Source organism: Collinsella sp. OF02-10, assembly GCF_003463445.1.
Lineage (GTDB): Bacteria > Actinomycetota > Coriobacteriia > Coriobacteriales > Coriobacteriaceae > Collinsella.
Genome location: NZ_QSCW01000001.1, coordinates 1 through 57671 on the forward strand (window position 1 = coordinate 1; position 57671 = coordinate 57671).

At 60.0% G+C, this 57671-nt stretch carries 50 protein-coding genes and 1 riboswitch (1 of these 51 running past the window's edge); of the genes, 26 read left to right on the top strand and 24 right to left on the bottom strand.

Annotated elements, in window-relative coordinates:
* Window positions 1-710: hypothetical protein (locus DXA43_RS00005; protein ID WP_117805894.1), on the bottom strand; the 710-nt coding region annotated here is incomplete at its 3' end.
* Window positions 711-924: 214 nt separating this feature from the next.
* On the opposite strand from DXA43_RS00005, the gene DXA43_RS00010 reads away from it, so the two are divergent.
* A complete protein-coding gene (locus DXA43_RS00010; RefSeq protein ID WP_117805895.1) occupies window positions 925-1335 on the top strand; it encodes a peptide deformylase in 411 nt (136 codons plus the stop codon).
* Between the two features lie 199 nt (window positions 1336-1534).
* Here the strand turns inward: DXA43_RS00010 and DXA43_RS00015 are convergent, their stop codons facing one another.
* Entirely contained in the window at window positions 1535-3016 is a 1482-nt protein-coding gene (locus DXA43_RS00015) for an aminotransferase class I/II-fold pyridoxal phosphate-dependent enzyme (protein ID WP_117757320.1), read from the bottom strand.
* 201 nt (window positions 3017-3217) lie between these two features.
* Window positions 3218-4075 (bottom strand): LysR family transcriptional regulator, encoded by an 858-nt coding sequence (locus DXA43_RS00020; protein ID WP_117805896.1) that lies wholly within the window; start codon window positions 4073-4075, stop codon window positions 3218-3220.
* A gap of 118 nt (window positions 4076-4193) precedes the next feature.
* Between DXA43_RS00020 and DXA43_RS00025 the strand changes: the two genes are divergently transcribed.
* Window positions 4194-5105 (top strand): DMT family transporter, encoded by a 912-nt coding sequence (locus DXA43_RS00025; RefSeq protein ID WP_117805897.1) that lies wholly within the window; start codon window positions 4194-4196, stop codon window positions 5103-5105.
* A 139-nt stretch (window positions 5106-5244) separates the two neighbouring features.
* Complete coding sequence (locus DXA43_RS00030) at window positions 5245-7491, top strand: KUP/HAK/KT family potassium transporter (RefSeq protein ID WP_117805898.1); 2247 nt, start codon at window positions 5245-5247, stop codon at window positions 7489-7491.
* Window positions 7492-7572: 81 nt separating this feature from the next.
* Here DXA43_RS00030 and bsh read toward each other — a convergent pair whose 3' ends face one another.
* Together bsh and DXA43_RS00040 are read right to left on the bottom strand one after the other, a co-directional pair.
* Window positions 7573-8538 carry a choloylglycine hydrolase gene (bsh, locus tag DXA43_RS00035; RefSeq protein ID WP_117805899.1) on the bottom strand — a complete coding sequence of 322 codons (966 nt, stop codon included), beginning with the start codon at window positions 8536-8538 and terminating at the stop codon, window positions 7573-7575.
* A gap of 131 nt (window positions 8539-8669) precedes the next feature.
* Window positions 8670-9089, bottom strand: coding sequence for a peptide deformylase (locus DXA43_RS00040; protein WP_035137017.1), 420 nt, complete (start codon window positions 9087-9089; stop codon window positions 8670-8672).
* 193 nt (window positions 9090-9282) lie between these two features.
* Here DXA43_RS00040 and DXA43_RS00045 point away from each other — a divergent pair, with 193 nt between their 5' ends.
* The 4 genes from DXA43_RS00045 (at window position 9283) to DXA43_RS00060 (ending at window position 15514) form a co-directional block, all read left to right on the top strand.
* On the top strand, window positions 9283-10596 hold the full coding sequence (locus tag DXA43_RS00045) for an NCS2 family permease (RefSeq protein WP_117805900.1): 1314 nt from the start codon (window positions 9283-9285) through the stop codon (window positions 10594-10596).
* Between the two features lie 207 nt (window positions 10597-10803).
* Window positions 10804-12579, top strand: coding sequence for a carbohydrate-binding domain-containing protein (locus DXA43_RS00050; RefSeq protein ID WP_158564908.1), 1776 nt, complete (start codon window positions 10804-10806; stop codon window positions 12577-12579).
* 271 nt (window positions 12580-12850) lie between these two features.
* Window positions 12851-14641, top strand: coding sequence for a carbohydrate-binding domain-containing protein (locus tag DXA43_RS00055; protein WP_158564909.1), 1791 nt, complete (start codon window positions 12851-12853; stop codon window positions 14639-14641).
* A 207-nt stretch (window positions 14642-14848) separates the two neighbouring features.
* A complete protein-coding gene (locus DXA43_RS00060) occupies window positions 14849-15514 on the top strand; it encodes an alpha/beta hydrolase (protein WP_117805903.1) in 666 nt (221 codons plus the stop codon).
* A gap of 59 nt (window positions 15515-15573) precedes the next feature.
* On the opposite strand, the gene DXA43_RS00065 is transcribed toward DXA43_RS00060, so the two are convergent.
* The 4 genes from DXA43_RS00065 to DXA43_RS00080 all read right to left on the bottom strand — a co-directional run bounded on the left by DXA43_RS00065 (window position 15574) and on the right by DXA43_RS00080 (window position 20136).
* Window positions 15574-16908 carry a uracil-xanthine permease family protein gene (locus DXA43_RS00065; RefSeq protein WP_117805904.1) on the bottom strand — a complete coding sequence of 445 codons (1335 nt, stop codon included), beginning with the start codon at window positions 16906-16908 and terminating at the stop codon, window positions 15574-15576.
* A 123-nt stretch (window positions 16909-17031) separates the two neighbouring features.
* Complete coding sequence (locus DXA43_RS00070; RefSeq protein WP_233539972.1) at window positions 17032-18165, bottom strand: 5-methyltetrahydropteroyltriglutamate--homocysteine S-methyltransferase; 1134 nt, start codon at window positions 18163-18165, stop codon at window positions 17032-17034.
* Between the two features lie 155 nt (window positions 18166-18320).
* Window positions 18321-19217 (bottom strand): LysR family transcriptional regulator, encoded by an 897-nt coding sequence (locus DXA43_RS00075; RefSeq protein ID WP_117805906.1) that lies wholly within the window; start codon window positions 19215-19217, stop codon window positions 18321-18323.
* 10 nt (window positions 19218-19227) lie between these two features.
* On the bottom strand, window positions 19228-20136 hold the full coding sequence (locus tag DXA43_RS00080; RefSeq protein ID WP_117805907.1) for an HAD-IIB family hydrolase: 909 nt from the start codon (window positions 20134-20136) through the stop codon (window positions 19228-19230).
* A gap of 163 nt (window positions 20137-20299) precedes the next feature.
* Window positions 20300-20410, top strand: a riboswitch (TPP riboswitch).
* Window positions 20411-20461: 51 nt separating this feature from the next.
* Between DXA43_RS00080 and thiM the strand changes: the two genes are divergently transcribed.
* Genes thiM through DXA43_RS00095 form a run of 3 tightly spaced genes read left to right on the top strand, consistent with a single transcriptional unit; the run spans window position 20462 to window position 22338 of the window.
* Window positions 20462-21301, top strand: a complete 840-nt coding sequence (thiM, locus tag DXA43_RS00085; RefSeq protein WP_117805908.1) for a hydroxyethylthiazole kinase — start codon at window positions 20462-20464, stop codon at window positions 21299-21301.
* A 3-nt stretch (window positions 21302-21304) separates the two neighbouring features.
* Window positions 21305-21646 (top strand): thiamine-binding protein, encoded by a 342-nt coding sequence (locus DXA43_RS00090; RefSeq protein ID WP_233539973.1) that lies wholly within the window; start codon window positions 21305-21307, stop codon window positions 21644-21646.
* The gene (locus tag DXA43_RS00095) at window positions 21643-22338 is read left to right on the top strand and encodes a thiamine phosphate synthase (protein WP_117805909.1); all 696 of its coding nucleotides are present in this window, start codon (window positions 21643-21645) and stop codon (window positions 22336-22338) included. Before DXA43_RS00090 ends, DXA43_RS00095 begins: the two co-directional genes overlap by 4 nt.
* 101 nt (window positions 22339-22439) lie before the next feature.
* Here the strand turns inward: DXA43_RS00095 and DXA43_RS00100 are convergent, their stop codons facing one another.
* Complete coding sequence (locus DXA43_RS00100) at window positions 22440-23309, bottom strand: patatin family protein (RefSeq protein WP_117805910.1); 870 nt, start codon at window positions 23307-23309, stop codon at window positions 22440-22442.
* A gap of 319 nt (window positions 23310-23628) precedes the next feature.
* On the opposite strand from DXA43_RS00100, the gene DXA43_RS00105 reads away from it, so the two are divergent.
* The 6 genes from DXA43_RS00105 (at window position 23629) to DXA43_RS00130 (ending at window position 31003) form a co-directional block, all read left to right on the top strand.
* Entirely contained in the window at window positions 23629-26346 is a 2718-nt protein-coding gene (locus DXA43_RS00105) for an EAL domain-containing protein (RefSeq protein WP_117805911.1), read from the top strand.
* A 127-nt stretch (window positions 26347-26473) separates the two neighbouring features.
* Window positions 26474-28003 (top strand): diguanylate cyclase domain-containing protein, encoded by a 1530-nt coding sequence (locus DXA43_RS00110; protein ID WP_117805912.1) that lies wholly within the window; start codon window positions 26474-26476, stop codon window positions 28001-28003.
* A 111-nt stretch (window positions 28004-28114) separates the two neighbouring features.
* Window positions 28115-28738: a flavodoxin family protein gene (locus DXA43_RS00115; RefSeq protein WP_089572906.1), complete on the top strand. Its 624-nt coding sequence runs from the start codon at window positions 28115-28117 to the stop codon at window positions 28736-28738.
* An 11-nt stretch (window positions 28739-28749) separates the two neighbouring features.
* Window positions 28750-29091 carry an arsenate reductase family protein gene (locus tag DXA43_RS00120; protein ID WP_022093957.1) on the top strand — a complete coding sequence of 114 codons (342 nt, stop codon included), beginning with the start codon at window positions 28750-28752 and terminating at the stop codon, window positions 29089-29091.
* 86 nt (window positions 29092-29177) lie between these two features.
* The gene (locus DXA43_RS00125) at window positions 29178-30308 is read left to right on the top strand and encodes a GTP-binding protein (protein ID WP_055252195.1); all 1131 of its coding nucleotides are present in this window, start codon (window positions 29178-29180) and stop codon (window positions 30306-30308) included.
* Window positions 30309-30403: 95 nt separating this feature from the next.
* Entirely contained in the window at window positions 30404-31003 is a 600-nt protein-coding gene (locus tag DXA43_RS00130) for a tRNA (cytidine(34)-2'-O)-methyltransferase (protein ID WP_117805913.1), read from the top strand.
* Window positions 31004-31032: 29 nt separating this feature from the next.
* Here DXA43_RS00130 and DXA43_RS00135 read toward each other — a convergent pair whose 3' ends face one another.
* The 4 genes from DXA43_RS00135 to DXA43_RS00150 all read right to left on the bottom strand — a co-directional run bounded on the left by DXA43_RS00135 (window position 31033) and on the right by DXA43_RS00150 (window position 37549).
* Complete coding sequence (locus tag DXA43_RS00135; RefSeq protein ID WP_233539974.1) at window positions 31033-33528, bottom strand: excinuclease ABC subunit UvrA; 2496 nt, start codon at window positions 33526-33528, stop codon at window positions 31033-31035.
* Between the two features lie 10 nt (window positions 33529-33538).
* Window positions 33539-34657: an AAA family ATPase gene (locus tag DXA43_RS00140; RefSeq protein ID WP_089572898.1), complete on the bottom strand. Its 1119-nt coding sequence runs from the start codon at window positions 34655-34657 to the stop codon at window positions 33539-33541.
* 93 nt (window positions 34658-34750) lie between these two features.
* Entirely contained in the window at window positions 34751-36754 is a 2004-nt protein-coding gene (locus DXA43_RS00145) for a translation factor GTPase family protein (protein WP_117805915.1), read from the bottom strand.
* 306 nt (window positions 36755-37060) lie between these two features.
* Complete coding sequence (locus DXA43_RS00150) at window positions 37061-37549, bottom strand: GNAT family N-acetyltransferase (protein ID WP_117582849.1); 489 nt, start codon at window positions 37547-37549, stop codon at window positions 37061-37063.
* A 77-nt stretch (window positions 37550-37626) separates the two neighbouring features.
* Between DXA43_RS00150 and DXA43_RS00155 the strand changes: the two genes are divergently transcribed.
* Window positions 37627-37923 (top strand): hypothetical protein, encoded by a 297-nt coding sequence (locus DXA43_RS00155; protein ID WP_055310006.1) that lies wholly within the window; start codon window positions 37627-37629, stop codon window positions 37921-37923.
* 48 nt (window positions 37924-37971) lie between these two features.
* On the opposite strand, the gene DXA43_RS00160 is transcribed toward DXA43_RS00155, so the two are convergent.
* A complete protein-coding gene (locus DXA43_RS00160) occupies window positions 37972-38676 on the bottom strand; it encodes a class I SAM-dependent methyltransferase (RefSeq protein WP_117805916.1) in 705 nt (234 codons plus the stop codon).
* A 435-nt stretch (window positions 38677-39111) separates the two neighbouring features.
* Between DXA43_RS00160 and DXA43_RS00165 the strand changes: the two genes are divergently transcribed.
* The gene (locus tag DXA43_RS00165; RefSeq protein WP_117805917.1) at window positions 39112-39513 is read left to right on the top strand and encodes a hypothetical protein; all 402 of its coding nucleotides are present in this window, start codon (window positions 39112-39114) and stop codon (window positions 39511-39513) included.
* Window positions 39514-39640: 127 nt separating this feature from the next.
* Here DXA43_RS00165 and DXA43_RS00170 read toward each other — a convergent pair whose 3' ends face one another.
* Window positions 39641-40456: a putative RNA methyltransferase gene (locus DXA43_RS00170; protein ID WP_117790777.1), complete on the bottom strand. Its 816-nt coding sequence runs from the start codon at window positions 40454-40456 to the stop codon at window positions 39641-39643.
* Between the two features lie 191 nt (window positions 40457-40647).
* Between DXA43_RS00170 and DXA43_RS00175 the strand changes: the two genes are divergently transcribed.
* Entirely contained in the window at window positions 40648-42030 is a 1383-nt protein-coding gene (locus tag DXA43_RS00175; RefSeq protein ID WP_117805918.1) for an MATE family efflux transporter, read from the top strand.
* 27 nt (window positions 42031-42057) lie between these two features.
* Here the strand turns inward: DXA43_RS00175 and DXA43_RS00180 are convergent, their stop codons facing one another.
* Window positions 42058-42924, bottom strand: a complete 867-nt coding sequence (locus DXA43_RS00180) for a LysR family transcriptional regulator (protein ID WP_117805919.1) — start codon at window positions 42922-42924, stop codon at window positions 42058-42060.
* A 158-nt stretch (window positions 42925-43082) separates the two neighbouring features.
* Here DXA43_RS00180 and DXA43_RS00185 point away from each other — a divergent pair, with 158 nt between their 5' ends.
* Both DXA43_RS00185 and DXA43_RS00190 read left to right on the top strand, forming a co-directional pair.
* Complete coding sequence (locus DXA43_RS00185) at window positions 43083-43985, top strand: DMT family transporter (protein ID WP_117758266.1); 903 nt, start codon at window positions 43083-43085, stop codon at window positions 43983-43985.
* An 88-nt stretch (window positions 43986-44073) separates the two neighbouring features.
* A complete protein-coding gene (locus DXA43_RS00190) occupies window positions 44074-44799 on the top strand; it encodes a uracil-DNA glycosylase (protein WP_117758267.1) in 726 nt (241 codons plus the stop codon).
* A 50-nt stretch (window positions 44800-44849) separates the two neighbouring features.
* On the opposite strand, the gene DXA43_RS00195 is transcribed toward DXA43_RS00190, so the two are convergent.
* The 3 genes from DXA43_RS00195 to DXA43_RS00205 form a co-directional block, all read right to left on the bottom strand.
* Window positions 44850-45530 carry an SDR family NAD(P)-dependent oxidoreductase gene (locus DXA43_RS00195; RefSeq protein ID WP_117805920.1) on the bottom strand — a complete coding sequence of 227 codons (681 nt, stop codon included), beginning with the start codon at window positions 45528-45530 and terminating at the stop codon, window positions 44850-44852.
* Between the two features lie 9 nt (window positions 45531-45539).
* Window positions 45540-46262: a VUT family protein gene (locus DXA43_RS00200; RefSeq protein WP_233539975.1), complete on the bottom strand. Its 723-nt coding sequence runs from the start codon at window positions 46260-46262 to the stop codon at window positions 45540-45542.
* Between the two features lie 156 nt (window positions 46263-46418).
* Window positions 46419-48032 (bottom strand): peptide chain release factor 3, encoded by a 1614-nt coding sequence (locus tag DXA43_RS00205; protein ID WP_117805921.1) that lies wholly within the window; start codon window positions 48030-48032, stop codon window positions 46419-46421.
* 215 nt (window positions 48033-48247) lie between these two features.
* On the opposite strand from DXA43_RS00205, the gene DXA43_RS00210 reads away from it, so the two are divergent.
* Genes DXA43_RS00210 through DXA43_RS00220 form a run of 3 tightly spaced genes read left to right on the top strand, consistent with a single transcriptional unit; the run spans window position 48248 to window position 50228 of the window.
* Window positions 48248-48628, top strand: coding sequence for a GntR family transcriptional regulator (locus tag DXA43_RS00210; RefSeq protein WP_117640582.1), 381 nt, complete (start codon window positions 48248-48250; stop codon window positions 48626-48628).
* A gap of 23 nt (window positions 48629-48651) precedes the next feature.
* A complete protein-coding gene (locus DXA43_RS00215; RefSeq protein ID WP_117805922.1) occupies window positions 48652-49533 on the top strand; it encodes an ABC transporter ATP-binding protein in 882 nt (293 codons plus the stop codon).
* Window positions 49530-50228: an ABC-2 transporter permease gene (locus tag DXA43_RS00220; RefSeq protein ID WP_117805923.1), complete on the top strand. Its 699-nt coding sequence runs from the start codon at window positions 49530-49532 to the stop codon at window positions 50226-50228. The genes DXA43_RS00215 and DXA43_RS00220 overlap by 4 nt, the downstream gene beginning before the upstream one ends.
* Window positions 50229-50323: 95 nt before the next feature.
* Here DXA43_RS00220 and DXA43_RS00225 read toward each other — a convergent pair whose 3' ends face one another.
* From DXA43_RS00225 to DXA43_RS00235, 3 genes are all read right to left on the bottom strand, one after another.
* A complete protein-coding gene (locus DXA43_RS00225; protein WP_117805924.1) occupies window positions 50324-51628 on the bottom strand; it encodes a chloride channel protein in 1305 nt (434 codons plus the stop codon).
* A gap of 125 nt (window positions 51629-51753) precedes the next feature.
* Window positions 51754-52287, bottom strand: coding sequence for a TIGR00730 family Rossman fold protein (locus tag DXA43_RS00230; RefSeq protein WP_117758274.1), 534 nt, complete (start codon window positions 52285-52287; stop codon window positions 51754-51756).
* 36 nt (window positions 52288-52323) lie between these two features.
* A complete protein-coding gene (locus tag DXA43_RS00235) occupies window positions 52324-52749 on the bottom strand; it encodes a potassium channel family protein (RefSeq protein WP_055252221.1) in 426 nt (141 codons plus the stop codon).
* A 213-nt stretch (window positions 52750-52962) separates the two neighbouring features.
* On the opposite strand from DXA43_RS00235, the gene DXA43_RS00240 reads away from it, so the two are divergent.
* Complete coding sequence (locus DXA43_RS00240; protein WP_117805925.1) at window positions 52963-55767, top strand: transporter substrate-binding domain-containing protein; 2805 nt, start codon at window positions 52963-52965, stop codon at window positions 55765-55767.
* Between the two features lie 42 nt (window positions 55768-55809).
* The gene (locus DXA43_RS00245) at window positions 55810-56289 is read left to right on the top strand and encodes a pyridoxamine 5'-phosphate oxidase family protein (protein ID WP_117736499.1); all 480 of its coding nucleotides are present in this window, start codon (window positions 55810-55812) and stop codon (window positions 56287-56289) included.
* Between the two features lie 69 nt (window positions 56290-56358).
* On the opposite strand, the gene DXA43_RS00250 is transcribed toward DXA43_RS00245, so the two are convergent.
* Window positions 56359-57671 carry the 3' portion of an ATP-binding protein gene (locus DXA43_RS00250; RefSeq protein WP_117805926.1) on the bottom strand. 880 nt of this gene lie beyond the right edge of the window, so 1313 of the gene's 2193 nt are visible here — the last part of the coding sequence; its start codon lies beyond the right edge, outside the window — the gene reads right to left on this strand; it ends in the stop codon at window positions 56359-56361.

Sequence of the window (57671 nt, forward strand, 5' to 3'; positions counted from 1 at the left end):
CCGCCGCGACCGCCGCGGTCACCGCCACGGCCACCGCGATCGCCAAAGCCGCCGCGACCGCCACGGTCACCGCCACGGCCACCGCGCTCGTCACGGCCGCCACGAGGACCGCGGTCCTCGTCCAAGCCCATGGCGACAAGCGGAGCGATAACCTTATCGAGGGCGGCCATCAGCTCGGTGGCCTCCTCATAAGAAAGCTCGGGCAGGAGCTTCTCCTTCTTGTTGGCAAGCTCGACCAGGCCCTCGGCAGCATCCTCGGCAGCGAAGACGACGATCTTGCGCATATCGCCCTCGGCGTCGTCGATGCGGCCGACCAGATCGGCAGCCTCGGCCTCGGCCATCAGGCCATCGAGCTCACGGAGGCGCATGCCCAGCAGGTCGGACATCTCCTTCTGCTCCATCTTGGGCTTGAGGTCAAGGAGCTTGATGGCGCGCTCGATGTTTGCCATGCGCTCGGCCTTGGCCTCCTCCTCCTTGGAAATAGCAAAGCGACGGCTACGCAGCAGGCGGGCGGCCTTCTGCATCTTGTCCATCAGCTCTTCGTCATCGTAATCAACGGCGGCCTCGACAACCTCGGCCTCCTCCTCGGCGGAAACCTCGTCAGCAGCCTCAACCTCGGCAGCTTCGGTCTCCACGGTCTCGACTGCCTCAACCTCGGCAGCCATGGTCTCGTTCTCGGTCTCGTTCATGATCTCTTCGTTCTCGGACATGAGACTCCTTCTTGGCCCTCTCGGGCATCATCGCCCCATTCGCGGGGCCCGTCGCGCACTCTTTGCGCTTTAAACATTCATGCCTCTCGGCAAAACGTCCATTAGTTTATGGTGTCGCCCGCCAATCTAGCTGCAGAATCTATGTGCACACATTAATGCGACATGTCGCGGTATCATGACCTGAACCAAACGTGTCCACCTTAAGGAGCCCGCCATGATTAAGCCCATCATGAAATCCGAGTTCTTTTTACGCCCGCCTTCCGAAGACGCGGGTCCCGATGACGCCGTGACCGGGCAGGACCTCCTGGATACGCTCCATGAGCATGAGCACGAGTGCGTGGGTCTCGCCGCCAACATGATCGGCGTGCGCAAACGCATCATCTGCGTAAAGGATGGCAACAGGGCGCTGTTGATGTACAACCCTCAAATTCTTGAGCAGGTCAATGCCTATCAGACGAGCGAAGGATGCCTTTCGCTGGCTGGAGAGCGTCCCTGTACCCGCTATCGTCGCATTAAGGTGGAGTATTTGGACGAGAACTTCGTCCACCGCATCAAAAACTTCTCGGGTTACACCGCCGAGATCATCCAACACGAAATCGACCACTGCAACGGAATTGTGATCTAGTTCCGCCGTTCTACCGAACGGCGGACCACTTGACGCTGCGCGAGCCGCATTCATGCCAATCTGACGTTCAATTTCGAGGGCGCGACCAAAAGGTCAGCGCCCTCTCATTTCACGTCACCTTGGCGCAAATGCGGCTCGCTCGCTGTCGTATGTCTATCCTGCTACGCCTCGATTCTTGTGGCGGCAGACACCTAATCCCCTACGATTGACGGTAATGATCGAAGAAGTCGGCGAGGTCTTCGAGGGACTCTTTGAGCACTTCCATGCGCGGCAGGTACACGATACGGAAGTGGTCGGGCTCAGCCCAGTTGAAGCCGCCGCCGCGCGTGATCAGGATCTTCTTCTCGTGCAGCAGGTCAAGGGCGAACTGCTCGTCATCGGTAATGTTGAACTTCTTCACATCCATCTTGGGGAAGATGTAGAACGCCGCACGCGGCTTAACCACCGAGATGCCGTCAATCTTGTTGAGCGCCTCATACACAAAGTTGCGCTGCTCGTAGACACGGCCGCCGGGGCGGATGTAGTCGTTGACGGACTGATGGCCACCGAGCGCCGTCTGAACGATCGACTGAGCCGGCACGTTGGAGCACAGGCGCATGTTGGAGAGCATGTTGATGCCCATGATGAAGTCGCTCATGCAGCGCTGGTTGCCCGAAAGCACCATCCAGCCAATACGATAGCCCGCGATCATGTGCGACTTGGACAGACCGCTAAAGGTGACGCAGGGCAGATCGGGAGCGAGCGAGGCAATCGAGACGTGCTCGTAGCCGTCCATGCACAGGCGGTCGTAGATCTCATCAGCAAAGATCATCAGCTGATGCCTGCGTGCAACCTCGACGATGCCCTCGAGCACCTCGCGCGGATAGACGGAACCCGTGGGGTTGTTGGGGTTGATGATGACGAGGGCTTTGGTCGCGCTCGTGATCTTGGACTCCATATCCTCCAGGTCGGGATACCAATCCGCCTGCTCATCGCACAGATAGTGCACGGGATGACCGCCGGCAAGGGTTGCGCACGCCGTCCAGAGCGGATAGTCGGGGCTGGGGATCAGAATCTCGTCGCCATTGTCGAGCAGCGCGTTCATCGAAAGCTGAATGAGCTCGGACACGCCGTTGCCCGTGTAGATATGCTCCATCTGAACGTTGGGCAGGCCCTTGATCTGCGAATACTGCATGATCGCCTTGCGCGCGGAGAACAGGCCACGCGAGTTGGAATAGCCTTCGCAGTCGGGCAGCTGCTGGCGCATGTCCTTGATGACCTCATCGGGCGTGCGGAAACCGAAGGGCGCCGGGTTGCCGATGTTGAGCTTGAGAATGCGCTCTCCCTCGTCCTCCATACGGGCGGCCTCGTCGACGACGGGACCGCGCACGTCATACAGGACGTTGTCGAGTTTAGTGGATTTAGAAAAAGTACGCATGGTGGTGCTCCTTGCAATTTGAGCTGAGGGATGGGGTTCGGGCTTGGAATCGTTGCGGGGTGATGATGCCTCGCCTTGATCGGCGTCGCCGGCAAGCAGCCAGGTAACATCGACCTCCAAAATACGGGCGAGCAGCTCAGCCACATCGCGCCGCGGAATCGTCTTGCCGCTCACATATTGGCTCATCTGACTCTTGCCGAGTTTTTTGCCGAGCATCTCCGATGCGCGGATCACGTCCGACTGGCGAACGTCGCGATCGGACATAGCCTGTCGCAGACGATCGCTAAACGTCTCTTGGGCCACTAGAACCTCCTTGCTGGCAAAGTTCAATTTATACAACACGAATTGAACCTGAGTTCAATTTAGGAAGCAGTATAACGCGGCACCTCATTCGAAAGTTCAATTTCATAAGAAAATGTACCGGACTCAGAGATTTGCCCAAAGCAGACAATGACGTGCACGCGTTTAGAGGTATTCGAGGAATCGAGCGGCGGCAAGCGAAACGTCAGCCGTTCGATATATGGCGTTGATCTGCCGATGGGGATGCCCTTCGAGCGAACGCACGGCAACATCGAACTGGCAGCGGCGCAAGATGAGCGCGGGAAGAATGCTCACGCCCAGGCCGTCCTCGACCATAGCCATAATCGCATAATCATCCCAGGTCGACAGCTTAGAGCGCACCGCCAGGCCCGCGCGGCGGAACAGCGGCGTAATCTCGTCGTCGCTACCGCGTTCCAGCAGAATAAACTGCTCGTTGGCCAAATCGGCAAGGGAAACGACCTCCGCGGTGGCAAGCGAGGAGTCCGCTGGCACCACGGCCATCAGCTCGTCTTGCACCAACGGCCGCGACGCCATGCCGGCGCCGCGTGGCTCACGCGGGATAAAGCCCAGATCGCAGCGGCCCTCTGCCACCCATTGTTCAATCTCTGAGTAATCGCCCATCAGCAACTCATAATCGACGTCCGGGTGATCGGCGCGAAAACGCGCAATCACCGGCGGCAACACGTGGGTCGCCACACTCGAAAACGTACCGATGCAGATTTTGCCGCGCATGAGCCCGCGCATCTCATCCACCCGTCGCTGCAGGCGGCCAAACTCTTCGCATAACGCCTCGACTGCCGGCATAACCTGCCGCCCATCGGCAGAAAGCACTACGCCCTCGCGGCTTCTATCGAGCACTTTAAAGCCCCAGTCGGCCTCGAGATCGGCCACCATGCGGCTCACGCCCGACTGCGAATAGCTCAGCCGCTCGGCGGCGCGCGTAAAACTGCCGGCCCGCACCGTCTCGAGCAGCACCTGCATCTTTTGAATATTCGTTTCCACGGCACCCCTCCACCTTTACATGAGTTTTTGTCATGTTATCCATGCATTATATTCGCTTTTCTTCTAAAGCCAGTTCACCCATAGTGAACATGCTCGAATATAGAGGGGATGTCAGCACATGAACAACGGATTGTTTACGTACTTAGCAGCATTGCTATTGTTTGGCTCCAACGGCATCATCGCCGCTGCCATCGCGCTGCCGAGCTCCGATATCGTACTGTTGCGCACGTTTTTGGGCGCTCTCACCCTTGCCGCCGTCCTCTTCATAACCAAGCGCCATAACCTGCAGGCTCCGTCTCGCCCCCGCGAGGCCGCAGCGCTCATCGTCTCGGGCGCCGCGCTGGGCGCCAGCTGGATTTTCCTGTTCCGCGCCTATCAGACGATCGGCGTTGGTATCTCCTCGCTGTTGTATTACTGTGGCCCCATCATCGTTATGGCCCTCTCCCCGCTCATTTTTGGCGAAAAGCTGACCGGCAGCAAAATCGCCGGCTTTATCGCCGTCGCCTGCGGTGCTTTTCTCATTGCAGCACAAGGTCTAGGCGGCAATATGCCCATTGCGGGCATCGCCTGTGGAATCGCCTCGGCCTTCTGCTATGCATTGATGGTCATCGCCAGCAAGGGTGCGCCTCACATCGAGGGCCTCGAGAACTCCGCACTCCAAGTGAGCGCCGCCTTTGTGACCGCACTGGCCCTCACGCTCATCACGCAGGGCGCTCCCTCGTTCCTGTCCGCCGGCGTCGCCGCCAGTATTGATTGGCGCGCCGTCGCTATGCTCGGCGTCGTCAACACCGGCATTGGTTGCCTGCTCTACTTTAGCGCCGTCGCCAAGCTGCCCGTCCAGACCGTCGCCGTCGTCGGCTACCTCGAGCCGCTTTCGGCGGTCGTGTTCTCGGCCGCCCTTTTGGGTGAAGCCATAACACCGGTCCGCCTGATGGGCGCCGCGCTTATCATCGGCGGCGCGATTTTTTGCGAACTCGCCGGCAAACGCGCAAACGCCAAGGCTGGCATCGCCCAGATAGCACGTGCTTAAAAGCCCCTGCTTTGAAATGCTACCTGCGTAGATAAATAATCCCCAGCCGAGGATTATTGTCTAAAATAACCCGATGTGCCAAACTGCTCTTGTATGTATAAAGACGGCATAAAGTTTTTTGTCCTAGACAGATAACCGGATGTCTAAGGGAGTCCTCGTGGCACACAACAAACTGGAGGCAAACCTCCAAGACCAGCGCGGGCAAGGCGGGCACGGAGCCATTCCCCTCTCCGCTGGCATGCTGCTCGTAACGCTCGGCGTCGTCTATGGCGACATCGGCACGAGCCCCATGTACACCATGAAATCAATCGTCGCCAACAACGGCGGCATCGGTACCGTCAGCGAGGACATGATCCTGGGCGCGCTTTCGCTCGTCATCTGGACCATGACGCTCGTGACCACGGTCAAGTACGTGGTAATCGCCATGAAGGCCGACAACCACAACGAAGGCGGCATCTTCGCCCTGTTCAGCCTCGTACGCAAGGTGGCACCATGGCTGATTCTGCCCGCCATGATCGGCGGCGCGGCGCTGCTCGCCGACGGCATCCTCACCCCCGCCGTCACGGTCACCACAGCCATCGAGGGTCTGCGCACCATCGAATGGGGCCATGCGCTGCTGGGCGACGGCCAGACCAACGTCATCATCATCACCATCATCATTATCTGCGGCCTATTTGCCATGCAGCGCGCCGGCACCTCGTCAATCGGCAAGCTCTTCGGCCCGCTCATGACGCTGTGGTTCCTGTTCCTGGCAGGCGCCGGTCTGTTCAACATGCTCGGCAACCTGTCCATCTTGCGCGCGCTCAACCCCATCCGCGGCATTATGTTCCTGTTCTCGCCCATCAACCATTCGGGCATTATGGTGCTCGGCTTTGTCTTCCTGTCGACAACCGGTGCCGAGGCACTCTACTCGGACATGGGCCACGTGGGCAAGGCAAACATCTATGCATCCTGGCCATTTGTTAAGGCGGCCCTTATCCTCAACTATCTGGGTCAGGGAGCTTGGCTACTCGCCAATAACTCCAACCCCCAGATGCTCGCGATGGATATCGTCAACCCGTTCTATATGATGCTCCCCGAGCCCCTACGCCCCTTTACCATCGTGCTTTCGGCCGTGGCGGCCATCATCGCCTCACAGGCGCTCATCACCGGCTCGTTCTCGCTGGTATCCGAGGCAACGCGCCTCAACCTTATGCCGCACCTGCGCATCCACTACCCCAGCGACACCAAGGGCCAGCTCTATATTCCGCTCGTCAATAACATCATGTGGGTCGGCTGCATCTTCATCGTGCTGCTGTTCCAAAACTCCGAGCGCATGGAGAGTGCCTACGGCCTCGCCATTACCGTGACCATGCTCATGACCACAACGCTTTTGACGAGCTACATCGCCGGCATCCTCAAGCACAAGCTGGGTGCCTGCGTCTTCGCCCTGCTTTTTGGTGCCATTGAGCTGTGCTTCTTCGCCTCGTGCCTCACCATGTTCTTTGACGGCGGCTATGTGATGATCTTCCTGGCCGCACTGCTGTTTGGCCTTATGTACGTGTGGCGCCGCGGCACCGCCATCGAGCGCACGCAGACGATCCTGCTGCCCGTCTCCAAGTACATCGATCAGCTCAACCGCCTGCGCAACGACGAGACCTACCCCGTGCTCGCCGACAATCTGGTGTTCCTTACCAACAGCCCCGACCCGCTCACGCTCGACCGAGACGTGCTCTATTCCATCCTGGACAAGCATCCCAAGCGCGCCAAGGCATACTGGTTCATCAACGTGCACGTTACCGACGAACCCTATACGCACGAGTATTCCGTCGAGACCTTTGGCACGGACTTTTTGTTCCGCGTGCGCCTGGACCTGGGCTTTAAGGTCAACCAGCGCGTCAACGCCTATCTGCGTCAGATCGTCGGCGACTTGATGGCATCGGGCGAGCTGCCGCCGCAACATCACACCTACTCCATCTACGAGACGCGCGGCAACGTAGGTGACTTCCGCTTTTGCATGCTGCGCAAGATGCTTGCCCCCGAAACGGACATCAACCGCAATGACCACCGCGTGATGGCCATCAAGTACGCCGTCCGCCGCGCCTGCGGAAGCCCGGCACGCTGGTACGGTCTCGAGAACTCGGCCATCATCATTGAGTACGTACCGCTCTTTGCCCGCATGCGCCCGGCCGTCAAACTTGTGCGCACCCAGGTGCCGCTCGAGGTTCAGATCGAAGAGGCCGAGGAAATGGAGGTCGACATCTTCTCGGACGACCTGGTCAATGGCAACGAGGCCGGCAAGAGCATGAACGTCGATCCCACCGAGCTGCTCGAGAGCGTCGCCGATACGCCCGAACAGCAACTCGACGGACTCGAGAGCACCCAGTTCAACGACGCCAACTTCTAACACGCCACCAGCCATTGACGGCAACGGCCTCGCATCTCATAAGAGGTGCGAGGCCGTTTTATGTCGCAACGGACCAGTGAGCTACGAACGACGCGGCTCGGGAACCACAAGCCTATCGGGGCTCGCGCCCTCGGCATCCATCAGGCTCACGTAGCGAATCGACGGATCCTCATACATCGCGTAGTAATAATTGCCCGTGCGCGCGCTAAAGCATCCGGTATAGATAGTCTTCTCGAACTTGCCGTCGCCCATCTTGGACGCTCCCTCGATCATCGCCACGCCCTCGAGCGAACGGAACATGCGGACGACGTTTTCGGCCTCGCTGCCCTTTTGCGGGTAATTGGCATTGAGGTAGGCAGCCTTTACAAAACGGCTCGGCGAATAGCAATCGCCCGGAATACCGCGCATGCCGGCACCGGCTCCATAGGGCTTAAGCTCGGCGCCACGCCATGTCGCCGTCTGCGGAAAATCGCTTGTGGCGGTGATATAGGTGCGCAGGTTTTCCATGTGCCACGGGAAGGTCGGCTGGTTGGCAAGGGTGTCGACCGGATTGTCGTATACATGCAGGCCGTCGGCCATCATCTCGACCACGATACTGCGCTGGCTGTCGCCGATAATCCAATGGAGCAGCGACACGCCCAGGCCCTCGCCGGCAGATTTGGCGACAATCACCGTATCGCGCAGTGCAGCCTCGGCCTCGTCGACCGTCGAGAACGTCGCCGCCACCCACAGGGGAAACTCGTAGGCCGCGATATTGGTCTTGCCATCAACCGGCCCCTCGGCATACTCGGCATAGCCGGGAAAGTTGAGCCCCGCCACAGCCAGGCCCGCATCGTTGCCGCAATCGAAAAACATGGGATAGTTCTTGTAATCGATACACATACCGATTACCGCATGCGCCGCCGTCGCATCGTCGATAAACGAGTACGGGATGTGGAACCCGCGGGGCACCACGCGAACCTGCTCGCCGTATCCAAAGCTCCAGTCGAGGTTGCGGCCCAGATACATGTGGCCGGAATTATCGGTAAATCGAATGCTCGTGCACATAGCGCCTCCTAGCTCAATGTTCTTACTAAGGTCATTGTCACCAAACAAAGGAGCGCTAAACAAAAAAGTCCGGACATGACAACAATGTCATACCCGGACTAAAAACGACGAGGTGCGGTGCTTTGGTCCCCTTAGACCAACTTTCCAAGGCAGTGATCAATCATGTGCTGGATCATTTGCGCCTCAAAGCCTGCGTAATCGCGGCGGCACTCCTTCATCTTGCCGTCGACGATCTGGTCAAAGGCAACCTTGCACTTGATATAGCGCGTGGACTTGGTGACCTCCTCGTGCGTCAGGCAGCTCTCCTCCATCTTGCTGGCACCCAGGCCAAACACCAGACGGGGGTTGTAGAGCACGTGGGGCTCGCCGGCGTCGTCCAGGTAGACGCAAACCTTCTTGGTAACGCCAATCTGGTTAGCGGCAAGGCAGCCGGCATCGTCGAGCGACTTGATGGTATCGATCAGGTCCTGAGCAACCGACTCGTCCTCGACGGTCGCAACCTCGCAACGCTGGGACAGGATAGCCTCGTCGTGGCAAAGCTCTTTAATCATACGTTCCTCCATAGGGGTCGTTGTAACCGCTTAAGTATACGGTACCTACACAATTTCATGCGAAAGATACCGCCCGTCCGTTACAAACCGCCGAACATCAACATGTGAGGAACACCAACTTCACAAAGGCGATATAGTGGGTGGGTTCGTGTCAATCGGCCTAAACTCGGGGCCGAACAAGGAAAGGGTATGCATGGACGAACTTTTTCACGTCAGTGAGCGCAAGTCCACAATCGGGACCGAACTTCGCGCTGGACTGACAACATTCCTGGCGATGGCCTACATCATCGCCGTCAACCCCGCAGTGCTCTCGGGCGCCGGCATCGATGCGGGAGCGCTCGCCTGCGCCACTTGCCTGGGCGCCGGCATCATGACCATCTGCATGGGCATCTTCGCCAACCGTCCGCTCGCATGCGCGTCGGGCCTGGGCATCAACGCCATGATTGCGGGCATCACCACCACCATGTGCGGCGGCGACTGGCACGTGGCCATGAGCGTTATCTTCCTCGAGGGCATCGTCATCTTGCTGCTCGTCCTGTGCGGCCTGCGCGAGGCCATCATGGACGCCATCCCCGTGGTCCTGCGCCACGCCATCTCGGTGGGTCTGGGCCTGTTTATCGCCATGATCGGCCTGTGCGACGCCGGCATCATCACCGCTGGCGCCGGTACGCTTGTCGGCCTGGGCGACATCACCTCCCCCACCTTTATCGTCGGCATCATCTCCATCGTCGTGACGGTTGCCCTGGCTTCCCGCAACGTGCCGGGCTCGCTGCTCATCGGCATCATCGTCGCCGTTATCGCCGGTATCCCGCTGGGCGTCACCCATGCGCCCGAGGGCCTCATCGCCCCGCTCGACTTCTCGACCTTCGGTGCTCCGTTTGCCAGCACGGCCGATGGCAACCTTGCCATCGTGAAGGTTCTGACCGACCCGATGCTGCTCGTCGTTGCCTTCTCGCTGCTCATGAGCGACTTCTTTGACACCATGGGCACCGCCATGGCCGTCGCCAAGCAGGGCGAGTTCCTAACCGAGGACGGCAATGTCGAGGACATCCGTCCCATCCTGGTCGTCGACTCCGTGGCCGCTGCTGCCGGTGGCTTTATGGGCGTCTCCTCCATCACCACCTTCGTCGAGTCCACCTCTGGCGCTGCCGACGGTGGCCGCACGGGCCTCACCTCCGTCACCACCGGCGTGCTGTTCATTCTCGCCGCGTTCTTCTCCCCCATCGTCACCATCGTTTCCAGCGCCGCCACCTGCGGTGCTCTGGTCTACGTCGGTTACCTCATGATGAGCGAGGCCTCCGAGATCGACTGGTCCGACGTGTCGCAGGGTTTCCCGGCGTTCATGATTGTCGCCGGCGTGCCCTTCACCTACTCCATCTCTGCCGGCATTGGCCTGGGCTTTATCGCCTACGTGATCGTCGCGCTCTTTAAGGGCGAGGCCTCCAAGATCAAGCCGCTCATGTGGATCGCAGCCTTCGCCTTCCTCGTCTACTTCTTTGTAGCGTAGGCGCAAGATTCGCAATACCAAACAGCAAAGCGCGGAGTCGCATCGAGCGGCTCCGCGCTTTGCTTTTAAAGCCAGGCACCACACGGACACGCGATGTATTGCTTCGCAAGTTTTGGACGTTTTGCTCTCCAAACGGCACTACCGACGGCTACATCCTGCAGATATGCTGGATATAACCGCATAGGCCCTATGAGGATGGGAGTAACCATGGCCGCCTTGTTCACGACCCCCAAGCGCAATGACAAAACCTCTGGAGCCCATTTTGTCGAGCCCGACCTGCGCCGTCGCACGCTGCTCGCACACGGCAGCTGGCGCCGCGCGACGCGCCGCATCGTTGTAGGCGCCGTATGCGCGCTTACGGTAAGCTCGCTGCTCATGCCGAGCATCTCGCTCGCAGCCGAGTGGGTGGACGTTGGCGGCGTCCGCCACGAAGCGGCCGCGGGCCCCACGGGAGACGCCGCCGGTACCTGGTCATGGGATGGCGCCGATGACATGAAGCTCAACGGCTATAACGGCGGCGCGATCGAGGCAGCGGGCAAGCTCAACGTGAGCTACGAGGGCAACAACACCGTCACTAACGACGACGGCCGCGGCATCAAGGTTAAGGATGGCGCGAACGAGAACGCCGAGCTTAATATTCAGGGCGACGCGTCCAGCACGCTCAACGTGACATCTTCTCGTGACGCCATCACTTCCGTCGGCAACATCAACATCGACGGCGCTGGCACTGTCAACGCCACGAGCACCGAGCACGATGCCATCGATGCCGGGGGCGATGTCACCATCAAGGGCTCGGGAAACGTTAACGCCACGGGCGATTCGGATGGCATCAGGGCCGACGGCAACATCACGATCGACAACAGCGGAACCGTCACCGCCAAGGCCACCGAGGATCAGGGTATCGATGCTAACGAGAACCTCATCATAAAGGGCGGCGGCAAGGTAGAGGCAAGCTCTATCGAGGACAATGCGATTTGGGCCGACGGCAGTATCGAGATCTCGGGTGGCAGCCAGGTCAAGGCAAGCTCCGAGGAAGACGCCGCCATCGACGGTAAAAACAGCCTCACGGTCACGAACGCTTCCCTCAACGCAAGTGGCGTTGGGTATGGCATCTATGTCTACAAGGGCATCACGCTCGATGGCGCGACCGTGACGATCCGCGCAAGCTCAGATGGCGGGGAAGTCAGCGCACTCTTCACCGATGAGGACGACATCGTCATCAAGAACGGCTCGACTGTGGATGCGCTCGCAGAAGGCAGGTTCTCGGTTGCAATCTCCACCAGTAATTTCTACTCCGGCGAAGCGGGTGGCCATATCTACATCAGCGACTCCGTTGTCAAGGCCATAGTCCGCTATGCCGAGACCAGCGGCGACGGCCCCGACCACTACAGTGGAGACCAAAACGACGAAATCATCCCTGAGTCCGAGGGCCTGAACATCGGCATCTTCGCGCAGACCAGCGAGGGCATCACGCCCGCGACCATCTCGATCGTCCGCAGCAGGGTCACGGCCGAGGGAGACACGGCGGCAATCTTCGCCCTTGCCATGAGCGCGGACGGCAAGGCGATCGGCACCATCGAAATCGAAGGAGCCACCATCCAGACGCCTGAAGGCGGCAAGGTCATTGACTATCGCAACAAGGAAGAACTCAGCGACGGCATCGTCTACGAGGCGGGTCAAACCATCGGCACGGGCGACGCCGTGATCGACTCCCCCTACAACGAAGCAGTCGCCAAGAGCACGGTCATCGTGCCTCCCGAGGAGACCAAGCCCGAGGAAAAGCACGGCAAGACCAAGCCAGAGGGTTCCAAGTCCGAGGGCACGAAGACAACCAAGACCGTTGCAGTTGCAGCCAAGGGAGCCAAGACCGTCGGCAAGCTCGCGGCAACCGGCGACACCTCGAACGCAGCCATCGTGGCAGCCGCCCTTGCGGGAACAGCCGCCATCGCCGCAGGCGCCCTGGCGAGTCGCAAACGCTCGTAAACACTTTTTCGCACAGGACGGGTGGATCGCAGCCCTTGCCTTCCCCGTCTACTTCTTCGTAGCGTAAGGGCAAGGCTGCAAAAGCTGAACAATAAAGCGCGGAGTCGCCATGCGGCCCCGCGCTTTTCTTTTAGCGTCGGTCCCTGCGCCGGCGTGCGGCCTATTTCTCCCCCATTTTGGCCATTTTGCCCTCCAAACGGCACTACCGCCGGCAACATCCAGCAGATACGCTGAACCTAGCCGTATAGGCCCTATGAGAACGGGAGCAACCATGGCAGCCTTGTTCACGACCCCCAAACGCAATGACACTACCGCCGGAACCCATGTTGCCGAACCCGACGTTCGCCGTCGCATAGGACTCGCGCACGGCAGCTGGCGCCGCGTGACGCGCCGCATCGTCGTAGGCGCCGTGTGCGCGCTCACGGTGAGCTCGCTGCTCATGCCGAGCGTCTCGCTCGCGGCGGAATGGGTCAAGGTCGGCGAAACCAAATACAACGCCGGCACTGCGGCGGGCGACGAGACCGGCACCTGGTCGTGGGACGGCGCCGACGACTTGAAGCTCAACAACTATAACGGCGGCGAGATCCAGGCCGCAGGCAAGCTCAACGTGAATTACTCGGGAAACAACATCGTCACTGCCGACTGGATCGAAGGCATCAAGGCTTCTCATGGCAAGAATGAGAACGCCGAGCTCAATATCCAAGGCGACGCGGGCAGCACGCTCAGCGTGACATCTACTGAGGACGCTATCCTCTCCACGGGTAATATCAACATCGACGGAGTCGGATCCGTCAACGCCACGAGCGCTGGGTTTGATGCCATCGACGCCGAGGGCGATCTCGCTATCAAAGGTTCGGGCAACGTCAACGCCACGGGCGTATCGGATGGCATCAGGGCAAACGGCAATATCACGATTGACGACAGCGGGGCCGTCACCGCCAGGGCTACCAAGGACAAGGGTATCGGAACCGACAAGAACCTCACCATCAAGGGTGGCGGCACAGTCGAGGCAAGCTCAGCCGATGGTGAGGCCATTTGGAGCGGCGGCAACATCAATATCTCGGACGGCAGCCAGGTCAAGGCGAGCTCCGAGAAAGACGCCGCCGTCGAGGCCAAGGGCAGCCTCGCAGCCACAAACGCCTCCCTCAACGCAAACGGTGTTGAATATGGCGTCTATGCCCACAAGGGCATCACACTCGATCATGCAAACGTGACAGTCCGCGCAAGTAAAGGCAGATACGGTGACGCCATTGCCCTCTTCACCTACCAAGACGATATCGTCGTCAAGAACGGCTCCACCGTGGACGCGTTTGCGGAAGGCGAGGTTTCGGCTGCATTCTCCACCAGAAACGATCGACCCAACGAGGAGGGTGGCCACATCTACATCAGCGACTCCGTTGTCAAGGCCATAGCCCGCTATGTCGGGAACGGCGACGGCCCCATCCCCTACAGCGAAAACAAAGATGGTGAGACGAGCCCCGAGCCCCAAGGCGAGAACATCGGCATCATCGCCCAGACCAGCGAGGGCGTCACACCCGCAGTCATCTCGATCATCCGCAGCAAGGTAACGACCGAAGGAGATACAGCGGCAATCTTTGCCCGTGCCATGAGCGCTGACGGCAAGACAATCGGCACCATCAAGATTGAGAACGCCGCCATCCAGACGCCCGAAGGCGGCAAGGTCATTGACTATCGCAAGCTCCGTGACGGCATCTACGAGGCAGGCCAAGCCATCGGCACAGGCGACGCTGTGATCGACTCCCCCTATAACGAAGCTGTCGCCAAGAGCATGGTCATCGCGCCTCCCGAGGTAGCCAAGCCGGAAGACCCCAAGCCCGACGAGACCAAGCCCGCAGAAAGCAAGCCCGCGGAGTCCAAGCAGAACCCCAAGCCTGAGGGCTCAAAGCCGACCAAGGCCGTTGCGGCTTCAATCACGAAAGCCAAGACTACCGGCGTGCTCGCGGCAACCGGCGACACCTCGGGTGCGGCCATCGTGGCAACCGTCCTTGCGGGAACAGCCGCTATCGCCGCAGGCACCATGGCGAGCCGCAAGCGCTCTTAGACGCCTCTGCGCACATGGCAGCTCCCGCGAAGGCCCCGAGCCCCAGCACCGTTTAACAACGCCACCGCCGAGCTCCCCTCCGGCGGTGGCGTTTTCCATATGCGTCCGCAGGGTATGCACGAGATTGTCTTTGGTCTAGCCCAACCTGCATGAGCCGGCGTGCGACAATGGGGGCCGTCGATATCACAACGCCGAGAGAAGCCCGTCATGGAAGCGCATCAAAAGCAGATAACCGTTCATGCACAGCATGCCGAAAGCGCACCAGTCATCTATCTTCCCGTGGTCATGGGCGACGGCACGGAGGTTTATGAACGCTGCCGAGAGCTCAACTGCCCGCCCTTCACGCTTGTCGGCATTGGCAGCCTCAACTGGAATCGCGAGCTGAGCCCCTGGGGATGCGACGGTACCGTGCGCGATGCCGAGCCCTTTGGTGGACAGGCCGCTGGTTTTCTTGACGAGTTGTTGAAGCAGATAATCCCAGAGGCCGAATCATCGCTCCCGCAACCGCCCACCTGGCGCGGCGTTGCCGGCTACTCGTTGGCGGGTCTTTTTGCACTGTGGGCACTTTGGCAAACAGATGTCTTTGAGCGCGCGGCGAGTGCATCGGGGTCGCTGTGGTTCCCCGGCTTTATCGACTACGCGCGCGAGCGCACGATGACAGCTACGCCCGACGCCGTCTATCTGTCACTCGGCAAAAAGGAAACCAAGACGCCCAACCGCATGATGCGGCACGTACTCGACGACACGCGCGCCATGGAAAAACTGCTCGTCGAACGTGGTATTCCCACGACGCTGGAGCTCAACCCCGGCAACCACTTTGCCCAAACCGATCTGCGCATGGCACGTGGCATCCACTGGATATTGACGCATTAAAAAAGGCGCCCGCGCGTACGCATGGGCGCCATTTTTTTTGATTTAGCTGAACACAACTACTACTCGACAGTCTCCTCAAGCTCAGAAACGTCGGACTCAAAGTCGTTACCCGGCAGGATGGCGTTGAGCACGATACCCACCAGCGAGCCCACGGCAAGGCCGGAAAGCGAAATCGTCACGCCGCCCAACTCCAGCACGATGGCGCCGGCGGTGCTGTACGCAATGCCGAGTGAAAGCACGAGCACCAGAGCGGCCACCAGCACGTTGCGGTTGTTCTGGAAATCGACCTGGTTTTCGATAAGGTTGCGTACGCCCACGGCGCTGATCATGCCGTAGAGCACAAGCGACACACCGCCGATAACGCATGCCGGCATGGCCGCAATGACCGCGGCGAACTTGGGGCAGAACGAAAGCACGATGGCGCAACACGCGGCAATGCGAATCACGCGCGGGTCGAACACGCGCGTCAGAGCGAGCACGCCGGTGTTCTCGCCATAGGTGGTGTTGGCCGGAGCACCAAAGAGCGAAGCCAGGATCGTGGCAAGGCCGTCGCCGAGCAGCGTGCGGTGCAGGCCGGGGTCGGCGATGTAGTTACGCTCGCAAGTGGAGCCGATAGCCGAGATATCACCGATATGCTCGATCATGGTCGCAAAGGCCAGCGGCATGATGGTAATGATGGCCGTCGTGGCGAGGCCGCTATCAAACTGCGGCCCAAAGAGTGCAAACACCGTGTTGTCCCACACGACGGGCAAGCCAACCCAGGGAGCGGCTGCGACGCCCGAGAAATCAACCTCGCCGAGCGCAGTCGCAACGGCATAGCTCACCACAACGCCCAGCAAAATCGGCACGATCTTGACCATGCCGCGACCCCAGATGTTGCAGATGACGATAACGGCAACGGCAATGACAGCCACAAGCCAGTTGGTCTGACAGTTAGCAATAGCGGAACTTGCCAGGATCAAGCCGATGGAAATGACGATGGGGCCAGTCACCACCGGCGGGAAGAAGCGCATAACGCGCTTGGCACCAAACGCGCGAAACAGGGCCGCCAGCACCGGATAGAGCAGGCCGGCACAGGCTACACCTAGGCAGGCGTAGGGCAAAAGCTCGGCCTCGCCGTTGGGCGCGATGGCGGCATAGCCCGCGATAAAGGCAAACGAAGATCCCAAAAACGCTGGCACCTTGCCGCGCGATAGGAAGTGGAAGAGCAGCGTGCCCAGGCCGGCAAACAAAAGGGTCGCCGACACCGAGAGACCGGTGAGCACGGGTACGAGCACCGTGGCACCGAACATCGCGAATAGATGCTGCAGACCGAGTAGGAACATGCGCGGGCGACCGAGCGACGACGCATCGTAGATGGCATCGGCGACGGCGGGCGTCGAGGATTGGGACATGGATGTCCTTTCATAATGGAAGGGCGCCCGGGCATATCGGATTACCTGCCCGAACGATACGATCCGAACCATTGTACGCGATGCGCCATGTCTCGCACGCGCCGTCACCTGCGAACGTTACCGCTATTTCCAAACGCGCTCGGCAATACGCTTGACCAGCGCGATCTTTGCCCATTGCTCGTCCTCGGTCAGCTTGTTGCCAATCTCGCAGCTGGCAAAGCCGCACTGGGGCGACAGATACAGGTTCTCGAGCGGAACATACTTTGCAGCCTCGTGAATGCGCTCGACGATGGCATCCTCGTCCTCAAGCTCAGCGGCCTTGGTAGTCACCAGGCCCAACACGACCTTCTTGCCGGGGGCAACGTACTTGAGCGGCTCAAAGCCACCGGCACGCGGCGTATCGAACTCAAGGTAAAACGCATCGACGTTCTCGTGTGCGAACAGGTACGGCGCGATGGGGTCATAGCCGCCCTCGAAGGCATAGGTGGAGTGGTAATTACCACGGCACACATGCGTGTTGATGACCAGGTCGTCGGGCTTGCCCTCGATGGCGGCGTTGTTGAGCGCCACGCCCAGCTCGGACACCTTTTGCAGGTCGACCGGGCTCATACCAGTCTTTGCCACAAAGTCGGTATCGCAATAGATGCCCCAGGTGCAGTCATCAAATTGAATGTTGCGGCAGCCTGCGGCATACAGGTCGGCAATCACGGTGCGGTATGCCGCCGCGATGGCGTCGGCGAGCTCTTCGTCGGTCTTATAGACAGCGCGCAGGCTCTCCTGCTGGCCATCGCAGCGGTCGAGCGTGACTTCGGAGAACGTCTGGATCGGCGCCGGAATGGTTTGCCGCGTGACCTGGCCCTCCCCCTCGAGCGCCTTGACAAATTTGAAGTGCTCGACGAACGGATGACTCTCGCCGCTAATGGGACCAGTCACCACGGCGGTGTCGGCGGTGGTCTCCTCATCGTGGAACATATAGCCCGTACGCGAGGTGCGACGCTCGACGCCGTTCAGCCCCCACATAAAATCGAGGTGCCAGTAGCTGCGGCGAAACTCGCCATCGGTGATGACCTGCAGGCCGGCGGTCTTTTGCTTGTCCACTAGGTCGCGAATAGCCTCATCCTCGACGGCCTTAAGCCCCTCGGCATCGAGCGTACCCGCGGCGTAGGCGGCACGGGCGTCCTTCACGACCTGCGGACGAAGAAAACTGCCGACGATATCGGCGCGAAACGGCGCGTTCGGTTGAATCGAAGTGCTCATAGATATCTCCCTTTGCATTGGTTGCTTTACTGGGACAGAGTATGAGCGCTCATATGGCCATCGTAAAATATGCGTTTATAACAGTTTGATATAGATGCTTCCTATATCAGTTGAGACTGCCATAAAGAGATTTGACCCGTGCAGAACGCAGCAGTCTAGATGTGCTGACGAATCGCTTCGATATAGGCCTGCCCGTAGCGCGTAAGTGTCGTGTTCTTGCGCGTGATAATGCCGATCTCCATGTACTCGTCTACATCGAGCGGAATCGAGATGATGCCGGGGCCGTTAAGTTCATGGCTGATCACGCCCGAACACACCGTGTAGCCGTTGAGGCCCATGGCCAGGTTGAACAGCGTCGCACGGTCGCGCACGCGGATATTCTTGCGACGCTCAAACGTCGAGGTCAGCTCCTCGGAATAGTAAAACGAGTTGTAACTGCCCTGCTCGTAGGATAAAAACGGATAGTCTTCCAGATCCTCGAGCGTCACGCTGGCGTGGTCCGCCAGCGGATGGTCGGCGCAGACGAAGACATGCGGCGTGGCGCAGAAAAGCCCCTCGAATACGAGCTCGTTGGCCGCCAGCATGCGCTCGATGACCTCGCGATTGTGCTCCGACAGATACAGAATGCCCAGCTCGCTTTTCATGTGCGCGACATCCTCGATAATCTCGTGGGTCTGCTCCTCGCGCAGGGTAAAGTCGTAGCGCGCGGCATCGAACTCGCGGATCACGTCGACAAACGCGTTGACGGCAAAGGAATAGTGCTGACAGCTTACGCTAAAATGCGGCACCTGTTCGGATGCTCCTTTGTACTTGCCCTCGAGCAGGTCGGCCTGGTCGAGCACCTGGCGCGCGTAGCCCAAGAAGGTCTCGCCCTCCTCGGACACAATGACACCCTTGTTGGTGCGCTCAAAGATATGCACACCCATCTCGTTTTCGAGATCGCGGATCGACGCGGTAATCGAAGGCTGCGACACAAAGAGTCGGCGCGAGGCCTCGGTGATGCTGCCGCATTCGGCAACCTTTACAACATATCTGAGCTGCTGAAGCTTCATAGCGCCCTCCCTAGACGTTCGTGACGTCGAAACCCGTCGCATCCATCTGACGCATAAACGGCGGCATCCCCCCCGTCGCAGCGCAGGCGGCAATCTGATGCAGAGCCCCGGCAACCGCATCGTCTGCCGCAGCGCCGATATGCCAGCGCGCGGCAGCCGTGACGGCCTCGTTGGCATTGGCGACTGCAACGGAGTTGGGAACGGCATCGATCATGGGCAGGTCGTTATCGGAATCGCCAAATACGGCCACCTCGTCGGGCGTCAGGTCCAAAGCGCGTGCCAGCTCCAGCGCAGCGCAACCCTTGTCCCAACCTGCTGGAAGGATATCGAACAGGCGCACTCGGTTGTTGGGAAACACGAGCGAGAGTTCCGGCACCTCAGCGGCAACGCGCTCACGTAGCTCCGCGAGCTCCTCACGCGAGCGGGCGCTCCAGATATTCGCCTTGTATACCGGGGCATCATCGACAACGGGACGGCACGGAGCCTCTTCGCCTTTGAGCCATGCGTTGCCGCCCGACTCCATGGCGCGACGCACGCGCTCGGGGTCGCTCGTCACGCAATAGGCATCGTTATCCCAAAAGTCGTCACCCAGGCTGTAGACCTTTAGATAGGTATCGTCGGTCTCTTGCTCGAGGTAATCGGCCAGACGCATCAGGGCATCGTTGTCGGTCGCGTGCGAAGCGACCGCCTGACCGTCGACAAACATGACCTGGCCGTTGCAGAACGCGCCGGTCGAGAAGCACTCGGCGCGATTGCGGAACATCCAGCCCATCGCGGAGGGCTGGCGACCCGAAACCGGGCCAAAGTGCAGACCCGCCGCCTGCATGGCATGAATGCCCTCGATGGCGTAGTCGCTGGCGCCGTCATGCCCGGCTGGAATCAGCGTATCGTCCATATCGGTCAGCACAAGTTTAATCATAAGGCCCCCTCGGTCATTCTTAATCCCGTCTATTGTACCGACCTGCCAAAAAGAGACAGGTTTATATTGGCAGGTTTTATCTGGGAAAACGCAAAGCCCCAGTTGTTACCTGCCAAAATAAACCTGTCCCTTTTTGGCAGGTGCGCTAGTATAGGGAACAACAGATTCGATGCGGGAGTGCCGGCGGTGCAAACCACAAGGCTGAGAGGGCATGGGGCCCAATCCTTTGAACCTGTCAGTTAATGCTGGCGTAGGGAGCATGCCGCCTTTTTAGGGGCGCTGTCTATGCACAGCGCCCCTTTTCTATGCCAAGGAGGCATGTGCAGTGATCGATTCGAAACAGCTCAAGCAAAACGTGGTCAAGGCCGTGGAGGAGATTCGCGCCACCAATCCGATGGCGGGCTCCATCACCAACACGGTGACGATTGACTTTGTCGCCAACGCGCAGCTCGCCGTGGGCGGATCGGCCGCCATGGTCTATCTGCCCGACGAGGGCGAGGCGCTCGTTGCCGGCGGCGGCGCCATCTATCTGAACATGGGCACACTCTTCCCCATCTACGAGCAGACGATTCCCCGCGCGGCCAAGGCGGCACACGACGCCGGCAAGCCCTGGGTGCTCGATCCGGTGGGCCTGGGCATCGGCAGTCTGCGCACCCAGCTGGTAGGCGAACTCAAGCAGTACAAGCCCGCCATCGTGCGCGGCAACGCCTCCGAGATCATTGCGCTCGCCGGCCTGTGGGGTCTTGAGGGTGAAGCCGCCGATCTGAGCCGCGTGCGCGGCGTCGACACCACCGATACGGTTGACGCCGCCCGCGATGCCGCCGCGGCGCTCGCCCGCCACACTGGCGGCGCCGTAGTGGTCTCGGGCGAAGTCGACCTAATCACCGACGGCACAACCGTGGCCAAGTCCCACGGCGGCAGCCCGCTCATGTCAAAGATCACCGGTTGTGGCTGCTCGCAGGGCGGCGTGCTGGCTGTGTACGCCTGCACTGCCGATCCGTTTACGGCAGCCATCTGTGGCACCGCCGTCTACAACGTTGCCGGCACGCGTGCCGCCGCTGTCGCCGATGCCCCGGCAAGCTTTAAGGTCGCCTTTATCGATGAGCTCTACCGCGCGACCGCCCAAGACATCGCCGATAACCAACTCGAGCTCGAGGAGGCATAAGCCATGTCCGAGCCCGCAACCAATGCCGACATGAACACGCTCGTCGCCGTGGCCATCGCCCCGTGCGGCACCGGCGACGAGCTGTCCGCCGAGATCGCCGAGGTCGTGCGCGTCATTCGCGAGAGCGGCCTTCCCAACCGCACCACCTCGATGTTCACCGAGATCGAGGGCGACTGGGACGAGGTCATGCAGGTCGTGCGCGACGCAACCTTTGTGTTGGCGAGCAAGGGCATCCGCACCGAAGTCGTGCTCAAAGCCGATATTCGACCCGGATTTACCGACACCATGACCGGCAAACTCAAGCGCATGGAAGCACAGATCAAAAAGCAGGAGGAAGCACAATGAGCATCCGCGACAACCTCGATATCTCGGCCTATCTGGTACTCGGCCCCGAAAACACCCTCGGACGCCCCGTGGGCGATGTGGTGGCCCAGGCACTCGACGCCGGCTTTACCTGCATCCAGGTGCGCTCCAAGGTGGCAAGCGCCCGCGAGATCATTGCGCTGACCGACGACGCCGCGCAGGCAATCGCACAGGCCGGCAAGACCGGTCAGGTCGCCCTGTTAATCGATGACCGTCTGGACTGTGTGCTTGCCGCGCGCGAGCAGGGCATTGCCGTCGATGGCGTGCACGTGGGCCAAAGCGATATTCCCGTCGAGGTCTGTCGCAGGCTGCTGGGCCCCGACGCCATCGTGGGCCTTTCGGCCCGTTGCGAGGAGATGCTCGAGTACGTCAAGACCGCCGACATGAGCCTGGTCGACTACCTGGGCATCGGCCCGCTCCACGAGACCGAGACCAAGCGCGACTGCGGACGCGCGGCCGACGGCTCTATCATCACCAAGAGCTTTGAGGACCTTGCCGCACTCCACGCGGCAAGCCCCGTGCCCATCGTGGTGGGCGGCGGCGTTAAGACGGCCGACTTGCCGCAGCTTAAGGCCACCGGCGTCGACGGCTTCTTTGTGGTAAGCGCCGTCTGCAGCGCCGACGACTCCCATGCCGCAGCCAAGGAGCTTGTCGACACCTGGCAGCAGGCATAGGCATAGGCCGAACAGCTGATTCGCAGCCTCATATCTTCAGCAATGGAAAGCACATCCCAGTTTGGGCCTCCATTCCGGGATGCGCTTTCCGTATGCGACCCTTACCCCGCCAGATACGCTTCCAACGCCGGCAAAGTCGCCTCTGCATCGTGGCGGCCGACCTGGTAGATGCGCTCGAGCTCATCCGGTTCGCGGCACAGCGACGGCACCTTCACCGATTCGCTCGGCCGCACCACAAAGATTTCCCCGGCAGCCTCTCGACGTGCCAGGTCATCGAGCGTGGCATTGTAGACCTCATGCCGATGCTCAAGCGCTGCAACAAACTCCGGATAGTGACGGAACACGCGCCGCAGCATGGGCATCACGCTGTTGGGCTGCTTCACAAAGCCCGCCGGCTGCGTGAGTACCACGATATTGCGGTCATATTCCTGCGCAAACAGCCATGCGCTGGGAATAGAATCAGCCACGCCACCATCCAGATACTTATGCCCGTCAATAGCAACGGGACGCGTCGCCACAGGAATGGCAGACGACGCCCGGATCCACTCGATATCGCGCTCGTCGCCATACGGTAGATCGTGGTAGACGGCCTTGCCCGTCTCGATATCGGTACACACGCACGTAAATCGCATGGGGCAGGCGCGATACGCCTCCAAGTCGATGGGATCGCGCTCGATAGGCACCTCGTGATAGGCAAAATCGGCATTGAACATATCGCCGGTTCGCAGCCAGCTGGTCACGCTCGCATAGCGCTTGTCGGCGCAATAGGCCTTGTTGTAACGAATGGCACGGCCGATCTGGCGCGATTTAAAGTTGTAGCCAAACGCCGCGCCCGCCGAGACACCCACCATATGGTCGCAGGTCAAACCGCGCTCCATCCAAACGTCGAGCACGCCCGCCGTATACATACCGCGGTAGCCGCCTCCCTCGAGCGCAAGCCCCACCGTGCGCGTCGTATCCGGCTGTGCCATGTGACCATCTCCGTTCCTGCGTTTTAAAACGGGACAAGTATACCCGTCAACATATATCGACTCAGTCGCATTTTTCATGCGCACCCAGGCGTTGCCGTTTGGCGAATAATAGCCGCCCACAGCATGTGCGCCCATATATAATTGTGCACTGTTGTCTATACTACTCAGCTGTTATCAACAGCGAACATTAGCCGGCAAAGTAACTCAACAACGCAGCAAGGCGGGGGCCTGGATACACGCAAGGCGCCGAGCAACGACGCGTGTACACCACGAGCTCGCCCGACGCCATCCGCCCCGACCTCAGAAAGCCGCTTACAACATGGACACCGCCAGCAATTACACCGAAACGCTCGAAAAGACCGTCCGTGACCTTCTCGAGCGTCAGGATGATCTGATTAGGACGGCCTTTACCGACCAGCTCACCGGACTTGGCAACCGCGGCGGCTTTGCCCGTTCCCTAGAGGAAATCTGGGAGCAGGAACTGCCCGTGACCATGGCGTTTATCGACATCGATAACCTTAAGCACTGCAACGACGTCTTTGGGCATGACGAGGGCAACCGCTATATCTTGCAGGTAAGTCTCTATCTCAAGCTGTATATGAAAGTGGACGAGGCGGCGTTTCGCATAGGCGGCGACGAGTTTGCCATCCTGTCTACGATTGCGACCGAGGACGACCTCGCCGAGCGCCTGGAACACTGCCGAACGGTCCTACTCAAAAACAACGATTCCGAGATGCCTCACTCGTTTAGCTACGGAGTGTCGCACGCCGACCCCGCCCTGGGTGAAGTCTCCAATCGCATGACACTCGATGCCGACCATCGCATGTACGACTACAAGCTACGCCATGCCATGCATCTTGATCGACGCAATATCGCGCAAGTCCACACCGACGACTTCGAAATAAGCGATCGCGTTTTTGACGCCTTTTCGATGCTCAACGAAGGCCGTTATTGCTTTATCGAGAACTTGGACAAACATCGCACCCTATGGTCACAAGGCGCCCTGCGCGATCTCGGTCTTCCTTCTGAGCATGTAGACAACTGCCACGATTACTGGAAAGCGCGTGTCCACCCCGATGACCTTGAGGCCTACATCAACGACATCGACCAAATCTATAATGGCTCCAAACACCGCCGCGTCATGCAGTACCGCATGCGCAATGCCGCGGGCGACTACGTCCTCTGCCGCGCTCGCGGGTTTCGCATCGACGGCGACGGAAATACCCCCTCGCTCTATGTCGGCGAACTTGTTAACCACTCACTCGCCGAGACCGTCGACGCCGCCACGGGCCTCGGAACGCAGCGTATGCTGATCAACGCTATCGATGCCTGCCGTCGCGACCGTTGCGAGACGGGGCTTATAGCGGTCCGCGTTTGTGGCACGGCAAAGTTCAACGAGCTCTACGGGGCCGAGGCTGTCGACAACATGCTCGCCGAATACGCAGGCCGCATGCTATCGATCACCCGCGGCAGAAGTCGCGTCTTCCGCTCGCGAAACGCCCAGTTCGTCGTGCTCAGCAACGATCTGGACCACGAGGCATTCGAGCAACTGACCCATCATCTTAAAGAGGCCGTTTTCGCTCCTGTTCGAATCGCGAACGACACCATTACCCCCGTCTGTCTTGTCGTCCCGGCCTTTTACGAGCGCTTAATCAATCAAGCGACCGCTGTTTTAGGCGAACTCGACCGTCGTCTTCGCACCGCCGGCGGGCTTGCGCCCAACGACAGCCTCCCCATACCCGAGATTGAGCGCAAAAGCGCCGTCGCCGAACGCATCGATACGCTCACGGGCCTCTATCGACCCAGTGAGTTTATGCGGCGTGCCAACGCATTTCTTAAGACAAGGCACGGCGGCGCTTGGTGTATCGCCACCGTCGACATGGGTCATATGCGACTGTTTAACGAATGGCACGGACAGGCCGAGGGCGACCGCGTGCTCGCCGATGTGGGCACGGTCCTCAAAGACATCGAGAATGCCGAGATGGGCGTCGCAGGATACTGGGGCCAAGACGACTTTTGCATTCTCATCCCCTTTGAGCACGACACCGTCCATCAAATCTATAACCGCGTTCGCGCCGCCGTGGCCAAGCATGATGACGGCGTGGGTTTCTGGCCGTCCATGGGCGTTTGCCCCATCGACCCCAACGAGGAAATCACCATCGACGCGCAGGCCAAGGCCATGTTTACCAATCGGCGCGCCAAAAACGATTTTAAGGATCGCATCGCCGTCTTTCGCCCCGAGGAATACAAGCGCGAGGTGGCGTTTCACCGCACCCTCACCGAGTTCCAGTATGCGCTCTCAAACGACCGCATCACCTACTACCTGCAGCCCCAGGTTGATATGGAAACCGGCGAGATCATTGGCGCCGAAGCACTCACCCGCTGGATTGACAAAGATGGATCATTGATTCCACCTGCGTCCTTTATCCCGGCGCTCGAGGAAAGCGGCTTTGTGGTGACGCTCGACAAGTACATTTGGCAGGGTGTCGCCTCGTGGCTGCGCGAGCGCATCGATCGAGGACTTTGCGTGGTTCCGGTCTCGCTTAATGTGTCGCGCGTGGATATCCTTGCCTGCGACGTTGCCGAACATATGGAGGCGCTCGCCGCCCAATACAACCTACCGCCCGAGCTCATGCGTATCGAGATCACCGAGACGGCTTATACGGGGGAGTCCGAGGCCGTGGACAAACTGACAGCCGACCTGCACACCCGCGGCTTCTCGACCTATATGGACGATTTTGGCACCGGCCAGTCCACGCTCGCGATGCTCAAGAACGTCAACGTCGACGTCATCAAGCTCGACCGCACCTTTGTGCCCACCGACCGCGATCAAGGCCGCAGCGCGCAGATCGTGTCATCGATGCTCGAGATGGCGCAGTCGCTCCATCTGCCCGTCGTGGTCGAAGGCGTCGAGACAAATGAGCAGGCAAACATACTACGCCACATGGGCGCCCGCTACGCTCAGGGCTTCCTCTACTACCGCCCCATGCCGGCGAATGATTTTGAGGCATTGCTCGATGGTGGCAAAAACAACTGATACGCTCGCGCGCAAAACACCACCGCCGAAGGGGACATTTGTCTCCATTAGCTAACTTATATCCCCAATTCAAACCGAATTGGGGATATGATACAAACCGTTGTTCTGCCCAAGGAGGTTATTCATCATGAACGAGTCATATCGCTTGGGCGAGCAATCGATTATTGCCTATCTTCAGCGACTTGCGAATGGTGTCTCGACCGCCGAACTCGATGTTTCCGTGCTGCCTGCTGAGCTACGCGCCGTTGGTGAGCAACTGCAAAAGACGCATGCCATCCTGCAACAAGAGCGCCAGCTGCTTGAGTGCAACGCCTATATCGATCCGCTCACCAACTTGGACAACCGTGGCGGACTCGACCGTCACGTCGAGCAGCTCTGGCGCAAAGGCGACCCCTTCACCTGCGCCTATATTGACATCGACCATCTCAAGCATTGCAATGATAGGTTTGGCCACGCCGAAGGCAATCGCTATATTCTGAGCATCTGTCGCACGCTCTCCGAAACCATGGAGCACGATGAGATGCTGTTCCGTATCGGTGGAGACGAGTTTGTGCTTATCTCGCTCTCTGCAAACGAGACTGAACTCGAGCAGCGCTTGGAGCAGGTACGTGCCGGGCTGATCGAGGCGAGCTCAGGTGGCAAGGCGCCCATGATCGCTAGCTTTAGCTTTGGCTGCTCGCGCGTCAATCCACTTGCCGGCGACACGCGTCGCCAGATGACGATGGATGCCGATCGCAAGATGTATCGCTATAAGCTTATGCATCGTGTGCAGCAACCGAAAGACAATGACGCGCCGCCACACCCAATTGCCGAGCAGCTTCCGTGCAACGACCGCGTATTCCAAGCGATCTCTATGAGCTCCGAGACGCGCTATCCGTTTATCCTCAATCTCGATACGGGCGAATCACAATGGTCGGTTAATGCCGTACGCGATTTTGACCTGCCCTCCCAGCATCCCTACAACTCACTCGACTTGTGGCTTGCCCGCGTTCACCCCGAGGACCGCGACAACGTACGCGCCGAGCTCGACATGGTGATAAACGGTACGTGGCACTTCCACTACATGCAGTATCGCGTGATGGATGCCACCGAAGCATACGTGCTTTGCGACTGCACGGGCTACCGCTTGGACGGCACCGATACCGAGCCCAACATGTACGTGGGCATGATTATCAACCGCAGCTTGGCAGATACGACCGATTCCGTGACCGGCCTGGGCGACATCCACGCCCTGGTCAACGCCATTGGCGAAATGCGTCGCGTCGCGCGCAAGGCGGGCTTGGTCGCCATTAAAATCGACGATATCGCTCAGGTCAATGCCCGCTTTGGCTTTGATGCAGGCGACCGCGTTTTGGCGGAGAGCGCCGCCTGCCTCATGGATTGTTCGCGCGGTAAGGGTCGTCTGTTCCGCTCGACCGGACCGATGTTCGTGGCGCTTTTCGACGAATTCGATCCCGAAGAGACCGACGCGATCGCAAAGGAAATCGAGCGGTTCTTGGGCTCTCCCGTGCTCTTTGGCTCATTTGAATATCAGCCACCCCTTCGCGTGGCCACGCTTCATCTGGACACCGTCGACCGACAGCCCGTTTCCATTTTGAACGAGCTCAAAGCGCTGCTTAAAGAGGCAGTACAGGTACCGGGCACCAAGCTAGACTAGCGTCGTGGGGCGCGATGTGAAACACAAGCCGTTTCGCATCGCGCCCCACGCCATCCGCCCTCTCGTGCGATAATCCTCCGCAGAAGTCACCGACAGCAGAGGGAGTTTGTGATGAAGGTTCTTTTGGTCAATGGCAGCCCCAAGGCAAACGGCAACACCGCTCGCGCGCTCGCCGAAGTCGCCGAGCAACTTAAAGCCGAGGGCATCGACAGCGAGGTATTCCAACTGGGCGCCAAGCCCATCCGCGACTGCATCGGCTGCGGTCAGTGCGGCAAGCTTGGCGGTCGCTGCACCTTTGACGACGACGTGGTGAACGAGCTCATCGCTGCCGCCGAGCAGGCAGACGGTTTTGTCTTTGGCTCCCCCGTCTACTATGCGCATCCCAGCGGACGCATCCTCTCGGCTCTCGACCGCGCATTCTATGCTGGCAGCAAGGCCTTTGTGCACAAGCCGGGTGCCGCGGTCGCCGTCGCCCGTCGCGGCGGCACGTCGACCACCTTCGATGTACTCAACAAATACTTCACTATCAACCAGATGCCCGTGGTGGCCTCCACATACTGGAACAACGTCTTTGGTGCCATGCCGGGCGAGGCCGCCCAGGACGCCGAGGGCCTGGCCACCATGCGCAACATCGGCAAGAACATGGCTTGGCTCCTGCATTGTATCGAGGCAGGGCAGGCTGCCGGCATCGAAGCCCCCGAAGCCGATCGCGAGCGCACCAACTTCATTCGTTAGAACGGCGGAACATGAATATCCAGATTTTTGGCACCAAGAAGTCCTTCGATACCAAGAAGGCCCAGCGCTATTTTAAGGAGCGCCGCATCAAGGTGCAGTTTATCGACCTTAAGGAAAAGGAGATGAGCAAAGGCGAGCTCACGAGCGTGATGCAGGCGGTCGGCGGCATCGACAAGCTGCTCAACCCCAAGGCCAAGGACGAGGAGACGCTCGCGCTCATCCAGCACCTCACCCCTAGCCAGCGCTTCGACAAGTTACTCGAGAACCAGCAGGTTCTAGCCGAGCCCATCGTGCGCAACGGCAAAAAGGCCACCGTCGGTTATTGCCCCGATGTATGGGGAGCCTGGGAGTAGCCTGTGTTATTTGCCGGCGCGTGGGTATAAGAGCAGGCGTTTGGCATAAGATTCAACTGTAAGCCATGTCTAACAAAGGAGGGCACATGCCCAACAAACCCGTGAAGATCATCATGCTTACCGGATACCTCGGTGCCGGCAAGACCACACTGCTCAACCACATCCTCGCTAACGACGGCGGCATCCGCGCCGCCGTGATCGTCAACGATATCGGCGAGATCAACGTCGACGCCAGCCTCATCGCCGACGGCGGCCTTTCCGAGACCGACGACCTCATCCCGCTCACCAACGGCTGCATCTGCTGCACGCTTTCGGACGACCTTGCCAACCAGCTGCAGGGCATCGCCGATTCGGGCAAGTTCGACTACATCATCATCGAGGCCTCGGGTATCTGCGAGCCTATCCCCATCGCCTACACCATCTCGAGCTTCTGCGACGAGGCCAAGGTGGGCGGCCAGCCCAAGCTTGCACTCGACAACATCGTGGCTGTGGTCGATTGCGCCCGCATGTACGACGAGTTCAACGGCGGCCGCGACCTGTTGGCCGAGGATATCGACGAGGACGACATCGAGAGCCTGCTCATCCAGCAGATCGAGTTCTGCTCCACGCTGATCCTCAACAAGACCGATACCGTGAGCCCTGAGCAGATCGCCGAGCTCAAGGCTATCGTGCGCAGCCTGCAGAAGGACGCCGTGATTGTCGAGGCCCAAAACGGCGAGGTCCCCATGGAGGAGCTGCTCGACACCGACCGCTTCGACTTTATGCGCGCCTACAACTCCGCCGCCTGGATCGAGGCCATGGAGCATCCCGAGGAGCACGACGACCCCGAGGTGCTCGAGTACGACATCGAGACCTTTGTGTACTCGCGCCGCAAGCCGTTTGACCTGCAGAAGTTCACCGATTTTGTTGAGCAGGAGTGGCCCGACGAGGTCATCCGCGTCAAGGGTCCGCTGTGGCAGACCGGCGATCCGGACATGTGCTACATGTTCGAGCAGGCCGGCCACCAAATGCGCCTGATGGAGAACGGTCTGTTCGTTGACTCCGCGCCCGAGGGCGAGAAGCAGAAGATCATCGACGAGAACCCCGAGATCATGCAGATTTGGGACGACGAGACGGGCGACCGCATGACGAGCCTGTGCATCATCGGCCGTCACATGGACAAGGATGCGCTCATCGCCTCCCTCGATGCCTGCCTGACCGACTGGCACCGCGCCTAGATTTATCCAAGCGGGCATTTTTCCGCCTACGTAACCGCCAAACCACCACGAAGGTGCCCTTCGTGGTGGTTTTTCGTTCTGAGCCAAGGAGAATCATGTTCAACATTGTGCTGTATGCGCCCGAGATTCCGGCCAATACGGGCAATATCGGCCGCACCTGCGTGGTTACCGGCGCCCGCCTGCATCTGGTGGAGCCGCTGGGGTTTTCGCTCGACGACAAGACGGTGCGTCGCGCCGGCCTGGGCTACTGGCAAAATTTGGACGTGACGACCTATGCCGGCTGGGAGGATTTCCTTGCGCGCAACGGCCTCTCCCCCGCCGACGAACGCCTGCATCTGCTGACCAAAAAGGCGCGCCGCACCTATGCGCAAAGTACCTACCGCGACGGTGACTTTTTGGTCTTTGGCAGCGAGAGCTCGGGGATTCCCGAGCCACTGCTTGCCGCGGCGCCCGAGCGCTGCGAGCGCATCCCCATGTTGCGCGATTGCGACTCGCTCGAAAACGCCGACGCCTGGGAGGCCCACGAGGAGTCGCTCGGGCATACCGAGGACAGCCACGAAGCCATCCTTCGACAGGATATCTGCGGCAACTTCGTCGACCCGGACGACTACCGCATCAGCGCTCTCAACCTCTCCAACAGCACCGCCATCGTCCTCTACGAGGCCCTGCGCCAAACAGGCTTTCCGGGAATGTGACAAAGGAACTATCCCTTTGTCACATTCGGTTATAGGTAGCGGCCGGTGATGCTTGCGGGGCAGGCCACGATGTCGCCCGGCGTGCCGGCGCAGACGATTTGCCCGCCCGCGTCACCGCCGCCCGGGCCCATGTCGATCACATAGTCGGCGTTGCGGACAAGGTCGAGGTCGTGTTCGATCACGACAACTGTGGCGCCCTTGGCGACGAGGCCGTCAAACACACTCAGCAACACCTGAACATCGAGCGGATGCAGGCCGATCGTGGGCTCGTCAAACACAAACACGGCATCATCCTGCACGCGGCCCATCTCGCTCGCGAGCTTAAGACGCTGCGCCTCGCCGCCCGAAAGCGCCGGTGTGGGCTCGCCAAGTGTGAGATAACCCAAGCCCAGGTCGTGCAAGGTCTGCAAGCGCGCCTGAACCTTCTTGAGCCCCACCGTGGCGTCGAGCGCTTCGTCCACACTCATGCCCATGAGCTGCGGCAACGTAAGCAGGCTCCCGTCCTTGCCCTCGCGATGGATATGCGAAGCCGCGTCTACATAACGTGAGCCGCGACATGCCGGGCAGACGATCTCGACGTCGGGCAAAAACTGCACGTCGAGCGATATCGAACCCGTGCCATCGCACGTAGGGCAGCGCAAAGCGCCAGTGTTGTAGCTAAATGCGCCTGCCTTGTAGCCGGCTGCCTTGGCCTCGGGCGTGCGGGCGAAGGCGCGACGCAGTTCATCATGGATGTCGGCATAAGTCGCTACCGTCGAACGCACGTTGGCACCGATGGGCGTGGCGTCTATCAGGTTGGCACGTGCAATGCCCTCGGCATCGACCCAACGCACGTGTTTTGGCAGGCGCTCGCTGGCTGCCTGCGCCTTAAGTGCCGGGATGAGTGTCTCGAGCACCAACGTCGTCTTACCCGAACCCGAAACGCCCGTCACCGCGACAAGGCGACCGCGCGGTATATCGACTTCGAGCGGTTTGACGGTATGGATGGCATCGGTCGCCATGCGGATATGGCCCCGGTCAAACATTTCGTCGTCAGGCACCTGCGGACGCAAGCGCTCAGGCTCCGAGCGCAAAAATGGGGCGATGCGGCTGCCCTGCGATTCTTCGACCTCGCCTACCGCGCCCGCGGCGATCACATTGCCGCCGCCTGCTCCGGCAACGGGGCCCATCTCGACCAGATAGTCGGCTTCCGCCAGTACGCGCGTGTCGTGGTCGACAACGACCACGGTGTTGCCGTCATCCACCAAATCGCGCATCACGCCTACCAGGCCGTCGACATTGGCAGGATGCAAGCCAATCGAGGGCTCGTCCAGCACATAGAGCACGCCCGTCGATCGGTTACGCACCACGCGGGCGAGCTGCACGCGCTGACGCTCGCCCGTGGAGAGCGTGGCACCGGCGCGGTCGAGTGAAAGGTAATCGAGGCCCAGATCGACCAGTCGACGGGCCGTGCTCAAAAACGAATCGCAGATATCCGTCGCCATGGGCTGCATCTCGGCCGGCAAGGATGCGGGCACCCCGCGCACCCACTCAATCGCCTCACCCAGCGTCATAGCCGCGGCCTGCGCCAGATTGATACCGCGCACCTGGGGATGGCGTGCGGCCTCGGAGAGACGCGTGCCGCCACAGTCACGGCATGGCCCCTCGCGCAAAAAGCGCGCCACGCGCTTGAGGCCCTTGTCGTCCTTAACCTTGGCGAGCGCATTCTCGACGGTATAGACAGCGTTGTAATAGGTAAAATCGAGCGGCGTGGCGCCCTCGCCGTTTTTGGGAACGTAGAGAATGTGCTTTTTAACCGCCGGACCGTGGAACACGATGTCGCGCTCTTGAGGCGTGAGCTGGTTAAACGGCACGTCGGTGCGCACGCCCATCTCGCCGGCTACCTGCTTCATCAGATCCCACATGAGCGTACCCCAGGGAAGCACCGCGCCTTCGTTGATGGTCTTTGACTCGTCGGGCACCAGGCTCGCTTCGTCCACCTCGCGCATGACACCGGTGCCGCCGCAGGTAGGGCACGCACCGCCGCTGTTAAAGGCAAGGTCCTCGGCACTCGGCGCGTAGAACTCGCGGCCGCACGCGGGGCACGTGAGCGACAGGCCCGCAGCCACGTTAAGGCTCGGCTCCACACGCGCCCCGCAATGTGGGCACACGTGATGGGCACAGCGGCTAAAGAGCAAACGCAGACTGTTGTTGAGCTCGGTCATGGTACCAAAGGTCGAGCGCACGCCTGGCACACTGGGACGCTGATGCAACGCGAGTGCCGCCGGTACGTGCAACACCTCGTCCACCTGGGCGTGCTCGGCCTGCGTCAGGCGACGTCGAGTATAGGTGCTGAGCGCCTCCAGGTAACGGCGCGAGCCCTCGGCATAAAGAACTCCCAGCGCCAGCGAGCTCTTGCCCGAGCCCGACACGCCGGCAATGCCCACGAGCCTCCCCAGCGGAATATCGATATCGATGTCCTTGAGATTGTGGACACGTGCACCGCGCACCTCGATAGCCTGCGGGCTCATCTTCTGTTCCGTCACCTTTATCACCCTACTCATGCCATAAAACGCGGTCGCGGATATACTCGCCCAGCATGGGCACGGTAAACCGCACAAGGCCGTATCCGGCGGCCTCGATGACGCGCTCGCGAATCAGGCTTGCGCGATATTTACTCGCCCAGCTCTGGGTACGGTCGCAGCGCTCAATGATATCCGCCGTGCGTGTCGGCTTGTCCTCGTCAACCGCCATAGCCTCGATAAAGAGGCGCTGAGGGCTGCGCAGACCGTAATACAGAGGTGCGTCAACCGCTTCGTAGAACTCGGAGACGGCATCCGCATGGCCATTCTCGACATCGCGCCTTTCGATGACCTGCGAGCCACGCCGGACAGCAGACCGCCACATGTAATAGCCCACCAGCTGAACCATATAGGGATGCCCCATGCTCTTGCGCGCCGCAAGGTCCGCCGTCTCCGCGTCAACGTAAAGACCAGCGTCTTTGACCGTCTGGATATACGAATCGCGCACTTTGGGCAAAGATATTGCCCCCAACGTACGCTGCTGGGCACGCCGCAAAAACGTCACGCTCGGCTCTTCGAGCAGATCGTCAACCATACTGGGCAAGCCGGCGAACGCCAGCGCAAGACCGCGCTGGTCGCTATCGGGCAAGCCCGTGGCATCCTGGTCTCCGAGCACCTGCTGATAGAGGACGGCAAGAGCCGCCAGTTCCTCGATAGACACCGATTGTGCCTCGTCAATCGCAAACAAGACGCCCTTGCCCGGACCGAGCTTCTTGAGACGCTCGTTGACCAGCCCTCGCAATGTCTCGCCTTTTGCCCGCGCCGCCTCGACCGACATCCGGCCAAACGACGGCCCAAACTCCATTGACGTCACAACGGGTTTATTCGAGCGAAGCGCGTCGGCCAAGCGGTCGCACAAACCAAGCGAAGCGGAATCGGAGACAACCGCCCATCCGCGCTCGCTGGCTAGACGTTGCAGCTCCCGCAGGAGAACCGTTTTGCCACAGCCGCGGTTTCCCGTAATGAGCATGAGCCTGCCCGGCGCTCCGGCGCCGTTGTCGAGCCCTTCCTCAAAATCTTCGATGACCGACTCGCGACCGATGAGTATCGGAGGCCGCTTACCAGCTGTGGGCTTAAAGGGATTTGGATTCATATCGGCCTCCTCGGATTGGCAAACCCTGGTAACAGTTATATCAACTTATACTGAGTTATACCAATAGCATGTGACAAAGGGGCTGTCCCTTTGTCACATGTGGCCGAAAAACTCGGCGTCTGCTGCTCGCCAGGGACGGAAGGTGGCGGGATCGATCTTTACGTGCGCTGCGGCGGGCACGTCATACCATTTGACCGTGTAGCCGGCGCCGTGAGAGCAAAAGACCGAGTCGGGCGTGTTGGGCAGATCGGCCTCGGGCTCATAGGCGGCCGTCTCGATTACGCGCTCGGCATCATGGCAAGCCGCATAACCGGCGAACTCCAGGTACAGATGACCGCGCCCGCTCGTGTAGGCAGCCACCTCCAGCGCGTAATCCTGCACCTCGGATGCCGGCACGCGACCCACAAGCTTCGCTCGGTCTCCCGCCATCGTCGGCGGCTCGTACTCGGCACCCATGCGTGTGGCATCTGACAACGCCCGGCCCACGCACTCCCCCGGCACCTCGAGCTCAAAGTGGTACCACGGCTCCAGCAACACGTCTGCGCCGACCTCGCGCGCCTGCATCAAACCCTGGCGAATCGCGCGATACGTGGCCTGGCGAAAATCGCCGCCCTCGGTGTGTTTGGTATGCGCGCGGCCGCCCGTGAGCGTAATGCGCACATCGGTGATGGGCGAGCCCGTCAGCACGCCCAGGTGGTCGCGCTCCATAGCGTTGGTGAGTGCCAAACGCTGCCAGTTAAGATCGAGCTCGTCGGTCGAGGTCACGGTGCCAAACTGCACACCCGAACCCGCCGGCAACGGCTCCAGGCGCAGATGCACCTCGGCATAGTGACGCAGCGGCTCAAAGTGGCCCACGCCCTCGACCGGCCGCGAAATAGTCTCCTTATAGAGAATGCCGCCGGGCTCAAACGCAACCGAAAGGCCAAAGCGATCGGCCAACACCCGCTGCACGACCTCGAGTTGCACGGCGCCCATCAACTGCAAACGGATCTGCTCAAGATGCGTATTCCAGCTTACGCCGAGCATGGGATCTTCGTCCGCCAACTCACTCAGCGCTTTAAACACCGCATGAACGTCGTGTTCGCCCGGCAGCACCGTATAGGTGAGGACCGGAGCGATGACGGGCGCATCGCCCGCGGGCTCCGTGCCCAGGGCGTCCCCTGGGCGAACGTGCGCAAGACCCGTCACGGCGCAAATACCGCCAGCAGCAACTTCTTGGGCAAGCTCATACTTCTCGCCGTTATAGATGCGCACCTGATCGACCTTCTGTTCCCACGCCTCGGCACTGGAATGCCCGCTGATCATCTGTTTTGCGCGCAGCGTGCCGCCGGTCACTTTAACCCAAGCCAAGCGCTCGCCACGATCCCCGCGGCTGACACGATAGACGCGCGCGGCAAACTCCGGGAGCCACGCCTGCTCACGCATCAGCGCGCATATACCATCCAGTAGCTCGTCAACGCCTTGGTCCTTGAGCGCCGAGCCGGCAAAGCAGGGAAAGAGCTTGCGCTCGGCAACCATGCGCGACAGCGTTGCGACAGAAAGCTCACCCGCTTCAAGAAACTCCTCGAGCGCCGCTTCGTCCAACGCAGCAGCGTCCTCCTGAACGGCGCCGCCCGCCAGCAGCTCGTTGGCATCCAGGCAGCCCTCGGAAAGACGCTGCTCGAGTTGTGCCAGCAAAACATCGCGGCCGGGATTCTCCAAATCGATCTTGTTGATGAAGATGAACGTCGGGATGTCATAGCGTGCAAGCAGGCGCCACAGGGTTTCGGTGTGCCCCTGCACGCCATCGTTGGCGCCCACCACCAGAATCGCGTAGTCCAGGGCACGCAGTGTGCGCTCCGCCTCGGCAGAAAAATCGACATGGCCGGGAGCATCCACGAGCATGACGTGGGTATCGCCGTGGTCGAGCACGGCCTGCGACGAGAAAATCGTGATGCCGCGCTCGCGCTCGATCGTGTTAGTGTCCAGATGCGAATCGCCATCGTCCACGCGGCCACGCTTGCGAATGCGGCCCGCGTTGAACAGCATGGCCTCGGCCAACGTGGTCTTGCCGGCATCGACATGCGCCAAGATTCCAACGACCGCTTGCTTCGACATGGCTCTCCTCTTATTGCAAGCCCATCGCACGCGGCAACGGGCGTTCACGCTCCACACTGGATGATACAATTTACGGGCCGGTGGGCGAAGCGGGCCCTATCCCCCGACCGAGCTCATCGCCCCGCGTTGCCGCGCGGCGATTTTCGTAGGTTCGCGCCTTGCGAAAGCCGGCACCTCCCCTTTTTGTCTGCCCGGGTTCATCTGGGGCGGTAACAATGCGAGTCCCACAACGACGCGTTTTACCAAAAATGGCCCCACTCGGGGCCATTTTTTATTTGAGCTGGGTGATGATACGTGCCTTGGCTCCTACGCCTCGCGCAGCCAATCAAACGCGACACGCGCCGTGCCGTCGGACACATAGACGATACCGACACGCTCGAACCCCGCCTTGGCGATGGCGCCCTGCATGGGCAAGTTGTCCTCGTGCGTGTCAATACGCAGATGGTCGGCGCATTCCTTGGCAAAGGCAAACATCGCCGCCGCGATACCGTGCACGGTGCCGTCGGATGCCACGCGATGCAGCACGGCATACGGAGTGTCGCTGCGCCATTGACCGTCCTCAATCACGTCATAGCACTCGTCCGGACCCGGTAAAAAGGCAAACGTCGCCACCACGCGGCCGTCGACTTCGCACACGTAACTGCCACCAGCGGCAATATCGGCAGCCAGCTGCTCGGCCGAAGGCGTGCCCTCGGGCCACTGCGTGGCGTTGCCATGCGCGCGCATAAAGGCGCGGGCCGCGTCATAGATAGCCATGACGGCGGGAATGTCGGTATCGAGGGTTTTTCTGATCATCACGCGGCGACCTCACGTTTATTGGTATCACTTTGATTGAGCAATGATACCAACGTTTGGAGAGGAGCGCGAAGCAGATGGGGAGCAAAAAGCGAGCCGCCTGGTCAAAAGCCAAAAGCGAGTTTTTGGGCGCTGCCACCGGCGGCGATATGAGCGACCTGTTTGCACGCGAGGACGAGCGCCGCGACGCCCTGGACGCCGAGCGCGACGAGGCTTGGCGCTATAAGTCGTGCGAGCGCAAAAACCGTTACGACACACGCGCCGAAGCCGAGGCCGTTATGGCCGACTGCGAAAACCGCGGACGGCGTGGTTTGGCCTGCTACAAATGCGAATACTGCGGCGGCTGGCACCTGACGTCGCACCCTTGGAAATAGACCCCGCATCGGCACGGCGCTGGCGAAGCGCCAGCCATCGTGCACAAGCTACGGGCGCGGCGGCACCAAAACATCGTAACGAACGGCCTTGCCCGCAAGCTGATAGCTCGGCTTAACGCCGGCAAGCAGCGGCCCCTTCACCGGTCGCTTGATAACGACCTTGCGCGGGTGCACCGCAAGCGCAGCTTCGACCAGCGTCTCCTCGTCGGCGCACGGCTGCTCCAGATGGTGCAAGAGCTGAAACTTCTTTTTCACCGCCGCGCTCTTGGTGCGCTCGGGAAACATGGGGTCCAGATACACCACGTCGGGAGCCGCGAGCTCACCTTGCTTGATCAGCTCGGCCGTATGGCGAAGACCGGCAATGCTGTCCTCGCCCGCATGTAAGCGCATGCGCGCCACAGCAGCCGCAAGCGCCGGATCATCTGCCGCGCGATCCAAGGCGTCCTTGAGGAGTGCCGCGATTACGCAATCCTGTTCATACAGATCGACGGTAAAGCCCGCGGCCGCCAGCAGCAGCGAATCCTCACCAAAGCCCGCCGTGGCATCAATCGCCCATGGGCGCTCGATGCCTTTTGTGCGCGCAACCTTTACCAGCAGCTCTTGCTGCAGGCGGCCCTGCTTGAGTCGTGGCAGCATGCGGCCAAAATCGGCGCGCAGTTCCATCGTGCCGTCGGTGAGCGTGAGGCCCTCGGACTTCCCGGTCAGCTCAAGCCCCGCGGCCCGAGCAACAGAAAAGGGATCGACGACGCCCATGGACACTCCTTAGCAAACAAAACGAATACGTGAGCGCCACCTCAGTTGGCACCCAACCGTCCGTTATTGTCCCACATGCGACATGGTCCACAGCATCCCAATGCAAAGCACCGCCATCAATCCCGTGCACACGGCAGCGATCACAGAATCACCCATGCGCCTTCCCAACGACCGCGGTTCACGCACTTGCTCTGGTCCGTACATCATGGCTCCTCCTTAGACTCACTTCTTATCACGGCCTCATCATCGCAGCGCCGCACATGAGCTGCCATCGATTTGACTTACAGCTGGCTTTCCTTTTTGAAAGATTGCCCTGCACAGGCGAGAAGCGCTTTCTAACACACACGCCGTCACGTTGAACTACAATGTGCTTCACGATATGTGCAGCATATGGGACGCGCCAGACTGGCAGCGCCCGAATCGAAAGGACTACCTATGAGCGCCGCGCGCAAGACACTCAAAATCCTTGCCCTCATCTATTTTGTTTTGGGCATCGCCAGCCTCGTCATCGGTATCACCGGCATCGCAACCGGCAAATTTGAATCCGTCTACGGATCGAACGCCATGCTCGCCGCGGTCGTGCTTGTCGCCAAGGGCGTTATCGACCTTGCCGCAGGTGTTGCGGGCATCAAGGGCGCCAACAAGCCTTCGCAGGTGGATGGCGCGTTTAAGCTCGGCATCGTTGCCGCAATCGCCACGATTGCGCAGGCTGTGCTCACCCTTCCCGCGCTCGGCGGCAGCGCCGTCAATATTGGAGCCTTTGTCATCGTGGTCTACGACCTGTTCTTTGTTCAGCAGGCACACGCCGTCAAGGCCGAGAACAAGGACCGCCTGTAAGCGCTCACTTCTCATAGCCTCTGCAGCCAAGTAACTAAAAGGGCCGATCGCGCATATCCGCGGTCGGCCCTTTACGTTTGCCCAGATAACACCTGCCAAAATAAACCTGTCCCTTTTTGGCAGGTTGTTAGCTGTGACGGTACTCGGCGATGATGAAGTCGATGTCGGTTTGAAGGGTGTCCAGGTTTGCCAGGCGCTCTTTATCGGCAGGGCGCGTGCGGTAGTAGTACGGCGTCATTTGGAACACCGCCTCGATGTCAGCCTGGGTCTGGAGCGTAATGTTCGCAAACACCCGCTGCGTTCCGACCAACTCGAGTTCGGTGGTCTTCGGCAGCTTCTCGTCATTGAGATATGGCGTGTCGTAGAGCACCTCTTTGAGGCCAAACAGATGCCGAGCACCCGGCACCACGGTATAGAGCGAGCCCTCTGGCGCCAGCACGCGGGCAAATTCGCGCTCGTTAAAGGGGGCAAAGAGCTCGGTCACCATATCGAAGGCGCCATCGGCCACGGGGATAGCCTTCATGTTGGCCACGAAGTAGGTCGCATCGCCGCGCTTGGCGGCCAGGCGCACCATCTCTTTGCCCAGGTCGAAACCGTAAGCATCTACGCCCGGCACCGCACCCATGGCGCTGGTGTAGTAGCCCTCGCCACAGCAAATATCGAGCAGCGTCATGGGGCAGTTCGTAGACGCGGCACGTCCAGACACCCGCTCGCGCACCAGCTCGACCATCGCATCGCGCAACGGCGCGTAGTATCCACGGTTCAGAAAGTCACGACGGCTGCGCGCCTGCGACTTGGGATCACCCATGGAGTCGCCGCTCTTGGACGAGCGCAGCAGATAGAGATAGCCCTCGCGCGCACGGTCAAATCGGTGTCCGCCCGCGCATGCAGCACCGCGCTCGTCGTCCACCAACGGTTCATGGCAAACGGGACACAACAACATGGCAACTCCTTAGCGCGAACAACACAACGCCCACCATTGTCGCACGCCTTCCCCACCTAGTCATAGAAGAGACAAGGAGTGTCCCCAGCTGCCGGCAGAAAAGGAACGTCCCTAAGTGCCGGCTGGCTGCATTAGGAGTATCATCGTCTGCGCAAATAAGCACGAAAGAGCATATTAGAGATTGAGAGCGTATGGCAGACACCGCATCTAAGCACATTGACATGACTACCGGCTCGCTGTGGCGCAATATTCCCCTGTTCGCCTTTCCCGTCGCCGCCACGAGCATCCTTGAGCAGCTGTCGAACCTCATCGCCACGGTCATCATCGGTAACTTCTCGGGCGACCAGGGAACCCTCGCCATGGCGGCGGTCGGCTCCAATGTTCCGCTTACCAGTCTTATGATCAACCTGTTTATTGGGCTGTCGCTTGGCTCCAACGTGGTCATCGCCAACGCCATCGGCCGCAACGATCAGAACATGGTCAAGCGCGCCGTCCATACCTCGATTATGATGGCACTCGTGGGCTTTGTCGTCATCGCACTGGGCGAGATCTTTGCCGAGCCCATGCTCGCCGCGCTCAACGTCCCTGACGAAACCATGCCGCTCGCTTCGCTCTACCTGCGCGTCTTTTTGCTCAGCATGCCCTCGATCTTGCTCTACAACTTTGAGGCCGCAATCTTCCGCTCCGTCGGCATCACCCGCATGCCGCTGCAGGCGCTTGCCGTGTCCACCGTCCTCAACATTGGCCTGGACCTCATCTTTGTCCCCGTGCTCCACTGGGGCGTCGCGGGTGTCGCCATCGCCACCGCCATCGCCTATACCGTCAGCGCAGTCACGCTCTTTATCCGTCTGCTCAAGACCGATTCCGTCGTCCGCGTCACCCTGCGCGATCTGGCTATCGACCCCGTCGCCCTCAAGCGCATCGTTAAGATCGGCCTGCCCGCCGGCATCCAAAGCGCCGTCTTTGCCGTCGCTAACATCATCATCCAGTCCGCCATCAACAGCTTGGGCACCGAGGTCATGGCGGCATCCAGCGCTGCCATGAGCCTGGAGTATGTGTGCTACAACCTGCTCAACAGCTTTAGCCAGGCTTGCACCACCTTTGTGGGACAAAACCACGGTGCCCGCCAGATCGACCGCTGCACCAAAACGCTCAAGGTCTGCCTGGTCGAAGGCGGTATCGTCGCACTCACCACCATCGTCATCATCGTCGGTCTGGGGCGCGAGATCCTGGCGCTCTTTAACAGCGATCCCAACATCGTCTCGATCGGCTATATCCGTGTGTGCTCGATCTTCCCGGCATACGCCTTTAGCATGTTCTACGAGAATATGTCCGGCTACCTGCGCGGCTTTGGCATCTCGCTCATGCCCGCCCTCATCACCATGATCTGTGTCTGCGGCATCCGCTTCTACTGGGTATTCTGCGTGTTCCCGCACTTCCGCACCTTTGCGAACATCATGATGGTCTACCCCATCAGCCTGGGCACCACAGCGTTCTTTATGGTCGTGGCGGTATTGCTCTGCCATCCGGCACGCACCTACCGTCTGGCGCAAGCCAAAGCGACAGCCCGCTAATCACCACACTCAACGCCACGCCAGTCATTAATTGACAATATGCGAGCTCATATAGTCGATAAAGCGCCTCGTGGCGATAGGCATGGTGTCCCAGCTGCGCCAAGCCGCCACGACGTCGCGCGAGGGAGCGTGCACGATGGGGCGCACACAAATATCGGCCCGCATGCCCTCGACGGTACGGCGGTAGAGCATGCTCACACCGAGGCCCTCCTCCACCATCGCCATAATGGTGTAGTCATCGGTGACCTCACTCGTCACATGCGGCGATAGCCCGTGCGCGGCAAACGCATCGAGCACCAGACTCTGTTCGCCCTCATCCAGCAGCACAAACGGTTCGGACGCCAGGTCGGCAAGCGTCACCTTTTCCTTTGCCGCCAGTGGATGGACGGCTGGCAACAGCGCCACCAGCTCGTCGTGATAGACCACGCGTTTCTCGAGCCCCTCGGTAAATCCACGCGCCGTAAAGCAAAAGTCAACCACGCCATCGTGCACCCACTGGGCGTTGCGCGTGTAATCGCCCTGCTTGAGGGTAAAGCGCACGCCCGGATGCAGGGCCCCAAAGTCGCGGATCACGCGCGGCAACACAGTACGACTCACGTTGGTAAACGTCGCAATGCGAATGTCGGTCGACGAAAGCCCCAGCAACTCCTGGCGCTTGCCCTCAAGCTCGGCCTCGGCAGTTACGATTTGGCGCAGATACGGCAGATACTGTTTGCCGTCGCGCGTAAGCGAGACGCCCTGCTTGCCACGCTCGATAATCGTGGTGCCCAGCTCGCGCTCGAGCGCCTTGACGGCCTGGCTCACCGCGCTTTGCGTATAGCCCAGCTCATCGGCTGCACCCTTAAGACTGCCGCGATCGACCACCATACAAACAATCTGATACCGCGATGCCATCGTGCCTCCACATCAATGCAGCCGTAAAACGTTTTGCCAGCGCTTTTTCTAGCAACATTAGTATTTCTTAATCATACTGAAGATACATTTGCTTTACTACATCCACATCTGGGAGCAGAATCCTTTTTGCGAAACCGTTCTGTAACAAAAGGAGTCCCATGGATCGCAAAAAAGCAATCGCGCTCTCATTTTCCGTTCCCGTCGCATGGGGCTTTTCGTACCCCCTCATGAAGATCGGCATGGATAGCATGAACGCCACGAGCATCGTTGCGCTGCGCTGCATCATCGCCTTTGTGGCCTGTCTGCTGCTCTTCCACAAGCACGCGCTGCGTATCAACCGTGACGTGATGGTTCGCTCCGCCATCATCGGCGCCATCATGGCAACCGAGCTCACCTGTATGTGCCTGGGTTCCAGCCTCACCTCCGCCTCAACCGCCGGCTTTTTGCAGAGCCTGACGGTCGTAATCGTGCCGTTTGCCAACGCCGCCCTGCTGCGCCGCGCCCCCGAGCGCAAAGTTCTCGTCGGCACCGCCATCGTCACCTGTGGCATGCTGCTGCTCTCGGGCGCCGACTTCACCAGCCTGAACCCGGGCGCGCTCATCATGTTGCTCTCGGCCTTTGTCTATGCCGGCCACATCATTGTGGCGAAGCGCTTTGTCGAAGATGTCGACCCGCTGGCTCTGGGCGTTTGGCAGCTGGGCTTTGGCGGCCTGTTCTCGGGCATTGCCGCATTCGTCTTTGGCGGTTTCACGCTTCCCGGCACGCCGGGCGAGGTCGTAGTCGTCGTTGCCCTCGCACTCATCTGCTCTGCCTATGGCTTTATCACCCAGACGCTCGTGCAGCCCCACGTGCCCGCCGAGACCACCGGCTTCGCTTTCTCACTCGAACCGGTCTGCTCTGCCGTCTTCTCGTTCTTCCTGGTCGGCGAGGTCCTGAGCCCCATCGCCTTCTTTGGCGCCGCCCTCATCCTCACCGGCGTCATGGTGGCAACCGTCGAGCTTCCGCGCCTCCGTGAACATGGACAGGCCCGTATGGCAGGAGCGCCCGAGCGCGTCTCGTAGTCCCCACTCCTTATGCAGCCGCGGCATAAAGGTTTCCGGTGTGCCTTTACAATAGATGCCAACAGAGCATCTGCCATAAAGGAGCCCCATGGACACCGCGACCCGCAACCGCAACATAGCAACTTGGTTGGGCGATGCGCCGCAGCCGGTACGTGACACTACGAACCAGCTGCTCGAGCGCATCGCCCTTTTGCGTGCCGAGCAAACCATCTACCCGGCACAAGACGACATCCTCAATGCCCTCGTCTACACGCCGGCAGACCAAGCCAAAGTTGTCATCTTGGGTCAAGACCCCTATCACGGACCCAACCAGGCCATGGGGCTTTCGTTCTCGGTCCCCGCGACGCAAACCAAGCTGCCGCCGAGCCTGCGCAACATCTATAAGGAGCTCAATGCCGACCTGGGCTGCCCCGTTCCCGCCACGGGAGATCTAACGCCATGGGCACAGCAGGGCGTATTGCTCCTCAACACTACGCTCACCGTGCGCGAGCATGCCGCGAACTCGCACGCCAAGCTGGGCTGGAGCGCGCTCACCGACTACGTTATCGAACGCTGCTGTCAGCTGCCCCAGCCGGTAGTCTTTTTGGCATGGGGCCGCTTTGCCCAGCAGATGGTTGAGGGCAAGCTCGCCGCGACCGGCGCGGGCAAGGCAAGCGGCAAGTTCTGTCTGGCCTCCACGCACCCCTCGCCACTTTCGGCCAACCGTGCCACGGCAGAACTCCCCGCTTTTATGGGGTCGCGCCCCTTCTCGGCAGCCAATCGGCTACTCGAACAGCACGGCTCGACCCCCGTCAACTGGACTTGCCTCGGCTAAAAATCGATACATCAAAAACGCGCCCGACGGCTTTCCATCGGGCGCGTTTCCTATTCGGGCCAAATAAATTGTGTACGGCCGGCCTCGCCGCCATCGATCAGCAGGCTCTGCCCGGTCATAAACCGGTTGGTCACGCCCACAAAGTAGATCCACTCGGCGATCTCTTGGGCGGTGGCCCAGCGCTTAAGCGGCGTGAGCTCCATAATCTGGTTCCACAGGCGCTCGTCTTCCATCACGCAACGGTTGAGCGGCGTGATAACGCCGCCCGGGTCCACACTGTTGGCGATGGCCTGCGGCGCCAGGCGGTTTGCAAGGTTTTTGGTGTAGGCGATAACGCCGCCCTTGCTGGCAGCATAGACAGGAAACTCCGATCCCGTATGTCCGCTCGCCGACCCCACATTGACCACGGATTTGATAGCCGGCGCCGGCTTGGCGGCAAGCCCCTCCCCCACAAAGGCGTAGCGCTCAGTCACGTTGATGGTGCCACGCAGGTTGGCGGCAATGTCGTCGGCCGAATCCTGCGTACCGGCAACGTTCACGATTACCTGGGGTTCAAGGTCAACTGGAAACGAGTCCGGCTCGCGGACATCAACGATCAGATGGCGGTAGCGCTCGTGTTCGATCGCCGCCGGCAGCAGATCAAAGCCCACGACCTCGTGGCCCTCGTCCAAAAAGCGCTGCACGCACGCGGCTCCGATACCGCCCGAAGCGCCCGTGATCAAAACCCGCATGCTTGCTCCTTAGGCGGTTGCGTGACGCTCGAGGTACTCGGCACCCACATTCTCGCGCTCCCAGCCGCGCACGACCTTGTAGCCCACGGGGCTCAGGAAGACCTCGCACAGCAGCTCGGCAACAGCGCCGGTCAGCGAGCACATAAGAACCTGCACCCAGGTCCAACCAAAGAACGTGTGGCTCACCACAATGGCAAAGACCAGGTTGTCGACAAACTGGCCAACACCCGTGGACACATAGGAGCGGAAGGCGAAGCTCGCAAAGTTATTCTTTTTGAGCATACGGCCGAGCGACTGGTTGAGCGTGGAGTTAACCACGGCAGAAACGAGCATTGCCAGCGAAGAGCCCAGCACCACGTACCAGGTGCCGCCAATGGTGGCGTTAAGGGCGCTGTTGACCTCGATCATGCCCGTGTCGTAGTAGGCGCCCCACATGCCGGGCGTGAGCGAGCATGCCCAAAAGCACAGGCTCACGGCCAGGTTGACCAGCAGCGCGAGGATAGAGATTTTGATGGATGCCTTGGCGCCAAAGCGCTTGCAGATCATGTCCTGGCACAAAAACGAAACCCAGCTCACCACAAAGCCGCAATCGAGTGCCAGATACGGCAGGCTGATGAGCTCTTTGTTGGCCAGTAGGTTCATCATGATGACGCTCACGAAAAACAGCGAAACCGTTGCCGCGGGAATGCTCCGCAACAGGACCTTGTAGTCCTCCATGACCTTCTTGATCATTATGTACTCCTTTGGTTTTAGGTTTAACGAGCAGGATATCGGACCCGAACTGCTCGGACGCCCCGGTCTTGAGACGACGGTGGGTATGATAGCCGCTCATACGGCATCAGGCAAGTAAACGGCGCGGCAGCCCCGCAGGGCCACCGCGCCGATGCGCTAAAAGGCCACGTTGCCAAACTCCGACAGGATAAGGTCGGGGTTGTGGTCAGTTGCCCAATCCACGTTCCACGGGCTCGTGAACAGCAGCAGCTTACCGCCGCGCATGTCCTCGACGCGCAGGGTGTCGCGCGTGAGCGAAAGAGCCGGAATGTCAATGGTATCAGGGTCGTTCTGGATCCAGCGAATGTCCGTATAGGGCAGCGGCTGGCGACGAACCTCAACACGGTACTCGGCCTTAAGGCGGCGCTCGAGCACCTCAAACTGCAGTACGCCGACCACGCCCACGATGACGCTCTCCATGCCGGCACCCAGCTCGCGGAAGATCTGGATGGCGCCCTCCTGGGCAAGCTCCTCCATGCCCTTCACAAACTGCTTGCGCTTGAGCGTATCGACCTGCGTAATGCGGGCGAACATCTCGGGGGCAAACGTCGGGATCTGCGGATACTGCACATGGCGCTTGCCAGAGCACACGGTGTCACCGATGCTAAAGATACCCGGATCGAACAGGCCCACGATATCGCCCGCGTATGCCTCGTCCACGATGGCGCGGTCATCGGCCATCATCGACGTGCCCGTGGCAAGCTTGAGTTTACGGTTGCCCTGCACGTGGAAGGCGTCCATGCCACGCTCGAACTTGCCCGAGCAAATGCGCACAAAGGCGATGCGGTCTCGGTGGTTCTTGTCCATATTGGCCTGGATCTTAAACACAAAGCCGCTAAAGTCGTCGCGGCAGGGATCGACCGGCTCGCTGGTGAGTGTATCGATATAGGCGCGCGGCGTCGGGGCCAGGCGCAGGAACTCCTTGAGGAAGGGCTCCACACCAAAGTTGGTGAGCGCCGAGCCAAAGAACGCCGGGCTCAGCTTGCCGCAGGCCACAGCATCCAAGTCGAGCTCGTCGCCGGCGCCATCGAGCAGCTCGATGTCGTCCATCAGGTTCTTGTGGTTCTCCTCGCCGATGAGCTCGTCCATGGAAGGATCGCCCAGCTCGGCCTCGACCTCGGCGACCTTCTTGGTGGCGTTGGCATGACCGTCGCCCTCAAAGGCAATGACGCGACGAGTCTGACGGTCGAACACGCCACGGAAGTTGCGACCACTGCCGATCGGCCAGTTCATGGGATACGTATTGATACCCAGGACGTTCTCGATCTCTTCCATGAGCTCAAACGGATCGCGAGCCTCGTGGTCGAGCTTATTCACAAAGGTGAAGATGGGAATGTGGCGCAGCGTACAGACCTTAAAGAGCTTTTTGGTCTGGGCCTCGACGCCCTTAGCGCCGTCGATGACCATGACTGCGGCGTCGGCGGCCATAAGGGTACGGTAGGTATCCTCCGAGAAGTCCTGGTGGCCGGGGGTATCGAGGATGTTGACGCAGGCGCCATTATAGGTGAACTGCAGCACCGAGGAGGTAACGGAAATGCCGCGCTCCTTCTCGATGTCCATCCAGTCCGAGACGGCGTGCTTGGCCGAGCTCTTGCCCTTGACCGAACCGGCAGTCTGGATGCTGCCGGTATAGAGCAGCAGCTTCTCGGTAAGCGTGGTCTTACCGGCGTCCGGGTGGCTGATGATCGCGAATGTGCGGCGCGACGAGATTTCATCCGACAGGCTTGCCATGCGGATCCTTTCTTGCATTGAGTGCATTACGTCGATGTAACCGCACTATTGTAGCCGCGAAATCCCGCTCTAGGGCGCCTATCAGGACAAATTCATCAGTTGGGGCCTGGGTAGCCGGCCCAATCCGAATTTGTCTCTTGCGTAACTGTACATAGTGTATATATACTGTGCTTACCGGTTATATACACGTGTAGCCCAACAGCTAAGGAGCCGCTGTGGACATCATCCTATCCAATTCGAGCGACAAGCCCATCTACGAGCAAATAGCCTCGCAAGTCAAAGCTCAGATCCTTTCGGGCGCGCTCGCTGCGGGAGCCAAACTCCCCAGCATCCGTGCACTCGCGAGCGATCTTGGCGTGAGTGTCATCACCACCAAGCGCGCCTACGCCGACCTGGAGCAACTCGGCTTTATCTGCACCGTGCAGGGCAAGGGCTGTTTTGTCGCCGAGGGCAACCAAGAACTCTTGCGCGAAAACCAGCTCTGCCATATCGAAGAGCTGCTTGCGAAAGCGGCGAGCCAAGCCGAAGCCTTGGGCGTCACGCGCGACAAGCTGCACGAGATGCTCGACCTCGTAGCCCCCGAAACCATGCAGTAGCCATCTGCAAGAAAGGCTATACCATGCAAAAGTTGCTAGAACTTAAAGGTGTATCGCGCCGCGTGAGCGACCGCTTTTCACTGCGCGACGTCACGCTTGCCGTGGAGCCCGGCCAGATCGTTGGCTTTGTGGGCGCAAATGGCGCCGGCAAGACGACGACCATTCGCGCCGCGCTTGGGCTTATAAAGCCCGATGCCGGCGAGGTGCATCTGCTTGGACAGCGCTGCGACGCCAACGCGCCCGACGAGACGCAGCGCCACCTGCGCTCCCGCATCGGGCTTGTCCTGGACACGTGTCCCTTCTCCTCCACGCTCAAGGTGGGCCAGGTCGAGAAGCTCGTAGGCCCGGCATACCCCACGTGGAGCTGCGAAACGTTCGCCGGATTCATCGACCGATTTGGCCTCGATCCCAAGACGAAGGTCAAGGACCTCTCCCGCGGCATGGGCATGAAGCTGCAGCTCGCCTGTGCGCTCAGCCACAATGCCAAGCTGCTCGTTTTGGACGAAGCCACCGCGGGCCTCGATCCCATGGCGCGCGAGGAACTGCTCGACGAGTTGCTTGCCTTTGTCGCCGACGGCCAGCACAGCGTGCTGCTCTCGAGCCACATTACATCCGACCTCGATCGCACTGCCGACCGCGTCATCTGCATCGATAACGGCTCGATTGTGTTTGACCTGCCGCGCGAGGACATTACCGACCGAGCCGGCATCGCCCACTGCACCCAAGCACAGGCCGCAGAGCTTATGGCTTGCGTCGAAGGTGCCCGCGCCGCCCACCACGCCTATAGCGTGGACGTGCTCGTACCCAACCGTCGCGAGGCGCTCGAGGCCTTCCCCGAGATTCCCTGCGACCGGGCAACCATTGATGACTATCTTCGCCTCATACTGAAAGGGGCTTCGAAATGAAACGCGCCTTTATGTCTGAGCTCGCCATCGTCCGCACGCTTGTCCCGAGCATCGCGGGCGTCGGCCTGTTCATCTTCGTCGTACTGACCCTCGCCAACGCATCGGATGGCGATGCCAGTATGAGCGCCGGCGCCTGCGCGGTCAGTGCCATGTCGCCCATCGTGGTCATGAACTCGCTGGCCGGCTACGACAATCAAAACGGATGGGAGCGCTATCGGGCAACGCTGCCCCTCTCGCGCAAAGACATCATCTGCGCACGTTACCTCTGCATTGTTGCCTTCTCGGCCATCATGGCGTGTGCGACCGTGCTTTTGAGCACCATCACTCTTCCGTTCTTCGATCACACGGGCATGCCCTCGACGGGACAGATCGTCTTTGAGACCACAATAGCCTCCGCCGCATCGATGCTCATCTCCCTCATGATGGTGTTTCTGGCACAGCCGCTGTTCTTTCGATTTGGACACATGGAGGCGCTGCGCCTTTCCGTCGGCCTGTTTGCCCTGCTCGGATGCCTTGCCATGGCCACGCTGAGCTCCTCCAACCCCATCAGCAACTGGCTCATGTCGATTGCTGGGGCGAATCCCAATCCTGCCGTCCTCGGCTGCCTGTGCGCAGGAATTGCCGTACTGGCCCTCGCGCTATGTGCAATCAGCTGCACCGTCAGCACCAAGGTCTATCGAGCACGCGATTTGTAGCCACACGAAACTTGACCCACGTAGGCCACAATCGGTCGCAATCGCCCATCCGCAAATCCATGACAAACGGCATGTCCCCGGCGTGCGCCACCGTACTACTTGCGCAGCGGCTTGGGCAGCGGAATGCCGGCGGCGATGGCTGCAGCGATAATCATGCAGACAATGCCCTTGAGCGGGAAACACATGAGCAGCAGGCCCACAACCATGACCGGCTGACGCATAACGGCGCCCATCGTCGAGGCGGTGCAGACGGCGACGCAAAAGACCGGATCGGCGCCGGTGAGGATGGCAAGACCATAGCCCAGGCTCACACCCGAGAAGATAACCGGGAAGAAGTGGCCGCCACGCCAACCAAGGTTGATGAGGGCGGGCGTCAGCATGGCCTTAACAAGACCGGTCGCGATAAGCACGCCGGCGGGAATGGTCAGATAGGTCTCCATGAGCACGTCGGCTTGGGTCTCGCCGGCAAACATGGTGTAGGGCAGGACCGTGCCACAGATGGCGAGCGCCAGACCGGCTAGCATGGCCTTGACGACAGGGCGCTCCCCTATGGTGTGGGCCAACGCCTCGCTCGCGTGCTCCGAGACAAAGTACAGCCAGCCGCAGACCGTACCGATGAGTGCCAGGGGAATAAGCCAGACAAGCTCAAGGTTGCCCACCTGGGCAGCCTCGAACCTCGGCATACCCATACCGCCGCCCATAAGCTGTCCGAGCAGCAGATAGGTGCCCAGGCCGCCGGCAATCGCGATGCCGTAGACCACGGTCTTTTGCGCCTTGGGCAGCTTGATGGTGATCTCGTCGGAGGCGGAATCCTCGTCTTCGTTGGCGCCCTGGCCATCGGCGCTACCGGCGAGCGGCGCCACAAAACCAAAGACGGGCGCGGTAAAGAGCGCCGTCAGGGCGGCCTGGGTACCCAGCAGCGTGAGCTGCCTAAACTCGGCACCAAAGCGACGCATGCGGTCGCCGACCCAGCTGCACAGACCCGCGATAACGCCGGTCAGGCCGGCCTCCGGTCCAATGCTTCCGCCAAACAGCAGCGGCAGCAACGCCGCGAGCGAAAGCTTGCCCAGGTTGTCGTACGGATAGCGACCGTCTTGCTTAACCTTGGCCATTACCTGGTTGAGGTCATCGGTCTTGGTGCCCGTCATCTTTTCGTACAGGCCGATCAGCAGGCCGCCCAGCAGGCAGACGAAAAACGGATACGGCAAAAACCCGAACGGGCCGCTCGCGAGCTCGGGTGAAGCGACGCCCAGCATATGCGGGATCTCGGTCCATAGATAGTCGATACCGCGCTCCATCGCAAAGAAGAACAGCCAGACCGCGGTGCCCGCAAACGCACCGGTCGCAGCCACGCTCACTAAGAACAGCGCACGGTTTTTGGGTTTTGCAAGGGTATCCATCGGGACCTCCCGTGGTCAAATCGACAAAGATACGTTTTATTGTAGGACGAGCAGGCCTCGGGCGGGCTAACCATCTACGCCGCGAACGGTGCCGTTGGGTGCCGCACGAGCGATGAGCCTAAGGCTTAGGCGCCGATAATCGATGCGATTTGACGCAGGTCGTCGGCAAAGTAGATGCCGGTCTGGCGCTGCGGGCTCGATAGGCCCTTGTCGATCATGCGCCCGAGCAGCGACTTAAGATCGTTGTAGTAGCCCCCGAGGTTGTACAGGATGCACGGCGCATCGAGATGCCCCAACGACACGGCGGACATGACCTCGGCAATCTCCTCGAGCGTGCCCGTACCGCCCGGGAAGGCGATGAACGCGTCGCCGAGCTCGATCATCTTGGCCTTACGCTCGGCCATGTCACTCGTCACGATGAGATCGTCAATACCGTCGTGTTGAAACTCTGCCTCGATAAAAAAGCTCGGCTCAACGCCCGTCACATGCCCGCCAGCATTGAGCACGCTATCGGCAAGCGCGCCCATCAGGCCCGACTTGGAGCCGCCGTATACCAGCGCGTGGCCGTTGGAGCCAATCCACGTGCCGAGCTCTCGCACTGCAGGCAGAAACGCCGGGTCGTTGCCGACGCTCGCGCCCAGGTATACCGTGATATTCATATTCAGTCCCCCTCGTCGTGACGCGCGTCGCCCGTTCTAGCGTTGGCGTCGGCGATATTCGCGCACACGGCGCGACAGGTCGGCGAGCTCGTCACGATCGAGCTCTTCCAAATGCTCGAGATCGTCCATAAAGCGCGCCATGGTGTCCTTTTGACGCATCTTGATGAGCGTGTTGCAGTAGTTCACCGCCACGCCCGTGAGCATGGCGATGTAGAAGATGCTGATGACGCTCAAAACGACGGTGATAGCGCGGGCAACCGGCGTCTCGGCCGGGATATCACCGAAGCCGATCGTCGATACGGTCTCAAAGCTAAACCAGAGGCCGTCGCCAAACGTGAGGGTCGTGGGCTCGGACAGCCAGACGGCCGTCGAGCACAGCAGATAGAAGACGAGAAACAGGCCCGTGATGCGCGCAAAGCCAGCCTGGCGCAACACGTCAGCAAGCGTCCTCAACTTGTTCATCGCGACCTCTTTTCCCAGACGCCCAATCACATTCGCTCGGTATTGTCCCACGCCTCCCCCGCAAACGGAACTAGTCATTGGGGACGTTCTTAAATGACTAGTCAAACAAGAACGTCCCCAATGACTACCTGACCGTTTAGCGGTGCGGTGGCTGAGTGGGCAGGTTGAGCTGGTATCCTTATGTGATACTGTCTCGACTCGATAGGATTACATGTGAAACCTTCCGCCATCCTTCGTTTGGCTCTATATCGCACCCTAGCCGTCGCGGTTGCCGTACTCACCGTACTGAGCGCCGTCATGCCTGCCCCCGCCTTTGCCGCCGACTCCGACCACCAGGTCAAGACGGTCCGCGTTGGCTGGCTCGTCAACAACAAAGGCTTCCAGGAAGGCACGCCGGGCGAGCGCCTCTCGGGATGGGGCTACGAGTACCTCCAGACCCTCTCGTATTACACAAAGGGCTGGCAATACGAATACGTTAGCGGCACCTTCTCCGAGCTTATGGACATGCTCGAGGCAGGCGAAATCGACCTCATGCCCAACATCTCGTATTCGGCAGAACGCGAGCAGAAGCTGCTCTTTTCCTCAAATCCCGAGGGCACCGAGCGCTACTATATCTACGCCAGGCCCGACCGCGACGATCTAGCCAAGGGTGACCCTCAGGCGCTCCAAGGCCTCACCATCGGCTGCAACTCTGGCGTTATGCAAACTATCGTCGGCCAGCAGTGGCTCGCCAACGAAGACGTTACCTGCACCTATAAAGAAATCGACACCGGCAGCGCCCTCTTTGAGGCGCTTGCAGACGGCGAGGTCGACGCCGTCATCATGAACGACACCATTTCGTCGCCCGATGCGTCGCCCATGTTCTACGTAGGCTCGAGCGACTACTATTTTGCCGTTCCCAAAAGCCGCCCTGACCTGATGAACGACATCAACGCCGCCATGACGACCATCGCCCGCGATAACCCGCGCTATAACGAGGAAGTCAAAACGAGTTACTCGACCCAAAACAGTGGCTCGTCATCGCTCACCGGCACCGAGACCACCTGGCTCAAAGAAAACGGCAATACCATCACGCTCGGCTATCTTAAAAACCAACTTCCCTACTGTACGCAAAATGACGACGGCGAGATGGAAGGGTCGCTCGCCTCGCTTGCAACGACGTTGCACGACAAGTTTGACATTACGGTCAAAACAATCGCACTCTCGAACAACAAGCAAATGATCAAAGCCCTTTCCAACGGAACCATCGATGTCGCCCTGCCGTTGTTTCGCGACTACTGGCTCGCCGAGCAGACAGGGGTCATCCAGTCAAACTCGATGGGAACGGTTTCGCTGACCGCCATTCACAATGGCAAAAACTTGAACAGCGACCTTAAGAACATCGCTTGTACAAAGAGCACAATCGTTAACCGTTTTGAGCTCGAAAGTCTCTTTCCGAACGCAACGGTAACCGAGTATTCGAATGACGGCGAGGTGCTCAAAGCCCTCGATGAGGGGAAGGCACGTTGCATCATTGTCCCCAGCACGCGCCTGGAAACTCTCCGCGACATCTACGACATCGAGGATTTCGAAACACAGGAACTCACCAACACGGCACAACTATCGTGTTTAATTTCGCGCGGCAAGCCCGAGCTGCTGGGAATCATCAATAAGGGCATCGTCAATGCAGGTGAATCGCTCTCTGCAAACAGCTATTTCCCCACATCGTACTCGGCGCAAGAATCGGATGCGTTCCGACTTCTCTACCGCAACCGCATCGTCATTGCGGCAGTCGTCATCTGCATTTTGCTCACCGGCATCGTCATCCTTGTCTGGTCGCTTTACCGCGCACAGGAGGAACGGCAGAAAGCCGATGCCGCCAACGCCGCCAAAACCGCTTTCCTCACGCGCATGAGCCACGACATCCGCACGCCGCTCAACGGCATCCTGGGCCTTATCGAAATTGAGGAATTGAGAGAAGGCGACATGCAGGTCGCCCGCGAAAGCCGCGCCAAGGCGCGCGTTGCCGCCAATCACCTGCTGTCACTGATTAACGACATCCTCGAGATGGGCAGGATCGAGGAGCGCAAAGTGACGCTCGAGCACGAATCATTCAACCTTAAAGAGCTGTGCGACAATGCGCTCGTACTGTGCAAGCTCCGCGCATCGGACCGCGGCATAACCATGCTCGACACCAGCGAGCCCTACGCTGTCGACCAATATATGATCGGCAGCCCCACCCATATTCGGCAGATCCTTGTCAACCTGCTCGACAACAGCATCAAGTACAACAAGCACGGAGGCACCGTCACGTTCTCATCGACCATCAAGCCGGTCGACGACGAGCACGCCGTGTTTTGCTTTAGCGTCTCGGACACCGGCATCGGCATGTCGCCCGAGTTTCTAAAGCACATCTACGAACCGTTTGCCCAAGAGGGCAACGATGCCCGCAGTAAATTTCAGGGAACTGGCATGGGCATGCCGATCGTCAAATCGCTCATAGACATGATGGGCGGCACGATTGAGATTTCGAGCGAGGTCGGCATGGGAAGTACGTTCAACGTCCAGATTCCGCTCGATATCGACAAGAACCCTCAGGCAAGAGAAGGTGCGGACGAGCAGGCGATCAGCTGCTCGCTTGCCGGCATGAACGTTCTTTTGGCCGAAGACAACGAGCTCAATGCCGAAATTGCCCAGGCCCTGCTCGAAAGCGAAGGCATCGTCGTAACTCGCGCCGCCGACGGCAAAGAAGCGGTCGAACTATACACTAGTCGTCCCGCCGGCAGCTTCGATGCGATCCTGATGGACATCATGATGCCGGGTATGGATGGCTACGAGGCAACTCGCGCGATTCGTCTGAGCGAGAAGGCCGATGCAGCCGACATCCCCATCATCGCGCTCACCGCCAATGCCTTTGCCGAGGACGCCAAGGCGGCACACGATGCCGGCATGAACGCCCATCTGCCCAAACCGCTCGACTTTAACAAGCTCAAAAACATCCTCGCCCGCATCAAGAAAAACGGAACTGTTTCGCTATAGTTTGTGCCCACCCACCATGCACAGTTAGAAAGGAAGCCAACGATGTTTAGGCCCTTACGTCGAAAGAAACGCGCCATCACTGACGAGGAAGCGCGCGAGTTGCTCGCTATCTGCAAGCGCGGTGTCTTTGCCGTCAACGGCGATGGTGGCTACCCGTATGCCATTCCCGTCAACTACTTCTTTGACGCCGAGCACGACAAGATTTATTTCCATGGTGCCAAGGCTGGCCACAAGGTCGATTCACTCAGGCGTGATGATAAAGTCTGCTTTACCGTTTACGGCAACGAGTGGTACAAGGACGACGACTGGGCTCCCTACGTTATGAGCACCGTGGTCTTTGGTCGTTGCCGTCTGGTAGATGAGACACCTGCGTTTATCGAGGACAAAGTCCGCCAGCTCGCGCTTAAGTACTACCCCTCTGCCGAAGAAGTTGAAGAGGAAATCGCCAAAGACATCAAGGGCGTCCAACTCTACGAGATTTCGATTGAGCATCTTTGCGGCAAGCAGATCCATGAAAAGTAAGCCCAAAAACAGGTCCTGCAAATAGCAAAATGGCTCGGTTCCAACCAGTATTGGAACCAAGCTATTTGTTTATGAAGCGTCGGCGGCTATGTGCGCAAGCGCCTCAACGAGATCCTGAGAACTCACGGGTTTGCTCAGATGCGCGTTCATGCCCGCCTCGCGCGAAAGCCTACGGTCGTCGGCAAAGGCATTGGCGCTCACGGCGATAATCGGCGTGGTCGCGGCGTCCTCGCGATCGAGCGCTCGAATCTGACGCGTGGCCTCAAGGCCATCGATGCCGGGCATCATGATGTCCATCAATACCACGTCGTACTCGTGCGGCGCGCTCGCGGCAAACGTCTCGACGGCAGACTCGCCATCTTTAACATGTGTCACGACGGCACCGGCGCGGTCGAGCGTAAACTGTGCGATCTCGGCATTCAGGTCGTTATCCTCTACGAGCAAAACACGCAGGCCCTGGATCACGTCGCTGTCGCCTGCATCCACGCGAACTGCCTGGGGAATCTCGGAACTCTTGCACTTCTCAAACGGCAGGCAAATGGTAAACGTCGTCCCCCGCCCCAAGGCGCTCGTAAAGCTCATGGTTCCGCCCATAAGCTCGACCAACTGTTTGGCAATAGACGCGCCCAGGCCAGTTCCCGATGAAGCGCCTTCCACCTGCTGTTCCTCGCGGCTGAACGGCTCGTAGAGGTGCTGTTGAAACTCCTCGCTCATGCCAATGCCGTTATCGGCGATCGTGTATTCATAGACGGGGACACCGTCCACCGGCTCCACCTCGCGGCATGTCAGGCGAACATAGCCGCCCTGGCGGTTGTACTTGACGGCATTACCGGCAATATTGAGCAACAGACGCTTGAGGTGCGTCACGCTCACCCGGGCATAGGGATGATCAAGAGTCCGTTGGTCGCAGATAATTGTCACCAGGCGCTCCTCGGCTTGGCGCTCCAGAATATCGCACACCTCACGGTTGAGGGCCACCATATCTGTAGGCACGAGATTCAGGTCGACCTGCCCGCTCTCCAAGCGGCTCATATCGAGTGCCTCGTTCGCAAGGTCGAGCAACAGTCCCGACGCCGTCCAGATTTTTGAGCGGCACTCAGTCTGCTTTTGCAAGTCGTCCGCGTTGGCATTGCCCACCTCGACCATACCGCGAATGCCGTTGATGGGCGTGCGCAGGTCGTGACTCATGCGACGCAGGAACTCCGTCTTTGCAGAGTTGGCAGACGAAGCTTCGCGCGCCGCTTTTGCCAGTTTGTCGCCATAGTCGCGCTCCTGCAGCAACAGGTCGGCAAAGCGTTGGCTCTCGGCGCGGCGGCGCACCAACACAACAGTGGCTATAACACCGCCGTAGAGTGCCAACACGCTGGCAACAACAGCGGCAA

What these genes read in the sequence shown, in the direction of transcription:
- DXA43_RS00010 (WP_117805895.1), top strand. Translation starts at nt 925, where the DNA reads ATGATTAAGCCCATCATGAAATCCGAGTTCTTTTTACGCCCGCCTTCC.
- DXA43_RS00015 (WP_117757320.1), bottom strand. Translation starts at nt 3,016, where the DNA reads ATGTCCGATCGCGACGTTCGCCAGTCGGACGTGATCCGCGCATCGGAG.
- DXA43_RS00025 (WP_117805897.1), top strand. Translation starts at nt 4,194, where the DNA reads ATGAACAACGGATTGTTTACGTACTTAGCAGCATTGCTATTGTTTGGC.
- DXA43_RS00030 (WP_117805898.1), top strand. Translation starts at nt 5,245, where the DNA reads ATGTCTAAGGGAGTCCTCGTGGCACACAACAAACTGGAGGCAAACCTC.
- bsh (WP_117805899.1), bottom strand. Translation starts at nt 8,538, where the DNA reads ATGTGCACGAGCATTCGATTTACCGATAATTCCGGCCACATGTATCTG.
- DXA43_RS00040 (WP_035137017.1), bottom strand. Translation starts at nt 9,089, where the DNA reads ATGATTAAAGAGCTTTGCCACGACGAGGCTATCCTGTCCCAGCGTTGC.
- DXA43_RS00045 (WP_117805900.1), top strand. Translation starts at nt 9,283, where the DNA reads ATGGACGAACTTTTTCACGTCAGTGAGCGCAAGTCCACAATCGGGACC.
- DXA43_RS00050 (WP_158564908.1), top strand. Translation starts at nt 10,804, where the DNA reads ATGGCCGCCTTGTTCACGACCCCCAAGCGCAATGACAAAACCTCTGGA.
- DXA43_RS00055 (WP_158564909.1), top strand. Translation starts at nt 12,851, where the DNA reads ATGGCAGCCTTGTTCACGACCCCCAAACGCAATGACACTACCGCCGGA.
- DXA43_RS00060 (WP_117805903.1), top strand. Translation starts at nt 14,849, where the DNA reads ATGGAAGCGCATCAAAAGCAGATAACCGTTCATGCACAGCATGCCGAA.
- DXA43_RS00065 (WP_117805904.1), bottom strand. Translation starts at nt 16,908, where the DNA reads ATGTCCCAATCCTCGACGCCCGCCGTCGCCGATGCCATCTACGATGCG.
- DXA43_RS00070 (WP_233539972.1), bottom strand. Translation starts at nt 18,165, where the DNA reads ATGAGCACTTCGATTCAACCGAACGCGCCGTTTCGCGCCGATATCGTC.
- DXA43_RS00075 (WP_117805906.1), bottom strand. Translation starts at nt 19,217, where the DNA reads ATGAAGCTTCAGCAGCTCAGATATGTTGTAAAGGTTGCCGAATGCGGC.
- DXA43_RS00080 (WP_117805907.1), bottom strand. Translation starts at nt 20,136, where the DNA reads ATGATTAAACTTGTGCTGACCGATATGGACGATACGCTGATTCCAGCC.
- DXA43_RS00090 (WP_233539973.1), top strand. Translation starts at nt 21,305, where the DNA reads ATGTCCGAGCCCGCAACCAATGCCGACATGAACACGCTCGTCGCCGTG.
- DXA43_RS00095 (WP_117805909.1), top strand. Translation starts at nt 21,643, where the DNA reads ATGAGCATCCGCGACAACCTCGATATCTCGGCCTATCTGGTACTCGGC.
- DXA43_RS00100 (WP_117805910.1), bottom strand. Translation starts at nt 23,309, where the DNA reads ATGGCACAGCCGGATACGACGCGCACGGTGGGGCTTGCGCTCGAGGGA.
- DXA43_RS00105 (WP_117805911.1), top strand. Translation starts at nt 23,629, where the DNA reads ATGGACACCGCCAGCAATTACACCGAAACGCTCGAAAAGACCGTCCGT.
- DXA43_RS00110 (WP_117805912.1), top strand. Translation starts at nt 26,474, where the DNA reads ATGAACGAGTCATATCGCTTGGGCGAGCAATCGATTATTGCCTATCTT.
- DXA43_RS00115 (WP_089572906.1), top strand. Translation starts at nt 28,115, where the DNA reads ATGAAGGTTCTTTTGGTCAATGGCAGCCCCAAGGCAAACGGCAACACC.
- DXA43_RS00120 (WP_022093957.1), top strand. Translation starts at nt 28,750, where the DNA reads ATGAATATCCAGATTTTTGGCACCAAGAAGTCCTTCGATACCAAGAAG.
- DXA43_RS00125 (WP_055252195.1), top strand. Translation starts at nt 29,178, where the DNA reads ATGCCCAACAAACCCGTGAAGATCATCATGCTTACCGGATACCTCGGT.
- DXA43_RS00130 (WP_117805913.1), top strand. Translation starts at nt 30,404, where the DNA reads ATGTTCAACATTGTGCTGTATGCGCCCGAGATTCCGGCCAATACGGGC.
- DXA43_RS00140 (WP_089572898.1), bottom strand. Translation starts at nt 34,657, where the DNA reads ATGAATCCAAATCCCTTTAAGCCCACAGCTGGTAAGCGGCCTCCGATA.
- DXA43_RS00145 (WP_117805915.1), bottom strand. Translation starts at nt 36,754, where the DNA reads ATGTCGAAGCAAGCGGTCGTTGGAATCTTGGCGCATGTCGATGCCGGC.
- DXA43_RS00150 (WP_117582849.1), bottom strand. Translation starts at nt 37,549, where the DNA reads ATGATCAGAAAAACCCTCGATACCGACATTCCCGCCGTCATGGCTATC.
- DXA43_RS00155 (WP_055310006.1), top strand. Translation starts at nt 37,627, where the DNA reads ATGGGGAGCAAAAAGCGAGCCGCCTGGTCAAAAGCCAAAAGCGAGTTT.
- DXA43_RS00160 (WP_117805916.1), bottom strand. Translation starts at nt 38,676, where the DNA reads ATGGGCGTCGTCGATCCCTTTTCTGTTGCTCGGGCCGCGGGGCTTGAG.
- DXA43_RS00165 (WP_117805917.1), top strand. Translation starts at nt 39,112, where the DNA reads ATGAGCGCCGCGCGCAAGACACTCAAAATCCTTGCCCTCATCTATTTT.
- DXA43_RS00170 (WP_117790777.1), bottom strand. Translation starts at nt 40,456, where the DNA reads ATGTTGTTGTGTCCCGTTTGCCATGAACCGTTGGTGGACGACGAGCGC.
- DXA43_RS00175 (WP_117805918.1), top strand. Translation starts at nt 40,648, where the DNA reads ATGGCAGACACCGCATCTAAGCACATTGACATGACTACCGGCTCGCTG.
- DXA43_RS00180 (WP_117805919.1), bottom strand. Translation starts at nt 42,924, where the DNA reads ATGGCATCGCGGTATCAGATTGTTTGTATGGTGGTCGATCGCGGCAGT.
- DXA43_RS00185 (WP_117758266.1), top strand. Translation starts at nt 43,083, where the DNA reads ATGGATCGCAAAAAAGCAATCGCGCTCTCATTTTCCGTTCCCGTCGCA.
- DXA43_RS00190 (WP_117758267.1), top strand. Translation starts at nt 44,074, where the DNA reads ATGGACACCGCGACCCGCAACCGCAACATAGCAACTTGGTTGGGCGAT.
- DXA43_RS00195 (WP_117805920.1), bottom strand. Translation starts at nt 45,530, where the DNA reads ATGCGGGTTTTGATCACGGGCGCTTCGGGCGGTATCGGAGCCGCGTGC.
- DXA43_RS00200 (WP_233539975.1), bottom strand. Translation starts at nt 46,262, where the DNA reads ATGATCAAGAAGGTCATGGAGGACTACAAGGTCCTGTTGCGGAGCATT.
- DXA43_RS00205 (WP_117805921.1), bottom strand. Translation starts at nt 48,032, where the DNA reads ATGGCAAGCCTGTCGGATGAAATCTCGTCGCGCCGCACATTCGCGATC.
- DXA43_RS00215 (WP_117805922.1), top strand. Translation starts at nt 48,652, where the DNA reads ATGCAAAAGTTGCTAGAACTTAAAGGTGTATCGCGCCGCGTGAGCGAC.
- DXA43_RS00220 (WP_117805923.1), top strand. Translation starts at nt 49,530, where the DNA reads ATGAAACGCGCCTTTATGTCTGAGCTCGCCATCGTCCGCACGCTTGTC.
- DXA43_RS00225 (WP_117805924.1), bottom strand. Translation starts at nt 51,628, where the DNA reads ATGGATACCCTTGCAAAACCCAAAAACCGTGCGCTGTTCTTAGTGAGC.
- DXA43_RS00230 (WP_117758274.1), bottom strand. Translation starts at nt 52,287, where the DNA reads ATGAATATCACGGTATACCTGGGCGCGAGCGTCGGCAACGACCCGGCG.
- DXA43_RS00235 (WP_055252221.1), bottom strand. Translation starts at nt 52,749, where the DNA reads ATGAACAAGTTGAGGACGCTTGCTGACGTGTTGCGCCAGGCTGGCTTT.
- DXA43_RS00245 (WP_117736499.1), top strand. Translation starts at nt 55,810, where the DNA reads ATGTTTAGGCCCTTACGTCGAAAGAAACGCGCCATCACTGACGAGGAA.